The organism is Micromonospora sp. Llam0 (assembly GCF_003751085.1).
Taxonomy (GTDB): Bacteria; Actinomycetota; Actinomycetes; order Mycobacteriales; family Micromonosporaceae; genus Micromonospora_E.
Map to the genome: position 1 here is coordinate 1,724,422 of NZ_RJJY01000001.1, position 57,671 is coordinate 1,782,092.

At 67.6% G+C, this 57,671-nt stretch carries 52 protein-coding genes and 8 pseudogenes (2 of these 60 only partly in view); 37 read left to right on the forward strand and 23 right to left on the reverse strand.

What is annotated here, in order from left to right; genetic code table 11:
* The 11 genes and pseudogenes from EDC02_RS07755 to EDC02_RS41395 form a co-directional block, all read left to right on the forward strand.
* Positions 1-944, forward strand: the 3' portion of a protein-coding gene (locus EDC02_RS07755; protein WP_123601362.1) for a cytochrome P450. Its footprint begins 274 nt before the window's first position; the window shows 944 of its 1,218 coding nt (coding positions 275-1,218); the start codon falls outside the window, past its left edge; it ends in the stop codon at positions 942-944.
* A complete protein-coding gene (locus tag EDC02_RS07760) occupies positions 941-1,726 on the forward strand; it encodes a thioesterase II family protein (RefSeq protein ID WP_123601363.1) in 786 nt (261 codons plus the stop codon). Before EDC02_RS07755 ends, EDC02_RS07760 begins: the two co-directional genes overlap by 4 nt.
* A 54-nt stretch (positions 1,727-1,780) precedes the next feature.
* The gene (locus EDC02_RS07765) at positions 1,781-2,512 is read left to right on the forward strand and encodes a trans-aconitate 2-methyltransferase (RefSeq protein WP_123601364.1); all 732 of its coding nucleotides are present in this window, start codon (positions 1,781-1,783) and stop codon (positions 2,510-2,512) included.
* Positions 2,499-4,058: an MFS transporter gene (locus EDC02_RS07770; protein WP_123601365.1), complete on the forward strand. Its 1,560-nt coding sequence runs from the start codon at positions 2,499-2,501 to the stop codon at positions 4,056-4,058. The genes EDC02_RS07765 and EDC02_RS07770 overlap by 14 nt, the downstream gene beginning before the upstream one ends.
* A gap of 123 nt (positions 4,059-4,181) precedes the next feature.
* A complete protein-coding gene (locus EDC02_RS07775; RefSeq protein WP_123601366.1) occupies positions 4,182-4,595 on the forward strand; it encodes a Fur family transcriptional regulator in 414 nt (137 codons plus the stop codon).
* Positions 4,588-5,115 (forward strand): flavin reductase family protein, encoded by a 528-nt coding sequence (locus tag EDC02_RS07780; RefSeq protein WP_123601367.1) that lies wholly within the window; start codon positions 4,588-4,590, stop codon positions 5,113-5,115. Before EDC02_RS07775 ends, EDC02_RS07780 begins: the two co-directional genes overlap by 8 nt.
* Positions 5,116-5,535: 420 nt before the next feature.
* On the forward strand, positions 5,536-6,147 hold the full coding sequence (locus EDC02_RS07785; RefSeq protein ID WP_123601368.1) for a hypothetical protein: 612 nt from the start codon (positions 5,536-5,538) through the stop codon (positions 6,145-6,147).
* 78 nt (positions 6,148-6,225) lie between these two features.
* Entirely contained in the window at positions 6,226-9,852 is a 3,627-nt protein-coding gene (locus EDC02_RS07790) for a choice-of-anchor M domain-containing protein (RefSeq protein ID WP_148083363.1), read from the forward strand.
* A gap of 56 nt (positions 9,853-9,908) precedes the next feature.
* Positions 9,909-10,628, forward strand: a complete 720-nt coding sequence (locus tag EDC02_RS07795) for a trans-aconitate 2-methyltransferase (RefSeq protein WP_123601370.1) — start codon at positions 9,909-9,911, stop codon at positions 10,626-10,628.
* 226 nt (positions 10,629-10,854) lie between these two features.
* Positions 10,855-11,103 (forward strand): annotated as a pseudogene (locus EDC02_RS42710) (recombinase family protein); the annotation flags it as partial.
* A gap of 26 nt (positions 11,104-11,129) precedes the next feature.
* Positions 11,130-11,675, forward strand: a complete 546-nt coding sequence (locus EDC02_RS41395) for a hypothetical protein (protein ID WP_233605794.1) — start codon at positions 11,130-11,132, stop codon at positions 11,673-11,675.
* 860 nt (positions 11,676-12,535) lie between these two features.
* Here the strand turns inward: EDC02_RS41395 and EDC02_RS07810 are convergent.
* Together EDC02_RS07810 and EDC02_RS42715 are read right to left on the reverse strand one after the other, a co-directional pair.
* Entirely contained in the window at positions 12,536-13,420 is an 885-nt protein-coding gene (locus tag EDC02_RS07810; RefSeq protein WP_370461430.1) for an IS3 family transposase, read from the reverse strand.
* 5 nt (positions 13,421-13,425) lie between these two features.
* Complete coding sequence (locus tag EDC02_RS42715; protein ID WP_370461403.1) at positions 13,426-13,719, reverse strand: transposase; 294 nt, start codon at positions 13,717-13,719, stop codon at positions 13,426-13,428.
* Between the two features lie 178 nt (positions 13,720-13,897).
* Between EDC02_RS42715 and EDC02_RS07815 the strand changes: the two genes are divergently transcribed.
* Entirely contained in the window at positions 13,898-14,146 is a 249-nt protein-coding gene (locus EDC02_RS07815) for a hypothetical protein (RefSeq protein WP_158632088.1), read from the forward strand.
* Here EDC02_RS07815 and EDC02_RS42315 read toward each other — a convergent pair.
* Together EDC02_RS42315 and EDC02_RS07820 are read right to left on the reverse strand one after the other, a co-directional pair.
* Entirely contained in the window at positions 14,143-14,496 is a 354-nt protein-coding gene (locus tag EDC02_RS42315) for a transposase (RefSeq protein WP_255500012.1), read from the reverse strand. The genes EDC02_RS07815 and EDC02_RS42315 overlap by 4 nt on opposite strands.
* Before the next feature lie 100 nt (positions 14,497-14,596).
* A pseudogene (locus tag EDC02_RS07820) lies at positions 14,597-15,460 on the reverse strand (ISL3 family transposase); the annotation flags it as partial.
* Between the two features lie 128 nt (positions 15,461-15,588).
* Here EDC02_RS07820 and EDC02_RS41400 point away from each other — a divergent pair.
* On the forward strand, positions 15,589-16,197 hold the full coding sequence (locus tag EDC02_RS41400) for a reverse transcriptase domain-containing protein (protein ID WP_233606355.1): 609 nt from the start codon (positions 15,589-15,591) through the stop codon (positions 16,195-16,197).
* 237 nt (positions 16,198-16,434) lie between these two features.
* Here the strand turns inward: EDC02_RS41400 and EDC02_RS41405 are convergent.
* Positions 16,435-17,637 (reverse strand): annotated as a pseudogene (locus EDC02_RS41405) (recombinase family protein); the annotation flags it as partial.
* A gap of 249 nt (positions 17,638-17,886) precedes the next feature.
* Here EDC02_RS41405 and EDC02_RS07830 point away from each other — a divergent pair.
* The 5 genes from EDC02_RS07830 (at position 17,887) to EDC02_RS40090 (ending at position 22,719) form a co-directional block, all read left to right on the forward strand.
* Positions 17,887-18,618, forward strand: a complete 732-nt coding sequence (locus tag EDC02_RS07830; RefSeq protein ID WP_233606310.1) for a transposase — start codon at positions 17,887-17,889, stop codon at positions 18,616-18,618.
* A 387-nt stretch (positions 18,619-19,005) separates the two neighbouring features.
* Complete coding sequence (locus tag EDC02_RS07835; protein WP_233605788.1) at positions 19,006-20,796, forward strand: reverse transcriptase/maturase family protein; 1,791 nt, start codon at positions 19,006-19,008, stop codon at positions 20,794-20,796.
* Between the two features lie 78 nt (positions 20,797-20,874).
* Positions 20,875-21,687 carry a transposase gene (locus EDC02_RS07840; protein ID WP_233605787.1) on the forward strand — a complete coding sequence of 271 codons (813 nt, stop codon included), beginning with the start codon at positions 20,875-20,877 and terminating at the stop codon, positions 21,685-21,687.
* A gap of 151 nt (positions 21,688-21,838) precedes the next feature.
* Positions 21,839-22,015 carry a hypothetical protein gene (locus EDC02_RS40085; protein WP_158632089.1) on the forward strand — a complete coding sequence of 59 codons (177 nt, stop codon included), beginning with the start codon at positions 21,839-21,841 and terminating at the stop codon, positions 22,013-22,015.
* 170 nt (positions 22,016-22,185) lie between these two features.
* Entirely contained in the window at positions 22,186-22,719 is a 534-nt protein-coding gene (locus EDC02_RS40090; RefSeq protein ID WP_255500013.1) for a reverse transcriptase domain-containing protein, read from the forward strand.
* Here the strand turns inward: EDC02_RS40090 and EDC02_RS07855 are convergent.
* Positions 22,712-23,233: pseudogene (locus EDC02_RS07855) on the reverse strand (IS701 family transposase); the annotation flags it as partial. The gene EDC02_RS40090 and the pseudogene EDC02_RS07855 sit on opposite strands and share 8 nt — an antisense overlap.
* Before the next feature lie 352 nt (positions 23,234-23,585).
* Between EDC02_RS07855 and EDC02_RS07860 the strand changes: the two are divergent.
* On the forward strand, positions 23,586-24,869 hold the full coding sequence (locus tag EDC02_RS07860) for an IS256 family transposase (RefSeq protein WP_123604599.1): 1,284 nt from the start codon (positions 23,586-23,588) through the stop codon (positions 24,867-24,869).
* A gap of 115 nt (positions 24,870-24,984) precedes the next feature.
* Here EDC02_RS07860 and tcuA read toward each other — a convergent pair whose 3' ends face one another.
* The gene (tcuA, locus tag EDC02_RS07865) at positions 24,985-26,433 is read right to left on the reverse strand and encodes an FAD-dependent tricarballylate dehydrogenase TcuA (protein ID WP_123604600.1); all 1,449 of its coding nucleotides are present in this window, start codon (positions 26,431-26,433) and stop codon (positions 24,985-24,987) included.
* A gap of 308 nt (positions 26,434-26,741) precedes the next feature.
* Positions 26,742-27,176, reverse strand: a complete 435-nt coding sequence (locus tag EDC02_RS07870; protein WP_148083365.1) for a hypothetical protein — start codon at positions 27,174-27,176, stop codon at positions 26,742-26,744.
* On the opposite strand from EDC02_RS07870, the gene EDC02_RS40095 reads away from it, so the two are divergent.
* On the forward strand, positions 27,169-27,315 hold the full coding sequence (locus tag EDC02_RS40095) for a hypothetical protein (RefSeq protein ID WP_158632091.1): 147 nt from the start codon (positions 27,169-27,171) through the stop codon (positions 27,313-27,315). The genes EDC02_RS07870 and EDC02_RS40095 overlap by 8 nt on opposite strands.
* Positions 27,316-27,336: 21 nt before the next feature.
* On the opposite strand, the gene EDC02_RS07875 is transcribed toward EDC02_RS40095, so the two are convergent.
* Positions 27,337-27,816, reverse strand: a complete 480-nt coding sequence (locus tag EDC02_RS07875; protein ID WP_199757537.1) for a tyrosine-type recombinase/integrase — start codon at positions 27,814-27,816, stop codon at positions 27,337-27,339.
* 393 nt (positions 27,817-28,209) lie between these two features.
* On the opposite strand from EDC02_RS07875, the gene EDC02_RS07880 reads away from it, so the two are divergent.
* The gene (locus EDC02_RS07880) at positions 28,210-29,430 is read left to right on the forward strand and encodes an IS110 family transposase (protein ID WP_370461431.1); all 1,221 of its coding nucleotides are present in this window, start codon (positions 28,210-28,212) and stop codon (positions 29,428-29,430) included.
* On the opposite strand, the gene EDC02_RS07885 is transcribed toward EDC02_RS07880, so the two are convergent.
* Together EDC02_RS07885 and EDC02_RS41410 are read right to left on the reverse strand one after the other, a co-directional pair.
* The gene (locus tag EDC02_RS07885; protein ID WP_123601378.1) at positions 29,327-29,986 is read right to left on the reverse strand and encodes a site-specific integrase; all 660 of its coding nucleotides are present in this window, start codon (positions 29,984-29,986) and stop codon (positions 29,327-29,329) included. The genes EDC02_RS07880 and EDC02_RS07885 overlap by 104 nt on opposite strands.
* Positions 29,987-30,089: 103 nt before the next feature.
* A pseudogene (locus EDC02_RS41410) lies at positions 30,090-30,581 on the reverse strand (DDE-type integrase/transposase/recombinase); the annotation flags it as partial.
* 26 nt (positions 30,582-30,607) lie between these two features.
* On the opposite strand from EDC02_RS41410, the gene dapB reads away from it, so the two are divergent.
* The gene (dapB, locus tag EDC02_RS07895; RefSeq protein ID WP_123601380.1) at positions 30,608-31,354 is read left to right on the forward strand and encodes a 4-hydroxy-tetrahydrodipicolinate reductase; all 747 of its coding nucleotides are present in this window, start codon (positions 30,608-30,610) and stop codon (positions 31,352-31,354) included.
* Between the two features lie 117 nt (positions 31,355-31,471).
* Here the strand turns inward: dapB and EDC02_RS07900 are convergent, their stop codons facing one another.
* From EDC02_RS07900 to EDC02_RS07915, 5 genes and pseudogenes are all read right to left on the reverse strand, one after another.
* Positions 31,472-32,503: an IS630 family transposase gene (locus EDC02_RS07900; protein ID WP_148083366.1), complete on the reverse strand. Its 1,032-nt coding sequence runs from the start codon at positions 32,501-32,503 to the stop codon at positions 31,472-31,474.
* 346 nt (positions 32,504-32,849) lie between these two features.
* Positions 32,850-33,215, reverse strand: coding sequence for a transposase family protein (locus EDC02_RS40760; protein ID WP_199757538.1), 366 nt, complete (start codon positions 33,213-33,215; stop codon positions 32,850-32,852).
* 11 nt (positions 33,216-33,226) lie between these two features.
* Positions 33,227-33,628 carry a hypothetical protein gene (locus EDC02_RS40765; protein ID WP_199757539.1) on the reverse strand — a complete coding sequence of 134 codons (402 nt, stop codon included), beginning with the start codon at positions 33,626-33,628 and terminating at the stop codon, positions 33,227-33,229.
* Positions 33,597-33,818: pseudogene (locus EDC02_RS07910) on the reverse strand (SidA/IucD/PvdA family monooxygenase); the annotation flags it as partial. The gene EDC02_RS40765 and the pseudogene EDC02_RS07910, both read right to left, overlap by 32 nt.
* Before the next feature lie 187 nt (positions 33,819-34,005).
* Positions 34,006-34,353: a ferrous iron transport protein A gene (locus EDC02_RS07915; RefSeq protein WP_123601383.1), complete on the reverse strand. Its 348-nt coding sequence runs from the start codon at positions 34,351-34,353 to the stop codon at positions 34,006-34,008.
* A 13-nt stretch (positions 34,354-34,366) separates the two neighbouring features.
* Between EDC02_RS07915 and EDC02_RS07920 the strand changes: the two genes are divergently transcribed.
* On the forward strand, positions 34,367-35,536 hold the full coding sequence (locus tag EDC02_RS07920; protein WP_158632086.1) for an IS4 family transposase: 1,170 nt from the start codon (positions 34,367-34,369) through the stop codon (positions 35,534-35,536).
* Here EDC02_RS07920 and EDC02_RS07925 read toward each other — a convergent pair.
* Positions 35,421-36,335 carry an IS982 family transposase gene (locus tag EDC02_RS07925; RefSeq protein ID WP_123601185.1) on the reverse strand — a complete coding sequence of 305 codons (915 nt, stop codon included), beginning with the start codon at positions 36,333-36,335 and terminating at the stop codon, positions 35,421-35,423. The genes EDC02_RS07920 and EDC02_RS07925 overlap by 116 nt on opposite strands.
* A gap of 202 nt (positions 36,336-36,537) precedes the next feature.
* On the opposite strand from EDC02_RS07925, the pseudogene EDC02_RS07930 reads away from it, so the two are divergent.
* From EDC02_RS07930 to EDC02_RS07945, 4 genes and pseudogenes are all read left to right on the forward strand, one after another.
* Positions 36,538-38,245: pseudogene (locus EDC02_RS07930) on the forward strand (IS1182 family transposase).
* A 365-nt stretch (positions 38,246-38,610) separates the two neighbouring features.
* Positions 38,611-39,138 (forward strand): reverse transcriptase domain-containing protein, encoded by a 528-nt coding sequence (locus tag EDC02_RS07935; RefSeq protein ID WP_233606358.1) that lies wholly within the window; start codon positions 38,611-38,613, stop codon positions 39,136-39,138.
* Positions 39,139-39,317: 179 nt separating this feature from the next.
* On the forward strand, positions 39,318-39,560 hold the full coding sequence (locus tag EDC02_RS07940; protein ID WP_199757540.1) for a hypothetical protein: 243 nt from the start codon (positions 39,318-39,320) through the stop codon (positions 39,558-39,560).
* Positions 39,561-39,692: 132 nt separating this feature from the next.
* A complete protein-coding gene (locus tag EDC02_RS07945) occupies positions 39,693-41,027 on the forward strand; it encodes a recombinase family protein (protein ID WP_123601386.1) in 1,335 nt (444 codons plus the stop codon).
* On the opposite strand, the gene EDC02_RS42525 is transcribed toward EDC02_RS07945, so the two are convergent.
* Both EDC02_RS42525 and EDC02_RS07955 read right to left on the reverse strand, forming a co-directional pair.
* Positions 40,918-42,501 (reverse strand): IS1634 family transposase, encoded by a 1,584-nt coding sequence (locus tag EDC02_RS42525; RefSeq protein WP_123604387.1) that lies wholly within the window; start codon positions 42,499-42,501, stop codon positions 40,918-40,920. The genes EDC02_RS07945 and EDC02_RS42525 overlap by 110 nt on opposite strands.
* Before the next feature lie 310 nt (positions 42,502-42,811).
* On the reverse strand, positions 42,812-43,009 hold the full coding sequence (locus EDC02_RS07955; RefSeq protein ID WP_123601387.1) for a hypothetical protein: 198 nt from the start codon (positions 43,007-43,009) through the stop codon (positions 42,812-42,814).
* Between the two features lie 100 nt (positions 43,010-43,109).
* Between EDC02_RS07955 and EDC02_RS07960 the strand changes: the two genes are divergently transcribed.
* The 3 genes from EDC02_RS07960 (at position 43,110) to EDC02_RS07970 (ending at position 45,984) form a co-directional block, all read left to right on the forward strand.
* A complete protein-coding gene (locus EDC02_RS07960) occupies positions 43,110-43,835 on the forward strand; it encodes a group II intron maturase-specific domain-containing protein (protein WP_199757541.1) in 726 nt (241 codons plus the stop codon).
* A 277-nt stretch (positions 43,836-44,112) separates the two neighbouring features.
* Positions 44,113-45,165: a M28 family peptidase gene (locus EDC02_RS07965; protein ID WP_158632093.1), complete on the forward strand. Its 1,053-nt coding sequence runs from the start codon at positions 44,113-44,115 to the stop codon at positions 45,163-45,165.
* A 45-nt stretch (positions 45,166-45,210) separates the two neighbouring features.
* The gene (locus EDC02_RS07970; protein ID WP_123601390.1) at positions 45,211-45,984 is read left to right on the forward strand and encodes a thioesterase II family protein; all 774 of its coding nucleotides are present in this window, start codon (positions 45,211-45,213) and stop codon (positions 45,982-45,984) included.
* 341 nt (positions 45,985-46,325) lie between these two features.
* Here the strand turns inward: EDC02_RS07970 and EDC02_RS07975 are convergent, their stop codons facing one another.
* Positions 46,326-47,294, reverse strand: a complete 969-nt coding sequence (locus tag EDC02_RS07975) for a glycoside hydrolase family 6 protein (protein ID WP_123601391.1) — start codon at positions 47,292-47,294, stop codon at positions 46,326-46,328.
* A 274-nt stretch (positions 47,295-47,568) separates the two neighbouring features.
* Here EDC02_RS07975 and EDC02_RS07980 point away from each other — a divergent pair, with 274 nt between their 5' ends.
* Complete coding sequence (locus EDC02_RS07980; RefSeq protein ID WP_199757542.1) at positions 47,569-48,582, forward strand: LacI family DNA-binding transcriptional regulator; 1,014 nt, start codon at positions 47,569-47,571, stop codon at positions 48,580-48,582.
* 75 nt (positions 48,583-48,657) lie between these two features.
* Here EDC02_RS07980 and EDC02_RS07985 read toward each other — a convergent pair whose 3' ends face one another.
* A complete protein-coding gene (locus EDC02_RS07985; protein ID WP_199757543.1) occupies positions 48,658-49,647 on the reverse strand; it encodes an IS30 family transposase in 990 nt (329 codons plus the stop codon).
* A gap of 232 nt (positions 49,648-49,879) precedes the next feature.
* Here EDC02_RS07985 and EDC02_RS07990 point away from each other — a divergent pair, with 232 nt between their 5' ends.
* From EDC02_RS07990 to EDC02_RS08000, 3 genes are all read left to right on the forward strand, one after another.
* Complete coding sequence (locus tag EDC02_RS07990; RefSeq protein WP_123601393.1) at positions 49,880-50,374, forward strand: hypothetical protein; 495 nt, start codon at positions 49,880-49,882, stop codon at positions 50,372-50,374.
* Positions 50,375-50,425: 51 nt separating this feature from the next.
* Positions 50,426-51,103: a hypothetical protein gene (locus EDC02_RS07995; RefSeq protein WP_148083367.1), complete on the forward strand. Its 678-nt coding sequence runs from the start codon at positions 50,426-50,428 to the stop codon at positions 51,101-51,103.
* 246 nt (positions 51,104-51,349) lie between these two features.
* On the forward strand, positions 51,350-52,612 hold the full coding sequence (locus EDC02_RS08000; protein ID WP_123601395.1) for an MFS transporter: 1,263 nt from the start codon (positions 51,350-51,352) through the stop codon (positions 52,610-52,612).
* A 21-nt stretch (positions 52,613-52,633) separates the two neighbouring features.
* On the opposite strand, the gene EDC02_RS08005 is transcribed toward EDC02_RS08000, so the two are convergent.
* Positions 52,634-53,293: a nucleoside/nucleotide kinase family protein gene (locus EDC02_RS08005; protein WP_123601396.1), complete on the reverse strand. Its 660-nt coding sequence runs from the start codon at positions 53,291-53,293 to the stop codon at positions 52,634-52,636.
* Positions 53,294-53,574: 281 nt separating this feature from the next.
* Between EDC02_RS08005 and EDC02_RS08010 the strand changes: the two genes are divergently transcribed.
* The 3 genes and pseudogenes from EDC02_RS08010 to EDC02_RS42725 all read left to right on the forward strand — a co-directional run bounded on the left by EDC02_RS08010 (position 53,575) and on the right by EDC02_RS42725 (position 56,120).
* The gene (locus EDC02_RS08010; RefSeq protein WP_123601397.1) at positions 53,575-55,029 is read left to right on the forward strand and encodes a glycoside hydrolase family 43 protein; all 1,455 of its coding nucleotides are present in this window, start codon (positions 53,575-53,577) and stop codon (positions 55,027-55,029) included.
* 139 nt (positions 55,030-55,168) lie between these two features.
* A pseudogene (locus tag EDC02_RS42720) lies at positions 55,169-55,462 on the forward strand (diacylglycerol kinase family protein); the annotation flags it as partial.
* 298 nt (positions 55,463-55,760) lie between these two features.
* Positions 55,761-56,120, forward strand: coding sequence for a diacylglycerol kinase family protein (locus tag EDC02_RS42725; RefSeq protein ID WP_370461432.1), 360 nt, complete (start codon positions 55,761-55,763; stop codon positions 56,118-56,120).
* Between the two features lie 45 nt (positions 56,121-56,165).
* Here EDC02_RS42725 and EDC02_RS08020 read toward each other — a convergent pair whose 3' ends face one another.
* A protein-coding gene (locus EDC02_RS08020) for a glycogen debranching N-terminal domain-containing protein (RefSeq protein ID WP_123601398.1) crosses the window boundary here: on the reverse strand, positions 56,166-57,671 show its 3' portion. Its footprint extends 582 nt past the window's final position; the window shows 1,506 of its 2,088 coding nt (coding positions 583-2,088); its start codon lies beyond the right edge, outside the window — the gene reads right to left on this strand; its stop codon occupies positions 56,166-56,168.

The window sequence follows — 57,671 nt, forward strand, 5'->3', positions numbered from 1 at the left end:
CGTTCATCCGTACCGACCCGCCGGAACACACCCGCTTCCGACGGATGCTGCAGGCCGAGTTCACCGTCAAACGGATTCGGGACATGCGCCCGACGATCCAGCACACCGTCGATCACCTCGTCGACGACATGCTGGCCGCCGGTCCACCCGTCGATCTGGTCACGGCGTACGCCAACGCGGTCTCCACGACGACCGTGCTGGGTCTGTTCGGCGCGCCCACCGACGACCTCGAGTTCTTCCGCGACGTGACCCGCATCTCAGGCGGGCGAAACAGCAACGCCGAAGAGGTCGGCGCCGCCCTCGCCAGTCTGTTTCGGATGCTGGACGAGCTGATCACCGCCCGGGAACAGGACCCCAGCGACGATCTGCTGTCCAAGCTGGTCGTCGACCACCTGCGGGCCGGCGTGGTCACCCGGCACGAACTGCTGTCGATGATTGGCATCACCATCGTCGCCGGTCGGGAGACCACCACCAGCATGATCGCGCTCGGCACGCTGCTACTGCTGCGCCACCCGGAGCAGCTGGCCCGGTTGCGGGCCGAGCCCGAGCTGATGCCGGCGGCCGTGGAGGAACTGCTGCGCATCCTGTCGGTGGCCGACTCGATCCCACTGCGCGTCGCCGCCGCCGACATCGACCTCGGCGGGACGCGAATCCAGGCAGGCGACGGCATCATCGCCCTGCTCGCCGCCGCCGACCACGATCCGGAGGTGTTTTCGGACCCGCAGCGGCTGGACCTCGACCGGGTCAACCGTCACCACGTCGCCTTCGGGTACGGGGTGCATCAGTGCATCGGGCAGAACCTGGCCCGGCTGGAACTGGAGATCGCGATCGGCACCCTGATCCGGCGAATCCCGGACCTGCGGCTGGCCAGTGCGTTCGACGATCTCGACTTCAAGCACGACGCGGCGACGTTCGGCATCGAGGCGATGCAGGTGACCTGGTGAACGCCGCGACCCTCGGCCAGTGGCTGCGCTGCTACCGGCGGCGCCCAGCGGCAGCCGTCCGGCTGGTCTGCTTCCCGCACGCCGGCGGTGGTGCCGGCAGCTTCCGTGCCTGGGACGCGCTGCTGCCATCGTCGGTCGAGTTGGTGTGCGTGCAGTACCCGGGGCGGGAGGACCGGTTCGCCGATCCGCTCGTCGATGACATGAGCGCGCTGACGGCGCCGGTCGCCGACGCCGTGGCGCGCCTCACCGACCGACCATACCTGGTGTTCGGGCACAGCATGGGTACGGCGGTAGCGTACGAGACGGTCCAGCGGTTGCGCGGCCTCGGCGTTCGCCAGCCACAGTGGCTGTTCGTCTCCGGCCGCCCCGCGCCGGGCGACGTGGTCGGCGGCGAGGTGCACCGGCGCGACGACGACGGCCTCTGCGCCGAACTGAACCGGCTCGGCGGCACCCACGACGAGGTGCTGGCCGATCCGGAGCTGCGCCGGGCGGTGCTGGGCTACGTCCGCAACGATTACCGGCTCATCGAAACCTACCGGCCAGTGCCGGCGGCACCACTGGACTGCCCGATCATGGTGCTGCGGGGCGACGACGATCCGGAGCTCGACGATCGACAGGCGACCGGCTGGGGCCGGCTGACCCGCGGCCGGCTCGACGTGCGCACGTTCCCCGGCGACCACTTCTACCTGGTGCCGCAGCGGGACGCCGTCGTCTCAGCCATCCTCGCCAAGCTCGATCCGGTGCTGACCCGCACCTCTGCCGCCTGGCCCAGCATGCCGTGACCGGTACCCGCGTTCCGACTGTCCACGACAAGTCATCTGATCGGAGGTGATCCGGTGCGTGACTACTACTCCCCGGTGGCCGAGTTCTACGAAATGGTCGCCGCCAGACAGGCCGCCAGCAGCGGACCGGCCCTGGCCCCCGTACTCGCCGGCGTCGACTCGACGTCCGGCCCGGTCGTCGAGATCGGCGCCGGCACCGGCCGGGTCACCGAGATCATCGCCGCGGCCCTGCCGAGCGCGCGGATCGTGGCGGTCGAGCCGTCCACCGCGATGCGGGCGGTGCTGACCAGCCGGGTCGCGACCGACGATACCCTGCGTCAGCGGGTCACCGTGGTCGACGCCGCAGCCCCGGACCTGCCGCTACCGGCGACCATCTGCGCCGCGGTCGTGTTCGGCGTCGCCGGTCACCTCGACGAACCAGCCCGGATCCGGCTGTGGCGGCGGCTGCGGAGCCGACTCGCCCCCGGCGGCGTGGTGGTCGTCGAGCTGATGGGCGTACGGCGGCCCCGCGAGATCCCACCGGCCCTGTCGATCCGCGACTCGATCGGCCGGCACGACTACGAATGGTGGGTCGCCGGCAGCCCGGCCGGTGGCGACCTCATGCGGTTCACCACCACCTGGCGGGTGTACCGCGCCGGACAGTTGATCCGTGAGGTGAGCGACAGCTACGACTGGCACACCATCGACAGCGATCAACTCACCCGTGAGTCCGGAATGGTCAGCCGACCGGCCGCGGCCGTCACCGGCGCCGGAGCCCCGGAGGTGGTCGTCCTTGCTGCCGCATGAGTCGGATACGGCAGCCCGCCGTACCCTGTTGACCGTCAGCGTCGCCGCCGCCATCACCACGATGGACATCACCATCGTGAACGTGGCGCTCGCGGCGATAGCCGCCGACCTGTCGGCCACCTTGCCTCAACTGCAGTGGATGGTCAACGCGTACCCGCTGCTGTTCGCCGCGTTGCTGTTGGTCGGCGGATCGGTGTCGGACCGTCTCGGCCGGCGGCGGATCTTCGTCGCTGGCGTGGTGCTGTTCACCATCGGTTCGTTGCTGTGCGGCGTCGCGCCTGCGCCGGGGGTGTTGATCGCAGGGCGGGCTGTGCAGGGCATCGGCGGTGCGCTCATCTTCGCGCCCGCGTTGCCGTTGCTGGCAGCAGCCTATCCCGGGCAACGGCGCAATGCCGCGATGGGAGTCTTCAGCGCGACCGCCGCTGTCTCCGCGGCGATCGCGCCGCTCGTGGGCGGTGCGCTTGTGTCGAGCCTCGGTTGGCGGTCCATCTTCCTGGTGAACCTGCTGCCCGGCGCGTTCGTCCTGTTCGGCGCGCTGCGCTGGCTACCGGCCTCCGGCCGGCAGGCGGGGCGTCGGCTCGACCTGGCCGGGGCTGTGCTGGGGGTGCTGCTGCTCGGCACGGTCAACCTGGCGGTCATCTCCGGTGCGGACGAGGGATGGACGCGACCGGTCACGCTCGTCGCGGCCGGGGTTGCGGTCGTCGCCCTGGTGCTGTTCGTCGCCACCGAGCATCGGACCGCTGATCCGATGCTGCAGTTGGCATTGTTCCGGATCCGGGCCTTCACCGGTGTCAGCGTGCTGAGCTTCCTCACCCGGGCCGTGGGCTTCGGGACGATGCCGTACCTGGTGCTGTGGCTGCAGGGCATGCTCGGCTACTCGCCGCTGCAGGCCGGGCTGCAACTGTCGGCCCTGTCGGTGGCGATCGTCGGTGGCAGTCTCGTGGTGGCGCGGCTGCAGCACCGGTACGGAACCCGAGCGGTCGTCGTCGCCGGGTTCGTCGCCATCTGCGGGGGATACCTGCTCGTCGCCCGGGTCGGTGCCGAGTCGACCTGGCTGGTCGTGCTGCCCGGTCTGCTGCTGATCGGCGCCGGCATGGGGCTGCTGTTCGCGCCGCTGATGGGCATCTCGGTGTCGGTGGTGCCGCCTCAGCAGGCAGGCATGGCTAGCGGTACGGCGAACGCGTTCTTCCCACTCGGCACCGCGGTCGGTGCTGCGGTCTTCGGCGCGGTGCTCGCCGGCCGGGTCGGCTCCGGGCTGTCCGACGACGCCGTGCGGTCCGTCGGGGTGTCCGGGCAGACGGCAACGGAGGTACGGGAGCTGGCGTCGGCCGGTCGGTTCACTGATCTGCCGCCCGAGGTGGCGATGCTGGCCCGGGTCGCCTTCGTCGACGGACTGGCCACGGTCGCCTGGGTGGCCGCGGGGGCGGCGGCCGTCGGAGTCGCGGTGGCGTTGGCGACGGTTCCGTCCGGACGAGACAGGCCCGCCGTCGCTGCCGGACGAGCATCGACGAACGCCGACGTACGGGCACCGGACGGCGGCGACTGATCGGGAAGGTCAGGCGATGTGGGTGCCGGTTGCCTGCCACCGGCGGCCGGCACCCACATCGCCACCGACCTTCCTCACCGCCATTATGATAATGGGTATCGTTATTGACAAGGGGGTGGCGTCGTGAAGCAGCCGCCTGCGGAAGCTGGCCGCTCCACCCGCCAGCGCAACGAGATCCTTGCCCTGCTGGCCGCGACCACCGAGTTTCGCAGCGCTCAGCATCTGTACGCCGAGCTGCGCGCACAGGGTTCGACCGTCGGTCTGACGACCGTCTACCGGACCCTGCAGGTGTTCGCCAACGCCGGGCAGGTGGACGTGATGCACGGCGTCGGTGGCGAGCAGCTGTACCGTCGGTGCAGCCAGACCGAGCACCATCACCTGGTCTGCCGGCTGTGCGCCCGTACCGTGGAGGTGGTCGGACCACCCACCCAGGAGTGGATCGGCCAGGTCGCCGGCGAACACGGCTTCACCGACGTCAACTACATGCTCGAGCTTTTCGGAGTCTGCACCGACTGCGCCCGGCACGGCGATGGCTGAACGGTCCCGGCCCACGGTGTCGGCAAGCCGGTTCCGCGAACTGATGCGCGCCTACCCGACCGGCGTGGTCGCGGTGACGGCGGCCACCGACCGGGGGCCGCGCGCCCTGCTGGTCGGCTCCTTCTTCTCCGTCTCTCTCCGGCCGGTGCTGGTCGGGTTCTGCGTGGGGAAGCAGTCCACGACGTGGCCGGACATCCGCCGGACGGCCCGGTTCGGGATCGGCATCCTCGCTGCCGACCAGGAGGACCTTGGAACGGCGCTCGCCGCGCCCGGCCCGCAACGTCTGGCCGGAGTGCCGTGGCGGCCGTCCAGTACCGGTGTTCCGGTTCTACCTGGCGTGCTCGCGCACCTGGAATGCGTGCCGGGCGCCGAGCACCGGGCCGGCGACCACACGATCGTCGTCGCGGAGGTCCGCTCCATCGAAAGCCTGCGCGACCATCAGCCGCTGATCTTCTGCCATCGGACCTTCGGCACCGTCGCCGACGCCCGCGGCGGCGAACGGCCGGTGCTGTCCGGCTGATCGCCAACGTTCGGCGGGAGAGTTGATCGCGGACATGTGCGACGAGCCCTGGTGCGGCCCGTGTGCCGCTGTCTGCGTCGTCGGTAGCCCGGTTGACGGCGGCCAGTGGCGCTGAATGCTCGTCGCGCTCCCGGCGGTTCGGCTCCTCGGTGAATGGTTCGAGCCATGCGGGGTCGCGGTCGGGTGTTGGCCCGGGATCTGGCCAGATCGTCTTGACAGGGCGGCGGTCCGCCGCTTAGATCAAGATGAAAGTCATTTTCATTAGTGCCGCTAATGTGTGACGTGCTGGAAGGAGCCGTTGTTCCTCCACTGCGTACTCCTCAGTGGCTTCAACCCCAGTTAGTGAGAGGCGGCCGAGACATGGCTGTTGTCCAGACACTGAGGAACGCTGGCCTTCTGCGCTCCGCGAGGCGGCGCACGGTGGGCGCGTTCGCGGCCGGCGCCTGCGGATTCCTGTTGGCCGTAGCGGCAGGGTCGCCCGCCCAAGCGGGCGTCTACGCCACCAACGACATCACCGCCGGTCACATCGACATCGTCAACATCGAGTGCCCGTCCAGCCCGACGCTCGCGCTGACCACGAAGATCGGTTCGGGCACGCCGATCAACCCGGTCGACATGCACAACTACGCGTTCGTCTACGACGACCTGAGCACCGCCGTGACCTGGGTGCCGACGACCGGGACCGCCGGATACTGGAAGATCGACATCGGTCCGGCCACCCAGTCGTCCGCTCCCTGGGTCGGGTTCAACTTCGAAGGTTCCTGCCCGGGAAGTGGGGCGGTGTGGATGAGCGCCGCCGGCGCGAACCCAGGTGACGTCCGCCTGTTCAACTCGGCAGGCTCGCAGGTGCTGGGCACGTCGTCGGGCACGTTCACGCTCGGGTCGGGAGCTCACAACCACTTCGAGTGGCGCTTCTACGCGCCATCGAAGGCGACCACCGCGCAGACCTACAACCTGTACTTCGGATTCTCCACCTCCGCGCCGCTGTCCACGCAGAACTGGCTGGCAGCGAAGTTCGTGATCGTTCCCTGATCGGAGCGGGGGCGGCCGTGACACGGCCGCCCCCGCTACCCGGATGGCGACCGGTCCGTGCAGCAGAAAGGAACACCCGTGCAGTCTCTTGGGCAGTGTCGGTGGACACCGAGGTCGACGTATGCGGCGCTGGCGGCGGCCGCTGTCGTGGCCGCGCTGATTTCCGCCCCGACACCGGCCGCCGCCACCGTGCCGGCGGAGGTCTCCGCAGGTGAGTACGAGTTGACCTCGTATCCGGTCAAGCGTGGTGGGCTCACGATCGGCCTCGCCGACCGTGGTGAGATCACCGAGGTCACGGGGGAGACGCTCACGTTCCGGCTGCCGAGTCAGGCGTCCTACCCGGTGCCTGACTCCGACGCGTACGCCTGGCTCGGCGCGGCGGGATCGCCCGGCTACGCGACCGAAGGCTGGCTGACCGGTTCGTCGGCGGTCAAACTGTCGCTGTCCACCCGGGGCGTCGCGGGCTACGACTACTACGACGACCTGCTCGCCGACGGCGGCCGGATGTCCTTCGCCTTCTCGGAGGTGACCGGTCCGGGCGACTTCGCCTTCTACCAGATCTCCGACCTGCCGTTCCTGTCCCCGGAGCCGAACGCCCCGGCCGGCGCGCGGTTCGGCACCGGGGTCCAGCGCGACGGCGCCCCGCAGGGGTCGACCCCCGTCGAGCTGGCACCCCGGACGACGATCAACGACCGCTTCCGCTTCTCGGCGGCCGGGATGTTCTGCCTGACCGTGACGACGAGCGCACCGTTGTCGGACGGCACCACCGCGAGCGCCACGGTGCGGCTGCGAGTGGCGGTCGGCGACGAGATCGCCTCCGACGCCGGGTGCGGTGACACCCCCGACGACACCGATCCCGGTGATCCGACCGATCCGACCGATCCGACGGATCCCACCGATCCGACGGATCCCGGTGGTCCGTCGGTCGCCGACTGGGTGGTCCGCGACGGCCACATCGACGCCGTCGCGGCACGGATCGACCCGGTCGACGGTGTGGACACGTTGTCGCTGCAGGCCAGGTACGACGTACCCGGCGAGTTGCGGACCGAGTGGATCGAGTACGACGACCTGGTCGTGGTCGTTCCGGACTCCGTCACGCTGACGACGCCTGCCGTGTACGGCGGCGGTGACGACTGGTCGTTCATCGCCCCGCCGGCCACGTCGTACTGGAACCTGCCGCTGGGCCAGCAGGCCGGCGCGCCGTGGGCCGGGCTCAGCACCGAGTCACCGACCCTGGCCGGGCTGGCACAGGACCGGGTGCTGTGGCGGGTCGACGCCGTCACCGGGCCGGGCGACCAGCCAGCCCCCGGCGACGTCGTGCTGTGGGAGGGCCAACCCCAGCGGGCGGGCATCGGAATGGAGCGCATCGACCTGCCGGTGTTCAGCACGAAACTCGGCCTACCGGCGGCGCGCTGGGTGCCGTTGCACACCCACGCCCACTTCAACTGGTCGATCACCGGGCCCGGTGTCTACTGCGTCGCGATGACCCTCGAGGCGCAGACCGCGCCGGGCCGGCGGGTCGCCGCCGCGCAGCAGCTCACCCTCGCGGTCGGCGACGACGTCGACGCGTCCACCGTCACGCCGTGCGGGCGGACCCGGGACTACCCAGAGCGCGGCGCCGCCGCGCCGGCACCGGACCCGGTGTCGACGCCGTCGGTGCTCGGCGCGGCCGCGTCCTCCCTGGTCAGCACGATCGCTGAGGCAGGCCTGGAGACCCAGCTCGCGGTCCTCGACCCGACGCTGGCCGCACCGGGCGTGCCCCACGACCCGGAGAGCGTGATTTTCCACCGTCCGGCTGCGTTGTTCCGGGCCGGCACCGGCAACGTGCCCGGCTTCGACACCGGCGTGTACGGCAACTCCATGCAGGTGATCCGCTGGGACACCACCGGAGTCCGGCCGGAGCAGCTCGACGGTGACCTGCGATGGTCGCTGCACTCGGTGGCGGGTCCGGGCAACGTCGCGCTGTCGCACGGCCCCACCCAGACCGGGCCGTTCGTGTTCAACACCGCCACCGGTCAGCGCGAGCCGCACCAGTTGTGGCCGGGTGCCGGTAGCGGTGAGACGAACAGCGCCGTCCTGTGGTCCTTCAGCCGGCCGGGGAAGTACTGCCTGACCCTGGAGTGGGCGGCGGACCTGCCCGGCGGCCGTGAAGCGGTGGATCGTAAGACGCTCACGTTCGTCGTCGACGGCCCACTCGACCCCACCGTCCGCGCCAACCTCGACGGCACCTACCCCGGTGCCGCCTTCACCCACGATAACGAAACGTTGACGAAGACCTGTGTCGACGGTGGACGGCCTACGCGGCCTGAGGAGGTGCCCGTCCCCGGCGGTGAACCTGATCCGGTCGACGACCCCTGGAACGTGCCGAACTGGTCCCGGACCGCGTCCGGTGCGGTCATCCTCAACCGCGGGCACGTCGACATCGCCTCGACCCTCGACGAGGGCGGGCTCCGTACCCGGGTGAAGGACACCACCACCGAGGGGATGTCCCACTCACCCGACGGCAACGCCGCGTACTGGCATGAGACGTCGGACGTGGTGCTGCAGCTGCTTCCGGAGTCCGCGACAACCGTGCCGGATGAGGCGTACACCTTCATCGGACCGGTCGGCAGCCGGATCTGGAACCTGCCGCAGACCGAACAGCCAGGACTGCTGTGGCCGGGCTGGTCCGCGGAGACGATCCGCCCGGCCGACCTCCTCGGAGGCGGTCTGAACTGGTCACTCACCGCGGCCCGTGGACCCGGTGACGTCTTCGTCCACCAGACCGGCCCGCTCGGTGCTCCGGTGCACGTCTTCGACTCCGCCAACGGGCTGCCGGACACGACCCGCATCGGCGCCGACTCGCATGTGCACGCCAACTGGACGTTCACGGCGCAGGGCAGCTACTGCCTCGCGTTCGCACGCACCGGCAGCCGGTCCGACGGCACCGCGCTGTCGGACGCCTTCACCCTGGCGGTCGTCGTCGGTGAGGTCGACCCGACCGGCGTCGACCCGCAGGGCTGCGCCGACCTGCTGCCCGGGGACGACCCGGACCCGGGGGACGATCCGTGGATCGTGCCGAACTGGTCCCGGACCGCATCCGGTGCGGTCATCCTCAACCGTGGCTACGTCGACATCGCCTCGGCTCTCGACGACGGGCTGCGCACCACGGTGCGCGACCTGACGGTCGAAGGGCTCGCCCACTCCCCGCAGAGCAACGCCGCGTACCTGCACGAAACCTCGGACGTGGTGCTCCAGCTGCTTCCGGCGGCCCGGACAGCGGTGCCGAACCAGACGTACTCCTTCATCGGACCGGTGGGCACCCAGGTCTGGGGTCTGCCGCAGGCCGAACAGGCGGGCCTGCTCTGGCTGGGCTGGTCCGCGAAGACCATCGGTCCGGCCGACCTCGCCGGGCACGGGCTGTCCTGGTCGTTGACGGCCGTCGACGGACCCGGTGACGTCTTCGTCTATCAGACCGGCCCGTTCGGTGCTCCGGTGCACGTCTTCGACTCCGCCGACGGGTTGGCGGACACGACCCGGATCGGCGCGGGCACCTACGCGCACGCCAACTGGATGTTCACGGCGCAGGGCAGTTACTGCCTCGCGTTCGAACGCACTGGCAGCCGGTCCGACGGCACCGCGCTGTCGGACGCCTTCACCCTGGCGGTCGTCGTCGGTGAGGTCGACCCGACCGGCGTCGACCCCCACGACTGCTACGGTTCGTAACTGTTCAAGGGCCCATCGCCGATCTGGGCGGCGGGTCCGGGGAAGGAGAGTCTCCGTTGCTCGATCATTATCAGGACTCCGGCGAGTTTCTCGACCTGCTGAGCGTCGATGCCTGGCGGGCGCTGCGGGCACCGGTCCGGCAGGCGCTCACCGGTGCCCGTGCCGACGCGCCCGCTGTGGACCTGGGCGCGGGTAGCGGGCGTGGCGTTCAGATCCTGGCCGAGTCCGTACCGGGATGCGACATCATCGCGGTCGAACCGTCGCCGGTGCAGCGAGCGGCCCTGCACGCGCGGATCGTCGACGATCCTGATCTCGCTTCCCGCACGAGCGTGGTCGCCGCGACCGCCGAGCAGGTCGATCTGCCGGAGACGATCGGTGCGGCGCTGGCGATCAACATGATCGGCCATCTGTCGGTGGCGGACCGCCGGATGCTCTGGCAGCGGCTGGCCATCCGGCTGCGGGCCGGTACCCCACTGGTGGTGAACCTGCAGCCGCCGTCGGAAGCGGTCGCGGTCGGCGAAGCCGAGTTCACTACGGTACGAGTCGGTCGGTTGCGCTACCGCGGGAGCGGATCCGCGCAACCGGCCGGGCCCGGTCAGGTCACGTGGCGGATGCGCTACCAGGTGCTCGACGACGAGGACCAGCCGGTGCGTGAGGTCTCGGCCGAGTACCCCTGGCAGGTGATGTCGCAGGCTGAGCTGCTCGACGAACTGTCAGCTGCGGGGTTCACCACCGAGGTCGGCCAACTCGGCATCGTGCGCGCGGTCCGGGCCTGAGCAGCCCTTGGCCGTAGGCGCGGTTCCCCAGCTGGTTGTCCGGCGACAGAACGACCGCCAGCGGCGGCCAGGATCCCGTTGGCGGGCTTCCCGGACCTATCCCGGCACTTGAGCGCTTCCTCGGCGGCCGTCCCCCGTACGGCTACCAGCTCGCCGACGCCGGCCCGCATCCGAACCCGAGCAAGGCGGCCGACGACTGCACCGCCTCGAACCCGACCCGCTCACCGTGCCGGTCGTCGCCCGGATCTATCGCGAGTTTCTCGCTGGCTCGGGCATCTACGCCATCGCCGAAGGACTCACCCGCGACGGTATCCCTTCACCATCTGCGGCTGACCCCCGGCGCAACCCCCATCGACATGGCAACGCCTGGGCCAAGAGCGCCGTACGCGTGATCCTGTCCAACCCCCGCTACACCGGCCGTCAGGTCTGGAACCGGCAACGCAAAGCCGAGATCCTCATCGACATCGAGGACGTCGCCCTCGGCCACGAAACGAAGATGCGGTGGAACCCCGCCCGCGAGACGCCAACAGCATCGCTCACCCCCGCAGCCTCTACGTCCGCGAGGACAGGATCATCGAACAGGTCGATCCCTGGATCAGTAGGGCGTTCAGACCCGCCACCCTGCAAGCCATCGCCGACGCCAAACACAACGACGCCGACCAGCAGCACATCGCCGTCGCCCGCGAGAAGCTCGCCATCATCCAGACCAAGCTCGACCGCTACCGGGCCGCGCTCGAAGCGGGCACCGACCCGGCACTCGTCCAGCAATGGACCACCCAGGTCCAAGCGGAGACGGCCACCGCAGAGGCTGAGCTACGCCAGGTCACTGGCCGCCGCGCCATGACCCCCGCCGAGATCCAGACCGTGGTCGAGGAGCTCTCCGGCATCGCCAACGTCTTGCGCACCGCCGACCCCGTCGACAAGGCCCAGGTCTACCAGCAGCTCGGACTCAGGCTCACATACAAACCAGGCCTCCGCATCATCGAAGCGGAGGCCAACCCTGATGGATCATGTACTGAGCTGATCTCAGCGACGCGAATGTGTTGATTGGCGCGACACGGACGAAGCCGGTGAAGTCGGGCGGTGCTGGAGGAGGGCGTGGGGCCCTCGGTAGGTAGTTCTCACCACAAGATCACCTACCGGTGAGGACCCCACGTGATCGCATATCGTGCCACGCTGTGCGCCACGAGGCGCTGTATCCCGGACGGGGGTGAGAGACCGCCCGTTTCCTCGCCGCCGTAGCGGCGGGGTGAAGCTGGAGGTAGCCGTGTCCCGGGGGTCGCTGGGATGGGGTGGGAGCAGCCTCGACAAAGTCACGTCGGTTCGGTACTGCCGGACGGGCCGGGCGTGGTGAGCAAGACGAGAAGGTATACGCAAGGAACCGGTGCTGTTACGCCTCTTGACACGATGCCAGCTGCAATCCGGTGGATTGGCTGGTTTGCGGTGCGCACCTGCCCTTCATGACGGGCAGGGAACTCACGGTCGGGGTCTATCGTGTCCCGGCCGGGAGGCCACGGTGAAGGACTACGGCGTACCCGTGGCGATGCCGCAGGGGTAGAGCCGGGTGCCTAACTCGTCGACCGGGCATCAGCGAACGTGGGAAGCATCCGCGACGCGTTCCATCCGGGCTGGCCTGCCAGGTCAGCATTGGGGTGGATAGGCGCGACGCCAGCCGAAGGTCTGCGGATGTGACGGAGCCGTCGTAGTACTCCGAGCCGGGGAAAGCCCGAGCGCATGGGGAAGGGCGGCAGCGTGTTCAAGTCAGAGAGGGACCGTAATGTCCGAAGATGCGCTGGTGAACACCGGCGCTGCTGTCTGCTGGCCGAGCAGTGACTGGGCCGGGGCGGTGGTACGGAGGATGCAGTGAGGGGCCTCGCGTTTTCCGGACAGTGGTTCGGCCGGTTCTTTCACGCCGCGATTTGAAGGTTCTCGAACTCTGCGTGGACTTCCCGGGGAGGTCGGTAGCCCACCGCTGAATGCAGACGCTGACGATTGTGCCAGAATTCGATGTAGGCAGTAACGTCCCGACGTGCCGCCTCACGCGTGGGATACTTCACACGCGACACGCGTTCGTTCTTCAGTGCACCGAAGAACGATTCCGCCATCGCATTGTCGAAACAAATTCCGGTCCGGCCAGCGGATCGCCGCAACCTCAGATCCCGAAGCGTTCTGCCGTAGTCGTCCGACATGTAGTTGCTGCCCCGGTCCGAATGAAAGATGGCGTTCTTTCTGAGTTCGCGATTCCGGGCGGCGTTACGGATGGCGCGGGAGATCAACGGCGTCTGGTAGTGGTCGTCCATCGCGTACCCGATGACTTCCTTCGTGCAGCAGTCGATGACGGTCGCCAGATACAGCCACCCCTCGCCGGTCGGGATGTACGTGATGTCGCCGACGAGCTTCTCCCCAGGCGCGTCGGCGGTGAACTCCCGGCCGACGAGGTCAGGCACCGTGCCGGACGACGACTGGGTGAGTCCCCACCGCCTCGGGCGGGGCTGGCACGGCACGAGCCCGAGCTCGCGCATCAGCTGGCGGACGAGTTCCGGCCCGGCGGACACGCCCTGGCGCCGCAGTTGCGCGTGGACACGTCGATGCCCGTAGGTGCCGTCAGACGCGGCGAACACCTCCTCGATGGCCGATCGAAGGTGGGCGCGGCGGGTGGCGGTCGCGGAGTCGGGGCGGGTTCGCCATTCGTAGTATCCGGACCTGGACACGCCGAGTTGTTCGCACATGAAGTCGACGGGGTAGGCGTACTTCGCGGTGTCGAGTCGCATCGTCTCGATGAACTCGTACAAGCTCGTTACCGAGGGTCCTTCGCGAAGTACGCCGCGGCTTTTTTCAGGAAGCTGTTCTCCATTTCGAGTTCCCGGTTGCGGCGTTCGAGTTCCTTCAGTCGAGCGCGCTCGTCGATGCCGATCTGTGGGCTGTTCTGGGCGCCGCTGTTTTCCCGCCGGTACTGGCGGACCCAGGAACGCAGCGTCTCCGGGTGAACGTCGATCTCCCGGGCAACCTGCGACACTGGCTTGTTCGACTGTAGAACGAGTTGCACTGCTTCTTCACGGAACTCTGGGGTGTATGAGCTTATGCGTGCCATCGCGCTTCTTCCCTCGACTTTCCTAACAGGGTAACCTTATTGGCTCCCTGTCCGGAATCCTCGGGGCACCTCACAGACCAAACTGCACCGGTGGGCGCTCGATGATTCCGAGCGCCGGTTCGGTGATCTGGCAAACCTCGTTTACGACCGAGCGTTCCTGGTGCGCGCGTGGGAGCGGGTGTCCACCAATAAGGGATCGCGGACGGCGGGTATCGATCGGGCCACGGTGGCCTGGATCGAGACCACGATCGGGGTCGAGGCTTTTCTGGGCCACATTCGGCACTTGCTGAAGTCTGGTGAGTTCCGGCCGGTTGAGGTGCGGCAGGTGATGATCCCGAAGGCGGGCGGCAAGCTGCGCAAGCTGGGCATCCCCACCGTGGTCGACCGGGTGGTGCAGGCGAGCCTGAAAGCGGCTCTTCGAAGTTAAGCGGGGTTGAGGTGTCCGCGGCTTTTCCGGGTGGTCGCGCAGCGGGTTCGTAGGCGTTGGTTGATCGGGTTGCGGAAGCCGTAGGCGTCGCGGGCGACGGTTTTGATGACTCGGTTGGTGCCTTCGGAGCCGGCGTTGGTGATGCCGGTGTGCAGGAACGCGAGGATCTGGGGCCACCAGATCTCGATCGTGGTCGCGAGGCGGGCGAGTTCGGGTAGACCGCTGTCGGCGCAGCGTTGGTAGAAGCGGTGCAGCAGTCGAGCGACGTTTTCCCGGTCCGGGTGGGTGCGGGCCAGGGCCAGCAGGTCGAGGAGGTCTTCCTTGGCGTTCCACGCGGCGAGGACCGGCACGCTGATGCCGGCGGGTATGCCCGGCGATCTCGTCGCAGAGCTTGTCGACGCGTTCCGCGCGCATCCGCTTCGCGGAGCGGGTCAGCCGGTTACGCAGGTCCCATTCGCGGTCACCGGCGCGGCCCCGGCGGCCCCGGACCTGCACGGTGACCCGGCGGCGGACCTCGTTGAGGGCCTGGTGGGCGAGTTGCACGACGTGGAAGTGATCGACGACGAGGATCGCGTGCGGCAGCGCCTCACGGACCGCGGACTTGAAGATCGTGCACATGTCGATCGCGACGTACCGGACCTGATCGCGCCACGTCTGGCTGCGGTGGCCGAGCCAGTCGATGACCACCTGGGCGGTGCGGCCCTCGACCTGGCCCAGTAGTCCCTGACCGCCGGACAGGTCACACATCCCGACGTGCCACCGGTCCACACTGCTCTGCCACGCCTGGCTGACCTGGTCGAAGACCCACTTCGGCCGGCCCCGGCGGGTCTCGTCGATCCCGAGGACCTCCACCGGTTCCGGTTCGTCGGGCAGCACCACGCCCGCGTGGGCGGTGAACGCCGCCGCGACCACCGGCCAGGACAGGTCATGGTCACGGGCGGACTGTACGACCGTGCGGGCGCCGTCGGCGACCGCCGCCCCGGCGGCCTGCCGCAACCGGGCGGTCACCCGATGCCGGGCTGGGACCTGCGCCACCTGCTCGGTGAACGTCCGGCGCCGACATCCGCCGTGGTCGCAATGCCAGCGGCGTTTACGCCACCGTAGCCGCGTCGCCCGGCCCGCCACGGGAAGGTCCCTCGGCCGGGTCGTCACCCAGTCCTTGACCCGCCGGGCCCGCACACCGCAGTCCGGGCAGCATTGTGCCTGCTCATCGGCGGTAGACAGAGCAACCACCGGGACACCGTCGGGGTCCAACCTGACCCGATCCACCACCAGGCCGTCCAGGCCCAGCAGCCGGGTCGTATCGTTGACCATGCTCGCAGCTCTCCGCTTGTGACCATCCGATCTAGACACTCAGATGATCACCGAAGGGCTGCGAGCCCTCTACGCCAGGGGCGCCGTCAACCGCGAACCCCGCTCAACTTCGAAGAGCCCTGAAAGCGGTGCTCGAACCCATCTACGAGGCGGACTTCAAACCGTGCTCGTACGGGTTCCGTCCCAACCGGCGCGCACAGGACGCGATCGCCGAGATCCACCACCTCGGAACCAGTGGATACCACTGGGTCTTCGAGTCGGACATCCAGCGTTGTTTCGACGAGATCGACCATACGGCGCTGATGACCCGGCTCCGGGACCGGATCAAGGACAAGCGGGTGTGCGTGTGGGTGAAGGCGTTCCTGAAAGCCGGAGTCCTGACGGAGAACGGCGACCGAGAAGAGACGCTCACGGGAACGCCGCAGGGCGGGATCCTCACGCCCCCAACGCAATGGGTAACTTCGGGTTTGGTCACCCTGTGTTGCGGGTTGGTCGTGGTCTGCTTGGCTGGTGGAGCCTGGTGTGGGGGTGGGGATGCGGTGTCGGATGGTGATCTTCTCGGGTCCGACGAGGACGTCCTTGACGAGCAGTCTCAGGACGTGTTGGCGTTCTTCGACTTCGGCAGTGTTGGCCCGGTTGCGGAGCTGGGTGAGGAAGCCTTCGAGGTTGTCGGCGAGTTTGAGGTAGGCGTCGCGGTCGGCGGCCTGGGCGTTGAGGGCGTCGATCTGGACGCGTAGGCCGGTTTCGCGGGCTCGGAGGTCGGGCATTCGGGCGCGCAACTCGTCGATGGTGACGAGTTGTTCCTGGAATGCCTCGATCATGCGGGTGATCGCCGCCGTGGCTTTCGCGAGGGCGGCCTCGAGGCGTTTGCGCTGGTGGGTGACCGGGTCGGAGGTTCGGGCCTGCTCTAGGCGGCGGTCGATCTCGCCGCGGATCATGGTCGGGTCGGTGAGCAGGGCGCCGATGTGGTCCCAGACGACCTGGTCTAGGTAGTCGGCGCGGACCGGTTTGTTGGCGCAGACCCGGCCGCCTTCGTAGCGGTAGTCATCCGATCCGAGGCATCGATAGTAGAAGATCTTCTTCTTCGCGGTCGTGGTGGTGTTGGTCCGGTAGTAGGCGTATCCGCAGCCTGAACAGGCTGCCAGGCCCTGCAGCAGGGATGGGATCTTGGTGTTGCGGGCGGCGAAGCGCTTGTTGTCGACCAGCCGCCCGGCGACCCGTTCGAAGGTCTGCTCGTCGATTATCGCCGGGACGGCGATGGTGATCTGCTCGGCGAGGGGCCGGTCGACGACCTTGACCGCGCGTGGTGTGGCCCGGCCCTCAAGCCGGGCTCTGCGGTTCAGACCTGGGGATTCGTTGATCGTCATGGTTTTGCCGAAGACCGCCTGGCCTGCGTATGCGGGGTTGCGGAGCATGGCCCAGACGACCGAGCGGTCCCAGCGGGTCTTGCCCGTGCGTGTGGGCACGCCCTGTTCGGTGAGCCACCGGGTCAGGTCGGCGATGGAGGCGCCGTCGTCGGCGTAGCGGCGGAACAACTCGGCGACCAGCACCGCCTCGCCCTCGACGATGGCGTAGGCGGCGCCGGCATGGTCGCTCTTCTTGACGTAGCGGTAGCCGAACGGGGCGCCGCCCAGGACGTTGACAGATCCGGCCTTGGCCCGGTGCTGCTTCCCGCGGCGGCTGCGTTCGAGGATCTGCGCCTTCTCGTACTCGGCGAACATGCCCTGGAACTGCACCAGCAGGGCGTCCTCGGGGCTGTCCCCGCGAGGACCGTTGACGAACTCGACCCGGGTCCCGGCCCGGGAGAACTCCTCGATCAGCAGTGCCTGGTAGGCGAACTTGCGGGCCAGCCGGTCCGGCGAATAGCACAGGATCACATCCACCCCGACGCCGGCGACCAGGTCCCGCAGCCGCTCCAGGGCCGGACGGACCAGGGTCGCGCCGGAGTGTCCCTCGTCTTCGAACACCCACTCGGCGGGCACCTCAAGCCGATTCCGCTCGGCGTGCGCGCGCACCGCCGCGGTCTGCGACACGATCGTGTCGTCCTGCTTCTGCCGGGCCGAGGACACCCGGGCGTAGATCGCCGCGCTCGTCATCAAGGAAACTCCGTATCTCGGCGTCGCGACCAAGCCGGGCCCGCCGTTGGGGGACAAGAACCTGATAGGCGGCCGACACATCCGCCGCGCCGTGGCGGTCGAAGACGAACTCCGTCTCGACCACCCGGTCGCTCACCAGCGCGGACGCTGACTGCGACCCCGTTGAAGGAACTCGGCCTCCCCCAGTCAGTGGGAGAATTAGGTCATCGAGGCCGGTAAGGGAAAGATGCACCTGGCCTGCAAGGATGTGAGTGTCGAAGTCATATCCATAGCAGAAACGGGTGCACCTTTCCGGTGAGTAAGAGTACGGGATGGGCCACACGGTTGCGGGTGGCCGTGGGCGGCAAGGGTCTGGTCGGGCACGCGGGCGCGGTGTTGCTGCGGCAGTGCGCGGACCGGACCGGTCTGACCTCGGCGTTGAACAAGGTCCTGCCGCGCGGGAGCGGGCCGGGGTGGTGGGACCGGGGCACGGTGCTGGTCTGTCTGGCGACCGCGATCGTGCTCGGCGCGACGAGCATGTCCGATATCGGGCTGTTGGCGCATCAGGCCCTGGTGTTCGCGGATCCGCCGTCGGAATCGACCGTCCGCCGCGCTCTGGCCGGGCTGGACGAGACAGCGTTACGCCGGATCGCCACCGCGCGGGCGAAGGTCCGCGCCCGGGTATGGGACCTCCTCGCCCGCCGGCCGCAGGGATTTCCGTGGCTGACCGTGGCCGGGAAACCGTTGACCGGGTGGGTGGTCATCGACATGGACGCCACGTTGATCACCGCGCACAGTGACAAGCAGGGCGCGGCCGCCACCTTCAAGAAGGGCTACGGACACCACCCCCTCGGGGCGTGGTGCGCCAACACCGCGGAAAGTCTGGCCATGCTGCTGCGCCCCGGCAACGCCGGATCGAACACGGTCAGCGACCACACTGCGCCACGAGGCGCTCTGTCATATCCCCAGCACAGTTGGGAAGAATTCGAAGGGAAATTCTTGGGTCCAATGGCTCACCTGGATCTGAAAAGTGAAGGGAACCGTAGCATGCCAGGAAATCACCGCTCGTGTTCAGACGCATGAAACGAGGCGACGAGGGACCCGCGCGTCATGGTTAAAGCTGGATTGCCTGAACCCCAATTCCCGGTAGGTGAAGCGGCTGACTCCCGCCGGAAAGGCGTCTGCAACCGGCGTCACGCTCTGCGTCGACATGATGTGGTGGTCGGCGCAACCTTCGGAGCGTGGAACGGCTCCCAGCGAGGGAGATCAAGGGAATGAGTGGGGAACCTAAAACGCGCTATTACGTATGACAGGGACGAACGTGGGATCACCTGTCGGGTGCGAACCCTATGGTGACAGAGGCCCCGTATTAGTCGTCGGAGTCACGCCCGACCAGGGAGGACGGGAAGGCCGTCCACAGGGCGAAGGGGGCCAGGTGGCTGGATACTCAACGACCGTGAGGTATGCGTAATGCAGAACGCCGAAATGGTGCTGAATGTCCTACGTGAACGCGGAAGGCGTGGCCTGCCGTGCAACGAACTGTACCGACAACTGTTCAACCCGAGCCTGTACCTACTGGCCTACGGCCGAATCTACTCCAACGACGGAGCGATGACGCCTGGGGCCTGCGGAGAAACCGCCGACGCGATGTCTTTGGCCAAGATCGACCGCATCATTGATGCGATGCGCCACGAACGCTACCGATTCCAGCCAGCACGACGCGTCTACATTCCCAAAAAGAATGGAAAACGGAGACCCCTGGGTCTACCGTCATGGTCGGATAAACTCGTCGGCGAAGTCGTCCGCCTTCTGTTGGAGGCGTATTACGAGCCGCGATTCTCCGATCGCTCACACGGTTTCCGTCCCAACCGTGGCTGCCACACCGCACTAAACGAAGTGGCAACCACCTGGACTGGGACGACCTGGTTCATCGAGGGAGATATCGCCGACTGTTTCGGAAGTCTTGACCATGAGGTCATGCTGTCGATCCTGGCGGAAAACATCCACGATAACCGGCTCCTCCGGCTCATCAAACAGATGCTACAAGCCGGGTACTTGGAGGACTGGGAGTATCACGCAACACTCAGCGGCGCCCCGCAGGGTGGTGTGGCATCACCGATCCTTTCCAACATCTATTTGGATCGGTTGGACAGATTCGTCGAGACAGTGCTCATCCCGCAGTACACCCGAAGGGCTGGCAGAACACCCAACCCTGCCTACCACAGGATATCGGCCGCTATCAAACGCGCTTACCGGCGCGGCGATCGGATAGCGGCACGCCGGCTGCGTGTGGAACGACGTGGCATGTCCGGATGGGACACTCATGATCCCGAATACCGGCGGCTACGATATTCCCGTTACGCAGACGACCACCTCCTCGGGTTCATCGGACCCAAGGCCGAAGCCGAGCAGATCAAACAACGCCTGGCCCAGTTCCTGCATGACGACCTCAAACTGGACCTGAGCCAGGACAAGACCTTGATCACGCATGCCCGCACCCAGGCTGCGCAATACCTCGGCTACGAGGTCACCGTCCAACACAGTCAGTGCCGCCCCAGCGTCAACGGCAGCATCTGGCTGCGGGTTCCCCGGACGGTGATCACCGCCAAGATCGCCCCCTACCTCGAACGCGGTCAACCCGAGCGCCGCAAGGAGTTGATGAGCTGGGACGACCACGCCATCATCAGCACCTACGACGCCGAGTACCGGGGCGTGGTTCAGTACTACCTGCTCGCCGGCGACGTGTCGAAGCTGAAACGGCTTCGGTGGGTCGCCGAAACGTCGATGCTCAAGACCCTGGCTGCGAAGCATCGCTCGACGGTGATGAAGATGGCCCGCAAGTACAAGGCCAAAATCGTCACACCGCACGGGCCGCGCACCTGCTTCCAGGCCATCGTGGCACGGCCGGGCAGGAAACCACTGGTCGCCAGGTTCGGTGGTATCCCCCTGAAACGGCAGAAGAAGGCGGCCATCAACGACCGCCTACCAGCCCCGATCACCACCCGTCGTAAAGAGCTGGTCATCCGGCTCACGGCGGGACAGTGCGAGTGGTGCGAGCGACGCGGCCCGGTGGAAACCCACCAGGTCCGCAAGCTCGCCGACCTCGACAAGCCGGGGCGACCACAGCCCGCGTGGGCGCAACTCATGGCCCGGAAACGCCGCAAGACCCTCGTGGTCTGCGCGGACTGCCACAAGGCCATCCATGCGGGACAGCCAACCGCGACACTCACGGAACAGCCGCTGGAGAGCTACGTGCGCTGAAAGGTGCCCGCGTGGTTCGGACCGGGGGCCGTTGGAAAAGGCGCCGCACACAGCGGAAACCTCGCCAACGGCCTACCGGTGTTTCGGGTACTCGACGACGCGATCGCCCAACTACCGGCGTCCTACCGGCGGAAGATCCTGATCCGCGTCGACGGCGCCGGCGCCACCCACGACCTCATGACACACCTGGAGCGGCTGAACCGGACACGACGCAACGTGCGCTTCACCGTCGGCTGGACCATCACCGCCGCCGACGAGACCGCCATCGCCCGGCTACCCGAGACCGCGTGGACCGACAGCCTCGGCCAGGACGGCACCGCCACCACCGGACAGGCACACACCGCCGAGCTGACCGGCCTCAACCAACGCCTCGACAACTGGAACACCGGGCTACGGCTGATCGTGCGACGCACCAGAGCGTCGGCCCGGCACGCGAAGAACCTCACCGCCCTGGAACGATCCACCGGCTGGCGATACGCGATCGTCGCCACCAACATCGGTCGCCTCGGACGGGTAGCCGGCTCGCACCAGCCACAATGGCTCGACGCCCTCCACCGCGCCCACGCCGGCGTCGAGGACCGCGTCCGCACCAACAAGGCCATGGGCCTACGGAACCTGCCCTCCAAGGACTGGACCGTCAACCAGGGCTGGGTCCTCGCCGCGAACATCGCCGCCGACCTCGACACCTGGACCCGGCTCCTCGGCCTACACGACCAGGCCGACCTCGCCCACGCCGAACCCGACACCCTGCGCTACCGAATCCTGCACCTCCCCGCGAAACTCGCCACCCACGCCCGCCGCACGATCCTGTCCATCCCCGACACCTGGCCCTGGGCCGAAGCGTTCACCCTCTGCTGGCAACGCCTCAGCCTGATACCCCCACCCACCTGACCCCCAACACCGGCCCCTACCAGCAGAAAGACGCCACCGGCACCAGGAGGACCGGCGCACCCGCAGCGACACGCGGCGAACCGACCCCCACCCCGAGTGGACAAAACGGTCAGCCGAACCGGACTACCAGGGATCAACACCCTCTGACGGATTGAGGTCGGTCAACGCCGAGGCGACCACCGCGGAGATCGTGACCCCGGACCGCGCCGCGTGGGACCGAGTCCCAGCGGCCACCGACACCGGCAGCTTCACCGTGAACACCACACTCGTCTCCGGCACCGCCACCCGGCCCGCCACCGCGCCACGATCGGCATACCGGCGCCCCTGACGCACCGACACCCCGAACCGCACGGCCAGCAACCGAGCCACCTCCGTGACCGAAACCCCGGCCTCGACAAGCTCGACAGCAGCGTTCACCCGCCCGGCGAACTCACCACCACCCACACGACGACCACCGGAAGCGACATCCACGTACTACCCAACGAGTCATCCACCACTTTGGATACGCCGAGGAAACTCCAACCTTCGATAACCCAGCGTCACATCGAAACAGAAGTTACCCATTGCGTTGGGGGCGTGTTGTCCCCGCTGCTGGCCAACATTGCCCTGTCGAGTCTGGACGAGTACTTCGACCAGCAGTGGCAGCGGCAGATGGGCAGCTTCCGGCAGCGAGCCGACCGCAGGCGGCAAGGCAAGGGCAACTGGAAACTTGTCCGATACGCGGACGACCTGGTGCTCATGGTGTTCGGTGACCGCCACCATGCCGAAACGCTGCACGAGGAGGTGTCCGCCGTGATCGCGGGCATCGGGTTACGGCTGGCCCCGGACAAGACCCGGGTGGTGCATCTCGACGAGGGCTTCGTGTTCCTCGGCTTTAATGTCCGCAGGCTGCGGAAACGAGGAACGCAGAAGTACTACGTCTACACGACACCGTCCCGGAAAGCCGTTCAGGCGATCAAGGACAAGGTGTCGGTGAGGACGTACAGATCAACCCGCCGCAAGGACCTGGACGACGTCATCCGGGAGCGGTGACCGCCGTGGTGATCATCCGGGACGCCAGTGTTGGTGTGGTCGCGAACCGCACCTGCTGCGGGACGCCGGCCTCGGCTCGGCGGTCGGTGCCGTCGCACCAGGATCTGGGCAGGTAGAGCGCGGTGTCGAGCATCGCGTGGACGGCGTCGGTGGCGTAGACGAGGTGCACGGCGACCTGGCAGTTCTCGATCTTCCCGGCGGTGCCGGAGTACTGCCGCTGCACGCCGACGGTGTGTCGCCCCTTCTTCAGGTCACCTGTCTCGTCGATGACCAGTACCGCCTCGGTGTCGGCGAGGTGGTGGCCGACGAAGGCGCGGACATCGGCGCGGACTGCGGCGTCGTCCCAGCGCACCCGGGTCAGCAGGTCCTGCATCCCGTCCGGTGAGGCGTCGCCGGCATGCTCCGCGATCGTCCAGCAGTTCTTGCGCGGTAACGGTGCCAGCAGGCCCCGGACGAAGTCACGTACCCGGCGGCGCGGCTCCGGCCTGCGGAAACGGTGCCCGATCATCATCATCAGGTCGTCGAACAACACCTGCCACAGGCGGGCGTCTACCCTGTATCCCGCAGCCACCGCCGCGTCATGGTCAGTCCACACAACCGCCCATGATCGACGGTGGCTGCACCCGTTCCCACACCGCACCAGACCCGCAGCTCAGCCAAGGTCAACATCCCCGGCTGGAGTACTAGCCCCAACGCCGTTCAGTTAGGTGTTGAGGCAGGGCGTCAAGGCGTAGGAACTACGACATGGCCTTGGAAATGACGAATGGAGACGTCCTCCTCCCGCAGGATTCGGGCTTGGTGTCCCAGTGCGTGATGGGGGTGTGTACAACTAACGGCGGATCTGCTGATCAAGGGAGATGCGCCAGATGACGACCGAGACCACCATCGAGCAGGAGCCCGCAGGCGGGTCGGTGGGTACGGCCACGGATGAGCAGTTGATCGCGCTGCTGGTGGACCGGGCACGCGGTGACGGGCTGAAGCTCACCGGTGAGGGCGGTCTGCTGCAGCAGCTGACCAAGCGGGTCCTGGAGTCCGCCCTGGAGGGCGAGATCACCGACCACGTCGGCTACGACAAGCACGACCCGGCCGGCAAGGGCACCGGGAACTCCCGTAACGGCACCCGGACGAAGACCGTGCTGACCGACGTCGGCCCGGTCGAGGTACGGGTCCCCCGGGATGTCGCGGGGACGTTCGAGCCGCAGATCGTGCGTAAGCGCCAGCGCAGGCTGTCCGGGGTGGACGAGCTCGTGCTGTCGTTGTCGGCCCGGGGGCTGACGCACGGGGAGATCGCCGCGCACCTGGCCGAGGTGTACGGCGCCGAGGTGTCGAAGCAGACGATCTCGACGATCACGGACAAGGTCATCGACGGGATGACCGAGTGGCAGAACAGGCCACTCGACCCGGTCTACCCGGTCGTGTTCATCGATGCCATCAATGTGAAGATCCGGGACGGGAAGGTCGCGAACCGGCCCATCTACCTGGCGATGGCGGTCACCGTCGACGGCCACCGGGACATCCTCGGCCTGTGGGCCGGTGACGGCGGTGAGGGCGCGAAGCACTGGCTGCACGTGCTCACCGAGCTGAAGAACCGGGGCGTGGCCGATGTGCTGATGCTCGTCTGCGACGGGCTCAAGGGCCTACCGGAGGCGGTCGAGGCGGTGTGGCCGGCCACCATCGTGCAGACGTGCGTGATCCACCTGCTGCGCAACTCGTTCCGCTACGCGGCGCGGCAGGACTGGGAGAAGATCGCCCGAGCGCTCAAGCCGGTCTACACCGCGCCGACGGAGGACGCGGCGACGGAGCGGTTCCTGGAGTTCGCCGAGGCCTGGGGGCGGAAGTACCCGGCGATCGTGAAGCTGTGGGAGAACGCCTGGGCCGAGTTCGTGCCGTTCCTCGCGTTCGACGTGGAGATCCGCAAGGTCATCTGCTCGACGAACGCGATCGAGTCCGTCAACGCCCGGATCCGCAAAGCGGTCCGCGCCCGCGGGCACTTCCCCAACGAGCAGGCCGCGCTCAAGTGCGTGTACATGGCGTTGATGAGTCTGGACCCGACCGGCAACGGCCGCCGCCGGTGGACCATCCGGTGGAAGGCACCTCTCAACGCGTTCCAGATCGCCTTCGAGGGCCGGCTCACCCCGGCCAACCTCTGACCACTTCAACAACCAAGATCAGCCGTTAACTTGACACTCCCAACTCAGGTCGTCCCGAGGCATGCGGCCGCACGGCGGCTTCCGACCGCAAGTGTGCTCGCGCCTGGGCAGCGGCTCAGGCGAGCGAGCCGGCACGTCGCCCGATCACCATTCCCGCAGTCAGGCCAGAACCTGTCGGGTAGTTCGCGCTGAAGAGCCCTCCAAGCGCTTCACCGCATGCGAAGAGTCCGGGGATGGGCTCACCCGACCGATCAAGCACCCGGCCATCAACGTCACCGCGAAGACCACCGAAGGTGAAACTGATTCCACAAGTCACCGGATACGCGTAGTACGGTGGAACCTCGACCGCCGATGCCCAATTGCTCTTGACTGGCTCCACCGCTGCGCTGCGGCCATCCTTGATCGTCGGATCGAGCGGACGGCTGGTATCGATAGATGAGTTAAACTCCCGAATCGTCTGCACGAATCCGTCGACATCGACATCCATGACCGCTGCAAGCTCTTCAACACTGTTGGCGACAACCGGGATGATCCCGGGCATCTCGTACTCGTACGCCGCCAACATCGGGCGCGACTTCGCATCGAATACCTGAAAAGCTACCGAACCCGGCTGTTCGAGGATCACCTTGCCGTACTTCGCGTACGTATAGTTGCGAAAGTCCGCGCCTTCGTCGAAGAACCGTTGACCCTGGCGGTTGACAACGATGCCGAGCGGATAGCCATACCGGCTGAGTCGGTTCGTCAAGGCGCGATTGCTCTCGTTCTCGGGAAATGACGCGTCCCACGGAACGCTATGGCAAGTCGACCAGTCGCCTCCACGATCTGCACCTATCTCAAGAGCCGCGCGGATCAGGTCACCGGTGTTGTACGGCGTGCCACGCACCTTCGCGTGCTGCCAGCCGTCTCCCAGGTAGCGCTGACGCCATTGCGCATTCGCCTCGAAACCGCCGCTAGCGATCACCACCGACTCCGCTGGAAGCTCCTGATCGCCTATCCGAACGCCAACGACCGAACCGCCATCAGTCATCAGCCCTGTGACCGGGCAGCTGTAGTGCACCTCGACCCCGAGGCGTGATGCGACGCGCTCATGGACCGACATCAGCCCAGGCCCGCCGTCGAGGTTGCACACGTGCGAACCACCCCAGAACACGAAGGTCCCGTCGGGATGCTCGTGAGCTTGCCGCTCGTACATCAGCTGGAATCGCAGTCCCAATGCATGCAGCCAGCGGACAGCGTCACGCGAGCCTTCGACGACAGCCTCGGCAAGTTCCTTGTCGCCCCGCCCTCCGGTGACTCGCTCCAGATCGGCCAGGAACTCGGCCGCCGAGTACGGCGGGACCTCAGTACGCGCGTGACGCTCATCAGGATCGAGGACCTCGAGCAGGTCGCCGAGCCCGTCGTGCACCATCCGGGTCGAACCTAGGGTGTAATAGCTGTTCCCACCGGCCTGCGCCCACGGCGCCTTCTCCAGCAGCACTACGCGTCGCCCACGCTCGGCCGCCGCGTGAGCCGCGCAGTAACCGGCGTTTCCTCCGCCCACCACAACAACCTCCGGATCGCGCATGTCCACCTCCCCACCGACAGCCGCATTCCTTCGGCAACCAAGCTGCCTCGCCAACCCAGGTGAATTGCCACCGCAACCCGAACGGCCGGCATCGACTGTGGTCAGGCGGAGCGGCGGCACTATCCGCGCGCGCCGCAGCCGGTCCTTGGCCCGCCGCTCAGCCCGCAGCCATGAGCTTAGCCTAACCTAAGTTGTGTGTTCGTGTGTTCTGGGCCACTGCCAGTGATGGGTCTGTCAAGTTTTCGGCCCTGGCTCACGTCTGGCGGTAACAGTGAGTAGTGGTCTTGTGGGTCGAGCGGCTACGCCTGTCAATAAGTGCAATTGGGGCGTATGGGGTAGCGAGCTGAGTTGTGGTTTTCGCATGACAACGCCCAGCCCTGAGATTCCAGCGTTGACGGCTCGCGCAGGCTCCCCTCGGGGCAGCTACCGAAAGTCACCACCGGATGTAAGCCAGGGCCGTTGTTCTTACAGACCCAGGCGTAGGTGAAGGCGTCGATGTCCCGGTCGGTGAGGCGGTTCAGCGGCCGGCTGGTCTGGATCAGGAGCCGGGCGGGTACCTGCGAAGCGGTGGCGAGCCGGACCCGTTCGGCGAAGCCCAGCTGCGCCGCGGTGCTGAGGAACTGCGCCAGGTCGGCGCCGACCTGGCAGCCCTGCACTTCTCGCCAGATGCTGGAGAACTTGCGCTCCAGCAGGTAGTCGTAGCCGGGTCGCAGACCGCCGTGCAGGATCAGGAACGTGATCAAGGGTCGGGTCGAACCGTTGGCGGACAACCGCACCGGCAACGGCTCGGCCGCCCACGCGGCCGGGTCAGGCCACCGGGTGAAGAACGATCGCGCCGCCGTCCAGTACGCGGTGTTCCCGCGACCGGTCCGGGCCAGATAGTCCAAGTAGGACGAGTGAAGGTCATGACTGGGCACGGATACGCTCCCGGGCAGCGTCGAACTCGGCCTTGACATGCGCCGGCGCGAGATGAATGTAACGGGCGCTGCTGTCCACGTGGGTGTGCCCGAGCAGGGCTTCCATGACCGCCAGATCGACTCCGGCCTCGGCGAGCGCGGTGCCGAACGTGTGCCGCAACGCGTGCGGGTGCCCGCCGCCGATCCCCGACAACCCACGGTGATAGCGGAGGATCGTACGCAGCCCGGCCGCCGTCAACGGCTGCCCACGGTTGGGGCCCTTCGCCACGATGAACACGGTGGCGCTACTCGTTTGCGGGCGTTCGGCCAGCAGGTAGACCTGGATCACCGAGGCCACATCACCATCGAGTGGGACCCGGCGTTCCCGGTTGCCCTTGCCCACGACCTGCAACCACCTTCCGCCGATGTCGACATCGGCGACGGTCAGGGCGAGGACCTCGCACGAACGCAGGCCGCAGTACAGCATCAGGCCGGCGATCGCCCGGTCTCGCCAGGTTCGGGAGCTCTGGCCAACAGGTCAGCCGCCTGGGGCTGGGACAACGGCCGTGGCAGCCGACGAGGCTCGCGTAGCCGCAACGCCGACCTGCTATTCGGAGGCCGCGCCGTGTGCGCCAGCAGCCCGTTGCGTTCCCCCCGTTACCTTTTTGATCGTCCCCAGCCGGGGACGGCTCGGTCGCCCGGCTCGGTATGACTGAATGCCCCTGTCGTACGCATGATCCGGGGGGTGTTGTCGCCGAGCCGGGTGGCGTCGGCGGACCGCTGATAGGGACCCGGCCACCCCGTCCGTGGGGTAGGTCTCTCCGTAACGTGGATGCCGGCAGTCCGACGCTATGACCGGCGGCCGAGCCAGGCCATCGCCGTGAGGAGGCAAGCTGTGCACGACGGGTTCGGCGTCTTCATCGGACTCGACGTCGGCAAGGAAGGACACCACGCGGTCGCGTTGAACCGCGACGGCAAACGGCTGCACGACGCGACCCTGCCCAACACCGAAGCCGGGCTGCGGAAACTGTTCGACAAGCTGGGCCGGCACGGCCGGATCCTGGCCGTGGTCGACCAGCCCGCCTCAATCGGCGCGCTACCCGTCGCGGTCGCCCGCGCCTGCGGCCACCAGGTGGCCTACCTACCCGGTCTGGTCATGCGCCGGCTGGCCGACCTGCACCCCGGCACCGCGAAGACCGACGCCCGCGACGCGTACGTCATCGCCGACGCCGCCCGTACCCTGCCTCACACCCTGCGTCGGGTCGACACCGGCGATGAGGCCCTGGCAGAGCTGGAGGTGATGGTCGGCTATGACGACGACCTCGCCGGCGAGGTCACCCGCGTGGGCAACCGCATCCGGGGCCTGCTCACCCAGATCCACCCACCCCTGGAACGTGTTCTGGGACCGAAACTGCAGCACCCCGCCGTCCTGGAGGCCATCTCGCGGTGCGGCGGACCCACCGGGCTACGCAGGGCCGGCCGGGCGAAACTCACCGAGATCGTCAAGGCCCGCGCGCCACGCATGGGTGCCCGCCTGGTCGAACAGATCTTCACCGCGCTCGACGCGCAGACCGTCGTGGTCCCCGGCACCACCGCCGCCGAAACCGTCCTTCCCCGACTCGCCGACAGCCTGCGTGACCTGCTGCGCCAACGCGACCAGGTCGCCGAACAGGTCGAGGGGATGCTTGATGCGCACCCTCTCGCCCCGGTCCTGACCTCGATGCCCGGCATCGGCGTCAGGACCGCGGCCCGCATTCTGCTCGAAGTCGGCGACGGCAGCTCGTTCCCCACCGCCGGCCACCTGGCCGCCTACGCCGGTCTGGCCCCGGTCACCCGCCGCTCCGGCACCAGCATCCGTGGTGAACACCCGCCCAAGGGCGGCAACAAGCAGCTGAAACGCGCGTTCTTCCTGTCCGCGTTCGCCGCCCTGGCAGACCCGCTCAGCCGCGCCTACTACGACCGCAAACGCGCTGAGGGCAAGAAGCACAACGCCGCCCTTATCTGCCTCGCCCGCCGCCGCGTCGACGTCCTCCACGCCATGCTCCGCACCCAACGGCCATACCAGCCCACACCGGCGGACGAACCCCGCCTCGCTGCTTGACACAACCCATAGGGCACCCCCCCGTAGCCAGTCGGCGGGCCTCCCGCCCCTTCGGCACCGGGCTGACCGCCGTCGGGTCCCGCATCGACCGCATCGTGAACAGCCCCGAGATCGCCGCGAGCCTGCCGTTGATGGTCGTCGCCGCGTACCTGTCGGCACGGCCTGCACGCAGCCGGATCACGTTCGGGAACAGCCCCGAGATCGCCGCGAGCCTGCCGTTGATGGTCGTCGCCGCGTACCTGTCGGCACGGCCTGCACGCAGCCGGATCACGTTCGGGCCCGGCCGCCCGGGAATCCCCGCCTCACGGCACGCCCGTAGAAACCCCAGCAGCACGTCCGTGGTCACCGCGTCCAACGCGACGTTCTCGCTCACCAGCCACCGGCAGAAGGCAAGCAGGTCGAAGCCGTAGGCCCGGACCGTCCTCGGTGAGTAGTTGCGGTCGCTCAGGTACGCCAGATACTCATCGACCAGCGCACAGCCAGCCGACGCCGCTCCAGCGAGCATCCAACCATCGCCACGCTGCACGAGCCGCAACGACTCATCGATCCCACCCATAAGGAACAGATGTGTCGGCAAAGAACAACCCGGACAAGGACCCGAGCTGTCTCGGCGCGTCACCTGACCTGCGAAAACGCAGCGATTAGTCGGTTAAGAGGCACACCTTCGGCCGTGAGTGCGAGCGGGTCACGGTGAGGTCCTCGAGCAGGCCAGCGACCGATCTCGAGGTCATCGAGGTGCCCCGGTCGGCGTGCAAGCCGTGCACGCCGGAAACCTCAGGCATCATCGACGCTGCGAGGGGCCCGGACTCGCGGGCATGGACCCGCACACCGACGATGTACCGGAGTGGACGTCGATCATCACGTAGGCGTCGTAGTAGACGCCCTTGACCGGGCCGGCGAGTTTCGTGATGTCCCACGTGTACACCTGCCGCAGGGCGTCGGCGACCAGCTCAGGCCGGGTGCCGGGCCAGCCGGCGACGCTCTTTGATCTGCCGGTGTTCGCGCAGGATGCGGTACATCGTCGCGATCAATCCGACGGACACACCCTGATCTAGCGGGGCGGCGTAGATCTGCGCCGGAGCGGCGTCGACGAACTCCGGGCCGTCCAGCATGGCCAGGACCGGGTAGGAAACACGGGGCACTGGAGCCGGGAGTCAACATAGGTTAGGCTACCCATATGACTCGAGTTGCTGTGTTGGGGGCCCGCGGGCGGATGGGCGTGGCGTCGGTCCGCGCAATTGAGGCCAGCTCCGACTTGACCGTGGTTGCCGAGATCGACATTGATGACGACGTGCAAGACATCGTCGCCCACAACGCTGATGTCGTGCTCGTGTTCTCGCCACCGGACGTTGCCCACGAGCAAGTCCAATGGTGCATCAAGCAAGGGATTCATGTGGTGGTGGGGACATCCGGCTTCGACGAGCAGGCTGTGGAGCAGATCCGCGCAGCGCTGGTCGACCATGGTGACGTCAGCGTGTTCGTCGTTCCGAACTTCTCGGTCAGTGCGGTGCTGATGACCAAGTTCGCCACAAAGGCCGCCCCGTACTTCGAGTCTGTCGAGATCATCGAGATACATCATCCTGGCAAGGTAGACGCGCCATCGGGAACGGCGCAGCACACGGCCGAACTGATCGGTCGCGCTCGCGCCGCAGCGGGTTGCGCCCCATCACCAGATGCCACCTACCTCGACCCACATGGCGTGCGCGGCGGGCGGATCGAGGGAGTCTCCGTACACTCGGTCCGAGTCCGTGGGTTCATGTCATCGCAAGAGGTGCTGTTCGGCGTCGACGGCGAAATTCTGAGGCTGCGATACGACTCCGTAACACGCGAGTCCCTCATGCCCGGAGTGCTCACCGCGCTACGCGCCGTCCCAAATCTCACTGGAGTGACGGTCGGGCTCGACGCCGTACTGGACCTGGGCTGACACGAGGCAACAACAGGGCGAGGTATGGACCTTTGTTTGACCCGATTTGATAGACAGGGTCGGTAAGTTGATCTCAACGCTACCAAGAGAAATAAAAGTTAGCGGACTCAAGAAACCCTATTCGGTGATGTAGCGTAGGCTCGGGTCAGCGAAGAATGCGCGCACGATCTGCGGGGTTTCCTGGAGGCGCTGCAGAGCATTTTCCGCCGCGCCCATCAGTTCGCCGAGGCTGCGCACCACCTTCTTTCCGATTTGGTCATGCTTGACGTTCTTCCACACCCACTCATCGGGGTTGAGCTCCGGCGAGTACGGCGGAAGGATAAAGAGGCGCAGTCGATTGCCCACTTCCTCAGAGGCAAGGAACGTAGCCACCTTTTTCGCCGTATGGGCACTGGAGCCATCGACAACGAGGAAAATCTTCCCGGACACGTCGTGCAACAACTGCTTTAGGAACTCGATGAACTTGGCTGCGGTCATGCTGCCGCCGAACAGAGAGAAGTGGATCGCACCCTTGCTGCTGATCGCTGAGATCATGTTTACTGACAATCGCTTACCAGTGCCGATTACGACCGGGGTTTTTCCGACAGGAGCCCAAGTGGTTCCGGAATGGTAGTCAGTTCGTACACCGGACTCGTCTCCCCAGTAGATCACTGCGTCCTGAGCTGCGGCTTCTTCCTTGATCGCGGGGTACGTCTCCTCCTTCCAGCGGCGCACTAGATCTGGGTTCTGCTCGTAGGCGCGCACTAGCGGGCGCTGGGGAGACATTCCCATTCGGTGTAGCAGCCGCCCAACCGAGGGAAGGGATAGCGACACACCGAATTCTCGCTCTATAAGGTCGGCCACGATCTTGCGGGTCCACAGCCCAAAGTCAAACTCCAGCTGTTGCGGGTTCTTCTTCAGAAGAGCATACAGTCGCGCTTCTTGAATTCCCGAGAGTTTCGGTGGTCTACCTGTCCCCGATCTCACGGCCAAGGCTTCGGGCCCGCGATCACGGTAAGCTGCAATCCATCCGAACACCGTAGACCGGCCACAGTCCAGCGCCGCCGCTATCTGCGCAACGCTCGCTCCGTTCTCGGCCATACGCAAAGCGATCTGCCGAGTCTGTTCCAGCTCAGCCCTTGGAATCCGCTTTTCATCTTTCCTCGACACCAAATCAGGAGATCACAGATCAGGGCTTGCCGCAATACCTGACACTCTTTTGACTCCAGTAAGTTATGAACTGGTTAGTACCATGCTGGTTGGCCTGTGGGAATAGGTCTGTAGTGTGTCAAAACTCCGTTCTGGACTGTGACCTGGCATGTTGAAGATCGGCTCGGGTCATGGAGATGACCCGGACCGCACATGCAGTGAGGCATGTCCGCCAGCGTTGCAGTGATCATCATCCTATGGCGGTGCGGCTACTGTATCTGTTCATGATTCGGGTGTTCGGCGGGCTGGGACTACTGGCCCGCGGCGACGCCGCATCGCTGGCCGAGGTGCTCGCATTGAAGCGATCTCACCGACTTTCCGGTAGGTATTTGTATTCGAAGTGGGTCAGGTGTAGTGCTGCCGCGACGATGTCGCCGATTCTGCGTGGGCTGGCGGTGGTGTGACGAAGTGCCTTCCACCGTCCGACGAGGATGGCGAAGCCGCGTTCGCCCTGGCGGCGCAGGCCGCGCAGGAGCCGGTTGTAGAAGCGGTTGTCGGGGGCGAGCCGGCTGCCGTCGGTGGGCTGCTTGACCGGGGTCTTGATGCCCTGGCCTGCGTTTTCGTAGCCGGAGTCGGCCAGTGTCGGCAGGTCGAGGGTGGCGGCGGCCCAGTTCAGGGCGGCGGTGACGCCGAGGGTCTGGGCGCAGGTCAGGTCGTGCGGGTGTCCGGGCATCGCCGGCGAGGTCAGATCGGCAGTCCGTCAGGGCGGGTTACCGATTGGACGTTCGCGCCGAAGTCGCGGTGCTTTCCGGAGTACCAGGCGTCGTTCGTTTCGCCTTTGACGGACAGGGTGGTCTCGGTGAGCCGGTCGCAGTCGAACAGTTTGCCGTCGAGGATGACGTGGGACCAGCCGTCGTCGGCGACCCGACGCAGGGCGGTGTGGAGATCCTCGGCCTGGGCGTTGAGGACCGCGATGCCCTCGGCCAGGTAGCGGTAGGAGGTCGCCCGGGAGATGCCGAAGCCGGCGCCGATCAGCGCGATGTCCTCGCCCTTGCTGAACCAGACGTGTACGAGTAATGGCCTGGTAGGGGTAGGACTACTTACGCGTGTCCGGGTCCTTGAGGAAGGAGACCTGCATTGTGGCATCGTTGAGGAGCATGCCTCGATGCCAGCCGAACCGAGGGTGTTGCTCAAGGAACCGAGTGTCAAGAGGTCGCGCGACGGTGGCGTTGTGCTTGGCGACGGCAATCGCCAGTGCAAGATTCGAGGGCCCGAGCCCTACGCCGACGAGATCGGGACGGGCGGCTGGGTGCCCGAAACTGCTGGTGGCATGCACTTCCCATCGGGTGGGCTACCGCACGCTGCGAACAGCCGGGCCAGGTTGACCGTGCTGCGACCCGGCGGACGTCAGGAGCCCAGGCCGACCGAGGATTCGCCCGCGACGCCGCGACCTGGCTCGAGGCCTGTGTTAGGTGTCTAACCTGAACATCGACTGTTGTCGAGGGTGGCTTGGGTGGACCTGGTCAGGTCGGAGATACGTAGACCAGGCTGGCGAGCTTGCGTGTAAGCCGAATGGTGACGCGGCTGCGGGTGATCAGCACTCCATGGTCGTCCGAAGTGGCCGTCACCCGTGCGCCAGGGATGATCTTGGCGGCATGTAACCGCTGCAAGAGGACAGGATCCCTCTGTGCGCCCTCGGTGAGCCGGCGCACCGTCACGACTTCATCAGCCTGCAACAAGCCGAGCTTCCGGTCAATGCCACGTAGCCTAAGTTGATCTTGGGTTTGACCTGCGGGTTTGATGTGGACTCCTGGGCGGTGCGGCGTGGCGGGACGACCACGGCTCGGCTGACTGTTTTGATCACGGGTCATGTCGGTGGATGTGGTGGACCGTCCAGTGGTACGGCCGGATCAGGTGACGCTCGGGGTGCTGATCTCGCAGGTGTCGCGGGAGGAGGTCGACGCCGCGATCGAGGTGTGCGGGGTGCGGGAGCAGCGGTCGGACGGGAAACTGCCGGCGCACGTGAGCACCTACCTGACGTTGGGGTTGGCGTTGTTCCCCGACGATGACTACACCGAGGTCGCGACCAGGGTCACCGGGTCGTTGGACCGGTTCGGGTGCTGGGACGCGGCGTGGAGCGTGCCGACCTCGAGTGCCATCAGCCAGGCGCGGAAACGGTTGGGCCGCCGGGTGTTCGCCGAGCTGTTCGAGCGCACGTGCGGGCCGGTCGCGGGCGAGGCGGGCCCGACAGCGCCGGCGGGCGCGTTGGGGACCGCGCGGGGGTCGTTCCTACGCCGGTGGCGGCTGCTGGCGATCGACGGGTTCACCGTCGATGTGCCCGACAGCACGGCCAACGCGGCCGAGTTCGGCTACGCCGGGTCAGGGGGGAACCGTTCCGCGTTTCCGAAGGCCCGGGTCGTGGCCCTCGCGGAGTGCGGCACCCACGCCTTCGTCGCCGCCGAGATCGGCGCCTACCCGGAAGGGGAGAAGACCCTCGCGCAGCGGCTGTACCCACGGCTACGGTCCGACGAACTACTCACCGCCGACCGGGGGTTCTACTCCTGGCAGGCGTGGGACACCGCCGCCGCGACCGGCGCCGCGCTGCTGTGGCGGGCCCCGACCCAGCTCGACCTGCCCGTGGTCAAGATCCTGTCCGACGGCACCTATCTCACCGTCCTGATCAAACCGACCGTCCGTGGCGGTCGACGGGAACGACTGCTCGCGGCCGCCCGCGCCGGAGCTGACCTGACCGACATCAACAGCGTTCCCGACGCGTTCGACGACCGGGGCCTGCCGGTCGTCCACCTCGCCCGGGTGGTCGAGTACGACATTCCCGACCGCGTCGGCGACGGCACCGGCGAGTTGATCGCCCTGATCACCACCATCGTCGACCCCGCCGACGCCCACGCCGACGAACTAGATGATCGATTCCAAGGGGTCAGTGGTCGAATGCGGTCAGGGAGCGCAGGGTCGGTTGGCCGGTGTGCCAGTTGTGCCAGATCGCGGCGGTCAGGGCGAGGACGCGTTGCAGGACCCGGACGGCGACGCCGGTGATGGTCCGGCCGCCGTGCTGTTCGAGGTCGAGTTGGCTTTTGAAGGTCTGGTTGACTGATTCGATGGTCTGCCGGACGGCGCGGAGCAGGCCCCGGCCGGGTCGTGCGGGTTCGGTGCGGTACGCGGGGCGTACGACGGTGACATCGTTGTCGTTGAGCCAGATTTCGGTGTCGCGGTCGCGGTAGCCCTTGTCCACGACCAGGATCACCCCGTCGGGGTGGTGGAACATGCCGGGTTGCAGGGTGACCAGGTCGATGAGGACTTCACGTTCGTCGGTCTTGGCGTTGGTGAGGGCGAACGCGACCGGCAGTCCGTGGACCGTGGTGACCAGGTGCAGGCGTAGTCCCCAGAACAGCCGGGAGTGGGAGGCGCAGTAGCCGTAGCCGGCCCAGCCGGCCAGGTCGGAACGCTGCACCGTCTCGCGGGATGTGCCGCAGGGCACGGGTGTGGAGTCGGCGATCCGGATCGGGTGCCGCCACGGGTCGGTGTCGGTGGCGAGCACCGTGATGAAGTGGGCCAGTTGGGTGGTCAGCGCTCGCAGCCGTTTGTTGTAGCCGGGCTGTTTGGGCAGGTGGGGGAACAGGTGGATGATGGATTTGCGGGCGTAGCGGATCCAGCGGGTCTCGTTGTGGTAGCCGAGTAGTGCCTGCATCACTGACACCGTGATGAGTTCGGCGTCGGTGATCCGGGCGGTGATGCCGACCGCTGGACGCCACCGGTTGAGGTGCGGGGACGCCTTCAGTTCGTCGTCGATCCTGACGTACAGTGCGGTCGCGAGGGTGTCCAGATCGACGTGCACGTGGCCTCCATGGTTTCGCTGCCTAGGCAACGTTGATCATGGATGCCCTCGCGTCCGCTTGCTACCCCGTATCCCTTGGAATCGATCATCTAGCTGGCGGCTACCACGAGCGGTGGGAGGAGGAAACCGCCAACGACGACCCTGATGGCTTATTCGGCCGTGTACCCGTCTCCTTCGGTGGGTCAGTAGGGTTGTTGTGGTCATGTCGATGCAACCGAGGCCGTGGCCAGACGTTCCGGAGCAGACCGCGCGGATGGCGCGGGCGGCGTTCCGGAAAGGGAACCTGGCGACGCGGATCCGTGACGAACTCGGCCAGGTGTACGAGGACGCCCGGTTCTCGGCGGCGTTCGGGCTCCGGGGACGGCCGGGGATCTCCCCGGCACAGTTGATGACCGCCAGCGTGTTGCAGTTCTCGGAGAACCTGACCGACCGTCAGGCCGCCGACGCGGTCCGGGACCGAATCACCTGGAAATACGCCCTCGGTCTGGAACTCGACGATCCGGGTTTCGACCCCACCGTCCTGTCGGAGTTCCGGGACCGGCTGGTCGCCGGTGACCTGACCAGCCTGGCCCTGGACGCCCTGCTGCGACGCCTGGCCGGGCTCGGACTGGTCAAGGCCCGGGGCCGCCAACGCACCGATTCCACCCACGTACTCGGCGCGATCCGCGACCTCAACCGCCTCGAACTGGCCGGAGAGACACTACGGGCGGCGTTGGAAGCCCTCGCCGCGGCGGCACCGCACTGGCTCACCTCGGTCATCGACGATTCCTGGACCGGCGTCTACGGCACCCGCGTCGACAACCTACGCCTGCCCGAGAGCCAGACCAGACGTGACGAGTTGACGGTCCGCTACGGCATCGACGGCTACCACCTGCTCGACGCGGCGCACCACCCGGACGCACCGGAATGGCTGGCACAGATCCCAGCGACACAGACGTTACGCCTGATCTGGATCCAGCAGTTCTACCGCGACACCGACGGCGCCGGGCAGGAGGCGCGACGGCGGGAACACGCCCCGGACGGGGACGGTGTCCCGCCCGGCAGAGACCGCCTCATCTCCCCATACGACCCGGACGCCCGATACAGCGTCAAACGCGACACCGGCTGGGGCGGCTACAAGGTCCACTTCACCGAGACCTGCGACCCACCGACCGGCACCACCGGCCGGGAAACCGGACGCGGAGAACACCCGAACCTGATCACGAACGTGGCCACCACCACCGCGACCGTCCCGGACTCGGCCATGACCGCCATCATCCACCAGCGACTGGCCGACAAGGCACTGACTCCCGCCGAGCACCTCGTCGACTCCGGATACCCGTCCGCCGAGATCACCGCCGCCCGCCGCCCGCCGGCACGGGATCACCCTGACCTCCCCGATGCTGATCGACCCGTCCGCGCAGGCCCGCGCCGGGCGAGGCTACGACAAAGCGGCGTTCACCTTCGACTTCGACACCCGCCACGGCGTCTGTCCCCAGGGCAACACCAGCACAAGCTGGTCACCCTGCCGACAACGCGACACCGACACCATCGTGGTGTCCTGGCCGAAGAGCGTCTGCCAGCCCTGCCCCACCCGCCAGGAATGCACCCGAGGCACCCGCCGCCAGATCACCATCCACCCCCGTGACCTACACGAAGCCCTCACCGCTGCCCGCATCCAGCAGAACACCTCCGAGTGGAAGGCCCGCTACGCCGTCCGCGCCGGAGTCGAGGGCACCATGCGCCAAAGCACCCATGTCACCGGGATCCGTACCGCCCGTTACCGAGGCCTGCCCAAGACCAGACTCGAACACACCCTCACGGCCACCGCGATCAACATCATCCGCCTCGACAGCTACTGGACCGGACACCCCCTCGACCGCACCCGGACAACACACCTCCAACGCCTCGACTTCACCCTCGCCGCCTGACCTACACCGAATAAGCCATCAGGGTCCAGGCAGGGAGCAAAACCGTCTGACGGATCGAGGTCAACCCGGCACGGACGCGGACGACCCGATACCGCTACCGGGGTGCGGCAATCCCGACACCATGGGCGAGCACGACCTGATCGACACGTTGCTCAACGAGCTTGTGGAGAGCCGGATGCCCGGCCAACGGGCACGTCCGGTTCGGGAGGCGGGCCGCAGAAACGGACCAGCGGAAACGCTGGCACCGCGCTGCGGTCCGACCTCACAACCTCGTCACCGATTCCGCGTTCTTGCTGGTTGCGTGGAATCGGGTGCGGAGTAACAAGGGAGCCCGTACGGCTGGGATCGATGGCCGAACCGTCGTGATGGTCGAAGCGGGCTTGGGGGTTGAGGGTTTCCTTGCCCAGCTGCGGTCGCAACTCAAGGACCGCAGTTTCCGACCGGTTCCGGTGCGGGAACGGATGATCCCGAAGGCGAATGGCAAGCGGCGTCGTCTGGGTATCCCGACCGTCGCGGACCGGGTGGTGCAGGCGTCCCTGAAGCTGGTGCTGGAGCCGATTTTCGAGGCGGATTTCCTCCCGTGTTCCTACGGGTTCCGTCCCGGGCGTCGGGCTCATGACGCGATCGCTGAGAGCCGTCATTTCGCCTCCCATCACTACGAGTGGGTGGTCGAGGGTGACATCGAGGCATGCTTCGACATGATCGATCACGCGGCTCTGATGGACCGAGTCCGTGGCCGGATCGGAGACAAGCGGGTCCTGAGCCTGGTGAAGACGTTTCTCAAGGCGGGCATCCTGGAGCAGGACGGCGCGCTGCGAGGCAGCGACACCGGCACTCCGCAGGGCGGGATCCTCACGCCCCCAACGCAATGGGTAACTTCTGTTTCGATGTGACGCTGGGTTATCGAAGGTTGGAGTTTCCTCGGCGTATCCAAAGTGGTGGATGACTCGTTGGGTAGTACGTGGATGTCGCTTCCGGTGGTCGTCGTGTGGGTGGTGGTGAGTTCGCCGGGCGGGTGAACGCTGCTGTCGAGCTTGTCGAGGCCGGGGTTTCGGTCACGGAGGTGGCTCGGTTGCTGGCCGTGCGGTTCGGGGTGTCGGTGCGTCAGGGGCGCCGGTATGCCGATCGTGGCGCGGTGGCGGGCCGGGTGGCGGTGCCGGAGACGAGTGTGGTGTTCACGGTGAAGCTGCCGGTGTCGGTGGCCGCTGGGACTCGGTCCCACGCGGCGCGGTCCGGGGTCACGATCTCCGCGGTGGTCGCCTCGGCGTTGACCGAGTTCCTTCAACGGGGTCGCAGTCAGCGTCCGCGCTGGTGAGCGACCGGGTGGTCGAGACGGAGTTCGTCTTCGACCGCCACGGCGCGGCGGATGTGTCGGCCGCCTATCAGGTTCTTGTCCCCCAACGGCGGGCCCGGCTTGGTCGCGACGCCGAGATACGGAGTTTCCTTGATGACGAGCGCGGCGATCTACGCCCGGGTGTCCTCGGCCCGGCAGAAGCAGGACGACACGATCGTGTCGCAGACCGCGGCGGTGCGCGCGCACGCCGAGCGGAATCGGCTTGAGGTGCCCGCCGAGTGGGTGTTCGAAGACGAGGGACACTCCGGCGCGACCCTGGTCCGTCCGGCCCTGGAGCGGCTGCGGGACCTGGTCGCCGGCGTCGGGGTGGATGTGATCCTGTGCTATTCGCCGGACCGGCTGGCCCGCAAGTTCGCCTACCAGGCACTGCTGATCGAGGAGTTCTCCCGGGCCGGGACCCGGGTCGAGTTCGTCAACGGTCCTCGCGGGGACAGCCCCGAGGACGCCCTGCTGGTGCAGTTCCAGGGCATGTTCGCCGAGTACGAGAAGGCGCAGATCCTCGAACGCAGCCGCCGCGGGAAGCAGCACCGGGCCAAGGCCGGATCTGTCAACGTCCTGGGCGGCGCCCCGTTCGGCTACCGCTACGTCAAGAAGAGCGACCATGCCGGCGCCGCCTACGCCATCGTCGAGGGCGAGGCGGTGCTGGTCGCCGAGTTGTTCCGCCGCTACGCCGACGACGGCGCCTCCATCGCCGACCTGACCCGGTGGCTCACCGAACAGGGCGTGCCCACACGCACGGGCAAGACCCGCTGGGACCGCTCGGTCGTCTGGGCCATGCTCCGCAACCCCGCATACGCAGGCCAGGCGGTCTTCGGCAAAACCATGACGATCAACGAATCCCCAGGTCTGAACCGCAGAGCCCGGCTTGAGGGCCGGGCCACACCACGCGCGGTCAAGGTCGTCGACCGGCCCCTCGCCGAGCAGATCACCATCGCCGTCCCGGCGATAATCGACGAGCAGACCTTCGAACGGGTCGCCGGGCGGCTGGTCGACAACAAGCGCTTCGCCGCCCGCAACACCAAGATCCCATCCCTGCTGCAGGGCCTGGCAGCCTGTTCAGGCTGCGGATACGCCTACTACCGGACCAACACCACCACGACCGCGAAGAAGAAGATCTTCTACTATCGATGCCTCGGATCGGATGACTACCGCTACGAAGGCGGCCGGGTCTGCGCCAACAAACCGGTCCGCGCCGACTACCTAGACCAGGTCGTCTGGGACCACATCGGCGCCCTGCTCACCGACCCGACCATGATCCGCGGCGAGATCGACCGCCGCCTAGACCCGTCTTTCGCACATGCGGTTGGGTGGTCGTTGGTCATGGCCAGCGGGGTTGGGTGGGGTCGACGTGGAGTAGTCGCAGGAGTCGGGTTTGTAGAGGCCCGGGTGTGGGGATGGTGGCTGCTTCGTTCGGGGGCGCGGGGATGAGTCGGAGTTCGCCGAGTGCTTGCAGGATGAGCCGTCCGGTGGGCTTTCGTGGGCGGCGGTCGTTGATGTAGAAGCCACGTATCTCGGTGTCGGGGGCGAGGTTGCGGCGGACTTCGCGTTCGATGAGGCAGAAGATGAGCAGGGCCAGGCAGATCACGGTGATCAGGGCGGTGATCCGGCGGTTGTTGCGTAGGAAGATCGGTGCGACGGCGAGGGGGCCTTTGAACTCGCTGTAGCGGCGTTCGACGGTGGGTTGGTCCTTGTAGCGCAGGAACACGTCGGTGGCGTCGATGTCGGCGGGCAGGTTGGTCAGCAGGGCGTACCAGCCGTCGGCGGCGGCTTCGGCGTCGAGGGCTGCCTGGTCGAAGGTCCAGGCGAACGTCGGTTTGCCGGTGTCGTCGGTGGTGATCGTGGTGTGCAGGTGTGCGCTGATGCGGCGGCGGCGGGCGATCGCGGTGGCTTTGGTGGTGACGGCCTCGATGGTGCGGTGGTGGCGGGTGCCGGCGGTACGGGTGAGGGTGTCCAGTTCGGTGCGGGCCTGGGCGAGTCTGAGCGCGCGGGCCTTGGCCTGGGCGGTGGCGTTGGCGGTGGAGTGCACCAGGATCCGCCGTAGGGTGTGTACCGGGTCCTTCTTGCGGGGGCCGGTCAGGTCCATGGTGTCTTCGTCGACCCGGTAGGTGCACCGTTCGGTGTGTGGTCTGCCCTCGTCGCGTTCGGCGACGTAGTCCACGATCGTGGCCCGGGACGGGTCGAGGCCGGCGAACAGCCCGTCGGGGACCCGGGACGCGGCCAGGGGCGCGATGAAGGTGACCTGCTCGGTGGTCATCGCGGTGACGTTGGGGTAGGAGATGAGTTTCGAGTCGCCGACCAGCAGGAAGTTGCGGGGTGTGGCCAGGGCTTGCAGAGCGCGCATGGTGTCGGTGACCTGGGCGATCTCGGCGGCGTTGCCGTCATAGGTCCGGCTGAGGACGGGGACGGCGCCGTCCGCGGTGACGGCGAGGCCGGCCTGGATCTGTTTGAGGTCGGTGCGCCGGTCTTTCGGGTGGCCGTAGGCAGGGGTGGGGTACTCGTCGTCGACGTGGTCGTATGCGCCGTACAGCGAGATCGAGGTCATGTCCCAGTGGCAGCGGGTGACGTCGATGCCGAATGCCGTGATCGCGGTCGCGCCGATTGATCCGACGACCTGGTCGGCCTGATCGGCGAGGGCGTCCAGGGCCCGGCCCAGCCGGTCGTCGTTGAGCAGGTCGGGATCGATGTCGTAGACCTCTTCCACCGCCCACGCGTGGGCCCAGTCGGCCACGGCGACCATCGCCTTCGGACTGGTCAGCCGGTTCGCGATCAGCGCCTCGATGACCTGCCCGTGGCTGATGGAGGCGACCTCCCGTATCGGGCAGGCCCGGTCCACCACACCCGCGATGTCCAACCGGCGGGAGAAGTCCGCGATGACCGGCAGCGACCCCAGCTGCTTCTCCACCCGACCCGTCGCGGCGACCCGCGTCCGAGGCCGCCGCGCCACCCGTCGAGGCCCACCAGATCTACTCATGGATCAGCAACGAACCAGCCGCACGCCCGCAACGCAAGTCACTCAACCGCATGTGCGAAAGACGGGCCTAGAGCAGGCCCGAACCTCCGACCCGGTCACCCACCAGCGCAAACGCCTCGAGGCCGCCCTCGCGAAAGCCACGGCGGCGATCACCCGCATGATCGAGGCATTCCAGGAACAACTCGTCACCATCGACGAGTTGCGCGCCCGAATGCCCGACCTCCGAGCCCGCGAAACCGGCCTACGCGTCCAGATCGACGCCCTCAACGCCCAGGCCGCCGACCGCGACGCCTACCTCAAACTCGCCGACAACCTCGAAGGCTTCCTCACCCAGCTCCGCAACCGGGCCAACACTGCCGAAGTCGAAGAACGCCAACACGTCCTGAGACTGCTCGTCAAGGACGTCCTCGTCGGACCCGAGAAGATCACCATCCGACACCGCATCCCCACCCCCACACCAGGCTCCACCAGCCAAGCAGACCACGACCAACCCGCAACACAGGGTGACCAAACCCGAAGTTACCCATTGCGTTGGGGGCGTGTTGTCGCCGCTGCTGGCGAACGTCGCCCTGGGGATCCTAGACGAGCATATCGCCCAGGCCCCAGGAGGGCCGAACTCCGCCCAGGGCGAGCGGGCCAAACGCAAACGTCAGGGGAAGGCGAACTTCCGGCTGGTCCGGTACGCCGACGATTTCCTGGTATTGGTCGCGGGTGACCGCGACCATGCGAAAGACCTGCGCGACCAGGTGGCAGCAGCCCTCACCCCGATGGGTTTGCGCCTGTCGGTGGAGAAGACGAAGATCACGCACATCGACGAAGGGCTGGACTTCCTCGGCTGGCGCATCCAGCGTCACCAGAAGAAGGGCACTGCCCAGCGGTACGTCTACACCTATCCGGCCAAGAAGTCGGTGCAGGCCGTGGTGACCAAGGTGCGGACGATCTGCCGCAGGAACGTCAATATGCCACTGGAAGCCCTGCTCCGGGAGCTGAATCCCGTGTTGCGAGGCTGGTGTGCATACTTCCGGCCCGGAGTGTCCAGCGCCACGTTCCAATACCTGTCCCACCATGCGTGGAAGACGGTGATCCGCTGGGCGCGGCGCAAACATTTCAAGGCCAACTGGAAGACCATCCGCCGCATCTACTGCCGCGGTGGTTGGTGGCCGGTCACGGAACGTGGATCGCTGTTCAACCCCGCGAAGGTGTCCACCACGCGCTACCGATATCGCGGGGCGCAGATCCCCAGCCCATGGCCATCCGCCTGGTGAGAACAACGAGGTGACCTGACGGGGCTTGTGGAGAGCCCGTTGCGTTGTGAGGCGCACGGCGGGTTCGGGAGGCGGTTCGGGGAAACCCACCGGTGGCGACACCGACAGGGCGCCCCGGACCGACCTCACTGTGGTGCGGCACGGGTGGCACCGGGCAGCGCGGCGTGGTGGATCGTCCGAGGGAGAGACAGCGAACGCACCATCGATAGGTTTTCATCGATGTTATGCGCAGTACATACCCCGTCAACTGGATACGCTTGCGCCTGTCGATGTAAGGTTGATCATCTTTGGAACAGCCGAACCCCGCCTACCCGTTCTCGGTCCCGCGCAGACCGAACGCGTACGTAAGCTGCGCGCCGCTATCGACGACGACGCGCTCGGCCGCGAGCTCGAAGCCCTTCCGGCACCCCGGGTACGGGCGCTCACCCCAGACATCTGTGCCGCACTGGACATCGATCTGCGGAACCGTTTCACGGCGGCGGGATGGACGGCACGGCTCGACCACTTCCACGCGCGGGACGTCGCCCAGTGGGGGCCGAGTGGGCGGTACGAGGATGTCCTGACCGGCACGGACATCAACGGCGTCAACATCGTCGCGGTCAAGGAGGGCGAGCTCTCCGACGCGATCCTGGTCCTCGCCCACCACGACACGGTCCCGGGCACCGGCGGCGCCGATGACAACGGGACCGGCGTCGTCGGACTGCTGGAGCTGGCCCGTCTGCTGGGTGGGGCGCGATTCCGCCGAACGGTGCTGCTCGTCGCAGTCGACCACGAAGAGCTCGGCTTTCACGGTGCCCGTCACCTGGTGCGGCAGATGTCAGTTGCCGGGCGGAAGGTGGTCAGCGCCTATGTGTTCGAGATGCTCGGATTCGCCAGCACCGCGCCGGGCAGCCAGCAGCTGCCGCGCGGACTCGACCTGCTCTACCCCGGGCAGATCAAGCGAATCCGGCGCAACGGGCAGCGAGCGGACTTCGCTGCCGTGCTCTACCAGCGGTCCAGCCGGACGATGGCGGCACTGTTCGCGGCCGCGCTGACCCAGCTGAACGGCCCGACCGGCACCGTACTGCTCCGCGCGCCCACCGACCTGCCGGTACTGGGTCCGCTGCTCGGCCGTTTCGTGCCGTTCACCCAGCACTTCGCGCGCAGCGACCACCTGCCGTTCTGGGACGCCGGTCTGCCAGCGGTCCAGATCACAGACACGGCCAACTTTCGCAACCCGCACTACCACCGGGCCGGCGATGTCCCCGACACGGTGAGCATGCAGCAGGTGGCGGACGTGGTCGCAGCCACCGCCCTGGCCGTGGAGGTCCTGGCGGAGCGCCTCGACTAGCTGGCGCACTGGCGCCCGCGAAGCCCCGACGGCATCCTGACACCTATGACATCGATCACCGCAGGTGCCTGGATTCGCCGGTACCACTCGGCGGCGGCGGACGCGCCGCGCCTGGTCTGCCTCCCGCACGCCGGTGGCAGCGCCAGCTTCTACTTTCGGCACTCGGCCGCCCTGGCCCCCACCGTCGCGGTCCTCGCCGTGCAGTACCCCGGCCGCATGGAGCGCCACGACGAGCCCTGCGCCGGTTCCGTCGCCGACCTCGCGGACGGAGTCTTCCAGGCACTCGCCGCCCTGCCCGACCTTGGCGACGACGTCTCCCTCTTCGGGCACAGCATGGGCGCGACGGTCGCCTTCGAGGTGGTACGACGGCTGGAGGACCGGCTGGGGCTCACTCCTCGCAGGCTCTTCGTCTCCGGCCGCCGCGCTCCGTCCCGGCAGCGCGACGAACACGTACACACCCTCAACGACGACGGCCTCATCGCCGAACTGACGGCGCTCGACGGTTCCGACAGCCGGGTCTTCGCCGATCCGGAGATGCGGTCGCTGCTGCTGCCGGCGATCCGCAACGACTACCGTGCGATCGAGACCTACCGGTGCGCCCCCAGCCTCACGATCTCCGCCCCGGTGACGGTCCTGACCGGCACCGCCGACCCGACGACCACCCCGGACGAGGCCGACGCGTGGCGAGGGCACACCACTGCAGGCGTCACCGTCCACACGATGACCGGCGGGCACTTCTTCCTCAACGAGCACCGCCCAGCCGTCCTCGACATCGTTGCCCGGTCGCTGTCGGCGCGCAACGGTACGCTCGACCGGTGACCGGGGAGCGGCCACCCGCTGTACCGCTCATGAGCCGGCTACGACCCGCCGTCCGCATCCGGCGGGAGCCGAATGGGATCTCCCGGCGTGCACAGGGCCTGCAAGGATCTACCCGGGGCGATCCGTGGCCTCGTTGTTGACGGAGGCTGCGTACCCTGTTCCTACTGCTCCGTCCCCTGCAGCCATGCCCGTCGTGGCAAGTCCGCCCCCCATGCCGTTCTCGCTCACCAGTCAGCGGCGGCCTCTCTGGTCACGATGCCGTGACACAGAGAGACGCCGTTGGTTTGGGCAGGGCTGGCTGGCATCGTCCGCGTGCGACGCCGAGGCTCGCCTTGTCTACGCTAGTAACCGAAGATCATCTTGTAGGCCACCTCGGGCAGGAACTGCCCGGCGCTGGACCCGCCGCCGACCCCGCAGTTGCCGTCGGACTCGCCCGGTGTCTTGAGCCACAGCAGCATCTCAGCGCCGCCGCCCATCCGGGTGGGCGTCCCGATCCGGCGGCCGCCGGGGTTGCACCATTGACCGTTGGAGCCGTTGCCATTGCGGCTGGTGTCGATAACGTACGGCTTGCGGTATCCGAACCTCTGCAGAGCGGAGGCGACCTGATTGCCGTAGTTGGTGTTCTCACCGGTGGTGAAGTAGTTCGAGACGTTCAGCGCGAAGCCGCGTGCGTTGGCCACACCGGCCATGTTGAGCCGCTGCGCCATCGTCTGGGCGTCGACCCAGCCAGGATTGCCGGCGTCGATGTAGGCCCAGGTGTTGGGCGCCTTGGACCGGAACTGGCCGACGGCGCGCGAGAGCATACCCACCCGGTCGTTGATCTGGGCCTGACTCATGCAGCTGAAGTCGCCCAGGGAGTCTGGTTCGAGGACCACTACCGCCGGACGGCTGCCGATGGCGGAGGCAAAGGAGGCGATCCATGAGTCGTAGGCAGCGACGCTGCCGGCGCCACCACCGGAGTGGCCGCCACATGCGTCCCGGCCGGGAAGGTTGTAGGCCACCAGCAGCGGAAGCTTGTCGACAGCGTCTGCGGCTCCCACGTAGCCACTGACCGTGCTCCAGATGTCGCCGCTCCAGTTGCCGAACCATCTGGCCATCGGTTTCTGCGCGATCTCGGTACGGATGGCGGCGGCGCGTCCGTCGCCTGGGTTCGCGGCCGCCCACCTCGCCGGGCTGGAGTTGGGGTCGACGTAGAAGCCGCTGGTCTGGCTGATCGGATCCGCATGCGCAGTTGGTGCCCCGAGCAGGATCGCGGAAACCGCCAACGCCAGGGCGGCGGCAAGTCCCCAAGGACGGGTCCGTCGTGTCATGAACTGGTCTCCTCCGGTAGAACTGGAAGCGCTTCCAGCGATGTTCATCCATGTCTAGTATCCAGATTTTCGGAGAACATCCGACAGATGTCAAGAGTGGTCGCCATCGCGGCAAGATCACCTTTCCAGGGAGTTTCTGGAACCGCTTCCAGACTGACGAAGACGGCAAGCTATCTCGACGCCGTCGATGCTGGCCGATACGATCGGTCAGCAACAACGGCACCGGCCGGGTAGCTGCTGCCCCGACGTCGGACGGGAAGGACTCGGCATCGTGATGGCAGCACAGAGGCCCAGGCGGCAACCGACCCTCGACGAGGTGGCTGAGCGCGCCGGCGTGTCACGGTCCGCCGCGTCCCGGGTCATCAACAAGGCGCCATACGTCAGCCGCGCCACCCGCGACGCCGTGGAGCGCGCCATCAAGGAGATGGGCTATCTCCCCAACCGCACCGCCCGTGCCCTGGCCACCCAACGGACGGGGATCGTCGCGCTCGCGGTCTCCCATGACGATCCCGAACTGTTCGCCGACCCGTTCTTTGCCCAGGTCATCGTCGGCGTGTCCGCAGCGCTCGAGGAGACCGACCTTCACCTGCTGCTGTGCCTTGCCAGCTCCGGGCGGGGCCGGTCCCGGTTGACCAACCTGCTGCGCACACGCGGCGTCGACGGCATCATGCTGATGGCGCTGCACGGCGATGATCCACTGACGCACATCGTGCGGCGGGCCGGCCTGCCCGCGGTGTACGGCGGCCGGCCATTGAATTTCGAACCACAGTGGTACGTCGACTCGGACAACCTCGGCGGCGCCCGACTGGCCACCGAACATCTCATCGGCCTCGGCCGCACCCGGATCGTCACCATAACCGGCCCCAGGTCCACCGATGTCGGCCTCGCTCGCCACCGCGGCTACGAGGAGGCAATGATCATGGCTGGGCTGACCCCGTACGCGGCGGCGGAAGGTGACTTCACAGAGACCGGCGGTGCCGCAGCGATGAGATCACTGCTCGACAGCCACCCCGACCTCGACGCCGTCTTCGCCGCCAGCGACAACGCCGCAGCAGGCGCTCTACGTGTCCTCATCGACGCTGGCCGGTCGGTTCCAGGCGACGTGGCGGTGGTGGGCTTCGACAACCTCGGCATAGCCGAACGAACCGATCCGCCGTTGACCACCGTTCACCAGTCGGTCCAAGCTCTGGGTAAAGAAATGACCCGAATGCTCGTCGAGCTCATCGCGGGGCACGAACCGCCGTCCATCATCCTGCCCACGAAGTTGGTGCTACGCGACTCGGCATGATCAGCGAATCAGGCCAGCCGGTTGGGGCGGCAGGGACTCCGCAGGCAACGGGCTAACACAGGCGGAGTCAAGTAATCATGGCGACACTGCATTCTTAACCAGATCGTTGAAAACCTCGATCGGCTTCAGCCAGTTCAACGTCTGACGCGGTCTGCCATTCAACTCTGCGGCGACTCTATCAAGATCCTCCTGAGTGTGCAAGGAAAGATCCGTACCCTTCGGGAAATACTGCCGGAGCAGACCATTCGTGTTCTCGTTGCTCCCACGCTGCCACGGCGAGTGCGGGTCACAGAAATACACCGGCATCCCCGTGTGAACCGTGAAATCAGCGTGCCGAGCCATCTCCTTCCCCTGATCCCAGGTCACACTCCCACGCATGAACTCCGGCAACGTCTCCATCTTCGCCGCGAGCAGAAAAGCGACCCGGTCAGCGGTACGGTCGAACGGAATCCGCACCAGCATGACGAAACGGGTGGTCCGCTCGACCAGCGTGGCGATCTGGGACTTGTTGCCCTTCCCGATAATCAGATCGCCCTCCCAGAAGCCGGGAACGGCCCGGTCCTCAGCCTCCACCGGCCGCTCGCTGATGTTCACCATGTCCTTGATAGAACCCCTGGCCACCGCAGGACGCGACCGGTTCACCCGCTGCGTACGACCACGCCGCAGAGCCAGCTTCAGCTGCGTCCGCAGCTCCCCACGCGCCTGGAGGTACAGGCACTCGTAGATGGTCTCGTGCGACACCCACATCTCCGGGTCATCAGGATGATCCACACGCAACCTCTCGCCGATCTGCCGCGGTGACCACTTCTCCGCGAAACCGTCGTTGACCGCGTCATGCAACCGCTGCGAAGATTCCAGCTTACGTGGCTTCGGCCGTAGCCGATTCTCGTCGCAACGCGCCTGCGCCTCGACCGCACGGTAATCCAACGATCCGCCGTTCCGCGCGATCTCCCGAGCGATCGTCGAATGGTGCCGCTCGAGCAGCCTTCCGATGGCCCGAGCTGACGTCGAATCACCGCCCCGGATCAACTCCCGCGAGATCGTTTCTCGCTCCTCAACCGTCAACGGAGAAGACCCGCTCATCTACCACCCAATCACTCGACACCCAAGATCATTTTACCGGGTGTCGCCATGACCGTTTGACTCCGCCAACGGTAGCAACACCGCCCCGACCAGCTTCGCGCTCAACGGCACCACCTCTACGGGATCGCCCACCGATCCCACGACCGCGCCGCCGACCAGCCCACCGCCGACCACCGCGCCGCCGCCACCCGGCGACCCGACCTGGGGTACGGCGTTGCCGCCGGCGAGCGCGCCCAAGAGCCGGGCGTACGACCTGATCGCCACCGCCAACGAGAAGGGCTACCTGCCGGGAGTCGGGGAGTGCTCGGTCGAGATTCACGCCCGGTGCTGGACCTACGGCCCCGACGGCAAGGTCTACCCGACCTGGCACCCGACCCGGGACCCGAGCGGTTGCTACTTCGGCCACGAGCACGGTGACGATCCTCGGACCTCGGACCTGTACGGCACCGCCGGCTGGCCCGCCTTCGGCTACACCAGCGAGGTGATGCTGGACAACATGCCCGACCACAGTCACCGTCACGAGGACCACGTCGGGCACAAGGTGCTGGTGGTGAACAACAGCAACGTCATCCAGGGCGACAACGGCACCAGCTTCTTCCCGCCGCAGGGGCCAACCATCGCCGTCTGTGACATTCTGCTGAAATTCCACCAGGGCACCCACTCGCCGGACGCGTTCACCAACAACGTTCACGAGTTGCTGTTCAACTAGCGCTGCGTCGGGAGCAGCGGTGGCCCGGTCACCGAGGCCCGGTACAACGCGATGATCCCGCTCGGTCGACCCGGCGGCTTCAGCCCCAGCGAATGCCCCGGCTTCGGTCGTCCGTTCATCAACGTCGCACCCCCGGTGCCGGCGGACTCGCCGTCGGACACCCGATTGCTGGGCCGGTTGATCGCCGAGACCGGCTGTATCGACGCGATCCGGGAAGGGCGCACGCACTTCGACCCGCTCTACCCCAACCCAGTGCCGTTCACAGTTTCCGACATGGACGACTTCTGGTTCTCCGACGTGCAGGTGACGGGCTCCGGGCTGGACTTTCACCTCGCGCCGCTGTTCTACGTCGTCAACCCGTCCCGGTACTACGACCCGAGCCGGCCGAACAGAATGGGCCGGATCGTCGACCTGTGCTACACGGATCTGGCCGGTGGCGACTACTGCGCCGAGGCTCTACAGGTGACCCAGCAGACCGGCCAACAGGTGGCCTGGGACGATCGCCGATCGCCGTTCAAGGGCACCCTGCGTGAGTACCGGCCCGGCACCTTCTCGGTGCGCAACAGCGGGCCATCCACGGTCTACACCGACGTGTACGGACGCGACGCCTCTTCCACGCCGTTCCCCGGCTCCATCGAGCAGCACTTTTCCGGTAACACTGCAAGCGAGATGTACGTGCGGGGATCCATCAAGGACTACGCGACGACCGGAGTCCACGCCCCGAACTGACACCTCTGACCCGGGCACCTCCGGCCGCGGTACGCCGTGAGCCGGCCGGCACCGCACAGGGCGGACCATCGGCGACCCCGATGGCCCGCCCGTCGTCTGCACCCGACACGACGGCCGGGCAACGCCGGAGAAGCCCCGCCGCCGCCAGCCGTAAAGAATCTTGACAACGTCCCGCCACAGCCGAAGAGGTCAACGCATGTCTGTGCCAGCGCCCAGGGGCATCGTCGTCGAGAGGCCCGGCTGACCATGGTGCCCGCAGCGGTCGACGCCCGCCGGACCCGACACCGTCCGATGGCCGCGCTGTTCACCGGCGCGGCGGTGACCAACGTGTCGATGGTCGGTGCGAGCACGGTGAGCACCCTCGTCGGGGCGCAGTTGCTCAGCCCGCTGTGGAGCGGCATACCGAACGCGGCCGGGATCGTCGGCTCCGCCGTCGGCACCCTGACGCTCGCCGCCGTGCTGGCCAGACGCGGCAGCCGCTCCGCGCTCGTACTGGGCTACCTGGCCGCGGTCGTCGGTGCGGTCGTCGCGGGCGGTGCCGTGCTGGCCGACGCGGCGGGCCCGCTGATGGTCGGCATGCTGCTGCTCGGTGTCGGCAACGGTGCAGCGCAGCTGTCCCGGTACTGCGCGGCGGACCTCTACCCGCCCGAGCGCAAGGGTTTCGCGGTCGGCGTCGTCGTCTGGGCGGGTACGGTCGGTGCGTTGGCCGGGCCCAACCTGATCGCGCCACTCGCGCGGTTCTCCGCCGGGCTGGGTCTGCCGCCGCTCGCCGGGCCGTACCTCCTGGCGCTGGTCGGTGCGGGTGCCGCGGCGGCGGCGTCGGCGACCCTGCCGACGACCCGGGCCGGCACGCGGCGTGGCGACCCGGGGCCCGGTGCCGTGTCGGCCGGGGTTTGGCGACGCCCGGTGGTCCGTACCGCGGTGGTGTCGATGACCGCCGGCCAGGTGTCGATGGTCGCCGTGATGACGATGACGCCGCTGCACATGGACATGCACGGTCACGGCCTCGGCGCGGTAGGCGCGGTGGTCAGCGCACACCTGCTCGGCATGTTCCTGCTGGCGCCGCTGTCCGGGCACATCGTCGACCGGCTCGGGGCACGGACGGCGATCCTCGCCGGTATCGGGTTGATCGCTCTGTCCACGATGGTCGCGTTGGTGCCGGCGGCCGCAAGCGCGCAGCTGTACGTCGCGCTGTTCCTACTCGGTTGCGGCTGGAACCTCACCTTCGTCGGCGGCAGCGGCCTGCTCACTCAGTCGTTGACACTCGCCGACCGCCAGCACGTCCAGGGTGGCGTGGACGCGATCGCCTGGGGTGCCTCGGCGGTGGCCAGCGTCGGTGCCGGAATGGTGCTCGGCACCGTCGGGTACCCGGTGTTGGCGGTCAGTGCCGGTGCGGCGGTGCTGCTCCCGTTGTTCCTGCTGGCCTGGGCGGACGGCCCGGCGGCTGTCCCGTCCCCCGCCGAAGCCGAGGACCCACCGGACCGGCGCGGCGGGCAGCCGTGTTGCTAGCGCCCGCCGCGCCGGGGCCGGTCAACCGGGCGCGGAGGCGTTGCCGTCGGCCGGTCCCAGTGCGGTCATGTCGACGACGAGGTCGGCCCGGTCCCGGCCGGCCCCGATCAACCGGGCGTTCGGGTCGTCGACCGTGGCTACCCAGGCGCGGGCGGCGGCGGGTGACTTGCCGAACTCGACGTGCCGGCGGATGAGACGGTCCCGCCGTACGTCGTCGTCGAGTTGGCAGAACCACACCTCGGCCAGCAGCGCGCGCACCGCCGGCCAGGGCTCTGCCTCCGCGAGCAGGTAGTTTCCTTCGGTGACGACCAGCCGTACCGGTGGGTCCACCGCGATGGTGCCGGCCACCGGTTGTTCGAGGTCGCGTTCGAAACCCGGCGCCCAGACGGTCCGGTGCCGTTCGGTCCGCAGCCGGTGCAGCAGGGCGAGGTAGCCGTCGCCGTCGAAGGTGTCGATGGCACCCTTGCGGTCGCGTCGGCCGAGCCGGTCCAGCGCCGCGTCGGACAGGTGGAAACCGTCCATCGGCACCAGCGCCGCCGGGACCCCGACCTGCCGCAGCCCGGTGACCAGCAGCGCCGCCAGCGTCGACTTGCCCGCCGCCGGGCAGCCGGTGATGCCGAGGACGAGTCGGCCGTCGTGGGGGACAAGCCGGTGGGCGCGTGCGACGAGTTCATCGAGCATGCACCAGCTTAAGCAGCGCAGGGGACCGCTGGCCGACTCCCCGGCGGACACGGGTACCCACGCCCCGGCCCGCGACCCATTGACATCGAGACTGCGCGTAGTTAACACTGTCGATTCAATCCGGCAATCGCGTGGCAATCGTTTCAGGTGTTGTGTTAACGCTAACATCGGAGGCTCTGGATTCATGTCGGCTGCGGCGTCGCTGCCGTCCGGTGCCCGGTCGTAGGCGGCGGACCACCGGCATTGGCCGGACCCGACCAACTCCAACAGAAGGAGACCCGATGCCGAGGATCCTTGCCCGGCTCAGCGCCGTCCTTGCCGCCGCCTGCCTGCTGTTCACCTCATGGTCGGTGACCGCAGCGAGACCGGCTGCCGCCCTCGACCCGTTCGCCGGATACCTGATGGCCCACTTCACCGGGGAGTCGGCCAACGGCGAGCAGATCTATCTGGCGCACAGCACCGACGGGCTGCACTGGACCGACCTCAACAACGGCAGCCCGGTCCTGTTATCCACAGTAGGCACCCGTGGTGTGCGGGATCCGGTCCTGGTCCGCTCACCGGCCGGCGACCGTTACTGGATCATCGCCACCGATCTACGGATCGCCAGCGGCACGTCGTGGAACGACGCCGCCAACCGGGGCAGCACCTCGATCGTCGTATGGGAGTCCACCGACCTGGTCAACTGGTCGGCGCCGTGGCTACTCAACGTCGCCGGCGGTGTCGCGGGCGCCGGCAACGCCTGGGCGCCGGAGGCGATCTACAACCCGGCGACCGGGGACTACGTCGTCTACTGGGCGACCAACTCGGCCCGCAACGGGGTCACCAAGCACCGCATCTGGTACGCGCGGACCAGCGACTTCCGTACCGTCGGCACTCCGCAGCTCTACATCGACCGGGGCAGCGGCCAGGGCATCATCGACACCCAGATCATCGAGGTCCCGAACAGCGTCGGCGGCTACCGCTACTACCGGGCGTCCGCCGACGGTCACATCACCATCGAGGCGAGCAACTCGATCCTCGGCACCTGGACGACCCTCGGCAACCTGTCGCACCTGGGCATCTCCAACGGCACCGGCGGCGGCAACGTGGTCGAGGGCCCGATGTGGGCCCAGTTCAACGGCCGCGACGAGTGGGTGCTCTGGGTGGACCAGTACGCGACCGGCCGCGGCTACCTGCCAGTCACCTCACCCAACCTGGGCAGCACGGGCAACTTCCGGACCCGGTCGGACTACAGCATGGGCGGCAGCCGCAAGCGGCACGGATCGATCCTCAACCTGACCGCCGCCGAACAGAGCCGGGTGCTCGCCCGGTGGGGCGCCACCACCCCGGTCAACCGGATCCAGTCGTACAACTACCCGGACCGCTACGTCCGGCACGCCGACTTCGACGTACGGATCGACGCCAACGTCAGCCCGGCCCAGGACGCGCAGTTCCGGCTGGTGCCCGGCCTGACCGGCGGCTCGGGGCACGTCTCGATCGAATCGGTCAACTATCCGGGCCACTACCTGCGGCACTACGCGTACGACTTCGAGTTGGCACCCGACGACGGCTCGGCGGTCTTCGCCGCCGACGCCACCTTCCGCCGGGTCGCCGGCCTGGCCGACGCCGGATGGTCGTCGTTCCAGTCCTACAACTTCCCGGACCGCTACGTCCGGCACTACGGCTACCAACTGCGCCTCGACCCGATCACCGACGCACAGGCCCGCGCCGACGCCACCTTCCGCGTCACCGGCTGACTGGCCCGGTGGGCGGTGTCGCCGCAGCCGGAGACACCGCCCACCGGCGGCGCGGACCGGCGTCGACTGGTCCGGGCCGGCTCCGGTGGCCCACACTGACCTGGTGCAGAAGCCGACAGCGCCGGTACGGTCCGCCGTGGTGGTCAACCCGACGAAGGTCATCGACCTGGTCGGCCTCCGGGCGGCGGTCGACGCGACCCTGGCCGAGGCCGGCTGGGCGGCACCGATCTGGCTGGAGACGACGGTCGACGAACCGGGGCGGACGCAGACCCGGGAGGCGGTCGCGGCCGGGGTTGACGTCGTGTTCGCCTGCGGCGGCGACGGCACCGTGATGTCGTGCGTCGCCGGCCTGGTCGGCACCGACGTGGCGCTCGCCATCCTGCCGGCCGGCACCGGTAACCTGCTCGCCGCGAACCTGGGGCTGTCGACCGACCTCGCGGCCGGGCTGGAGGTCGCGGTGGAACGGCAGACCCGCCGGCTCGACGTCGGTCGGCTCGACGACGACCGCTGCTTCGTGGTGATGGCCGGCATGGGGTTCGACGCGAGCATGCTGGCCGCCACCTCCGAGCAGGCCAAGGCGCGGATCGGCTGGCCGGCGTACGTCGCCGGCGCGGTGCGGCACCTGCGGGACCGGCCGGTGCCGGTGCGGGTCCAGATCGACGACCAGCCAGCCGGTACGGACCCGGGCCCGCACCGTGCTGGTGGCCAACGTCGGCCGGCTGCAGGGCGGGATGACCCTGCTGGCCGACGCCGAACCCGACGACGGTCTGCTCGACGTCGCCGTGCTGACGCCGCGGACGCTGCGGCACTGGCTCGCGCTGGCCTGGGCGCTGGTGCGGGGTCGGCGACGGGTGCTGCGGATGCAGGTGTACCGGGGGCACGAGGTGTCGGTGATCAGTGACCGCGACCAACCCCGCGAACTCGACGGCGACCTGATCGAACCCGGCGCCACGCTGCGGGTGACGGTCCAGCCGGCGGCGCTCCTGCTCTGCGTGCCGCGTCCGGCGGATGACCCGGACCTGTCGGTGGACGCCGCTGCGGCCGCGCGGCGTGGCGCGGCACTTGTCGAACGTACCCGCCACGCGCGATGACCCTGCCTCGGGGCGGGACCGGCCCTGAATCTGTCGTTGCGACGGTCAGCCGTTGTCGCTGCGTCCCAGCCGGGCGAGCAGCCCGGTGTGCTGCCGCTGGTGACGCTCGGCCCGTCGGCCGAGCGCGTCCGCCCGGCCCCACCGCCCGGGTACGTCGAGCAACTCGATCCGGGGTATCGACGGCGGGAGATGCGGGTCGACGCCCAGGTGGTCCTGGTACGGGGTGAGATCCAGCATGGTGCGCAGCAGAAGCAGGACCGCTCCCGCCGACCAGCCCTGTGGGCTGCACGCCGTCGGGTACTCGACCGGATATCCGGTCAACTCGCGCCGGTAGCCGGCGAAGGCCTCCGGCAGCCGTCCGTCGAAGAACCCGGACGCCTCGACCATCCCTTCGGCGATCCGGGCGGCCTCCTCGCGGAACCCGTACCGGCGCAGCCCCCAGGCGATGATCGAGTTGTCGAACGGCCAGACCGACCCCACGTGGTAGCCGACCGGGTTGTACCGTGCCTCGGTCTCGGCCAGTGTCCGTACCCCCCAGCCGGAGAACATCGCCGGCCCGAGCAGGTGTTCGGCCACCTTGCCAGCCCGGTCCGGCTCGACGATCCCGCTCCACAGCAGGTGCCCCATGTTCGACGCCAGCGCGTCGACCGGGGTGCCGTCCGGGTCGAGAGCGAGCGCGTAGTACTCGCCGTCGGCCACCCAGAAGTCGCGGTTGAACCGCTGCTTCAGGTCGGCCGCCTCCCGCTCCAGCCGGTCGGCGTACGCCGGGTCGTTCCAGAACTGGCGGGCCAGCCTGGCGCCACGGATCTTGGCGTCGTAGGCGTAGCCCTGCAGCTCGCAGGTTGCCCTCGGCAGCGCGGACAGCCGTCCGTCGCGGTAGGAGATCGCGTCCCAGGAGTCCTTCCAGCACTGGTTCTCCAGGCCGTTGCGGGTGTTGCGGCGCCAGTAGGAGACGTAGCCGTTGCCGACCAGGTCCCCGTACTCGTCGATCCAGTGCAGCGCGGCCCGGGCCTGGCGTTCGAGCCCGCGGACCAGTTCGGCGTCGCCGCTCCACCGTTCGTACTCGTCGAGCAGGATCACGAACAGCGGAGTCGCGTCGGCTGAGCCGTAGTACGGGGTGTGCGGCTGCTCCTCGAAGGCCGCCGACTCGCCGTACCGGAACTCGTGCAGGATCTTGCCGGGCTCCTCCTCCCGCAGATCGTCGAGGCTGCCGCCCTGCAACGAGCCGAGCAGCCGCAGCACCGGGGGAGTGAGCCGGGGCAGGAACGGCATGGTCTGCAGGCTGATGAAGATGCTGTCCCTGCCGAACAGCGTCATGAACCAGGGCAGTCCGGCGGTCGGAATCGGCCCGGTGGCGGTCAGCGAGGCGTACCGCATGGCGGCGAGGTCGATCAGGCTCCGCTCGTACGCCGTGGTGAGGTTGGGGTTGTCGGCGAGCAGTTGCGGTGCCCGGTCGATCCAGTGCTCCAGTTCCTGGCGCACCTGCGGTCGGGCCCGGCGTCGGTAGGCTCCCCAGATGGTCGGCGACGCGGTGTCACCGCCGTTGATCAC

Coding starts and splice junctions, on each gene's coding strand:
- EDC02_RS07780 (WP_123601367.1), top strand. CDS start 4,588: ATGGCTGAACGGTCCCGGCCCACGGTGTCGGCAAGCCGGTTCCGCGAA.
- EDC02_RS42715 (WP_370461403.1), bottom strand. CDS start 13,719: ATGGCACGCATAAGCTCATACACCCCAGAGTTCCGTGAAGAAGCAGTG.
- EDC02_RS07835 (WP_233605788.1), top strand. CDS start 19,006: ATGCAGAACGCCGAAATGGTGCTGAATGTCCTACGTGAACGCGGAAGG.
- EDC02_RS07860 (WP_123604599.1), top strand. CDS start 23,586: ATGACGACCGAGACCACCATCGAGCAGGAGCCCGCAGGCGGGTCGGTG.
- tcuA (WP_123604600.1), bottom strand. CDS start 26,433: ATGCGCGATCCGGAGGTTGTTGTGGTGGGCGGAGGAAACGCCGGTTAC.
- EDC02_RS07875 (WP_199757537.1), bottom strand. CDS start 27,816: ATGCTGTACTGCGGCCTGCGTTCGTGCGAGGTCCTCGCCCTGACCGTC.
- EDC02_RS07885 (WP_123601378.1), bottom strand. CDS start 29,986: ATGGGTGGGATCGATGAGTCGTTGCGGCTCGTGCAGCGTGGCGATGGT.
- dapB (WP_123601380.1), top strand. CDS start 30,608: ATGACTCGAGTTGCTGTGTTGGGGGCCCGCGGGCGGATGGGCGTGGCG.
- EDC02_RS40760 (WP_199757538.1), bottom strand. CDS start 33,215: ATGCCCGGACACCCGCACGACCTGACCTGCGCCCAGACCCTCGGCGTC.
- EDC02_RS40765 (WP_199757539.1), bottom strand. CDS start 33,628: ATGCCACAATGCAGGTCTCCTTCCTCAAGGACCCGGACACGCGTAAGT.
- EDC02_RS07915 (WP_123601383.1), bottom strand. CDS start 34,353: ATGACCCGTGATCAAAACAGTCAGCCGAGCCGTGGTCGTCCCGCCACG.
- EDC02_RS07935 (WP_233606358.1), top strand. CDS start 38,611: ATGGTCGAAGCGGGCTTGGGGGTTGAGGGTTTCCTTGCCCAGCTGCGG.
- EDC02_RS07945 (WP_123601386.1), top strand. CDS start 39,693: ATGACGAGCGCGGCGATCTACGCCCGGGTGTCCTCGGCCCGGCAGAAG.
- EDC02_RS07970 (WP_123601390.1), top strand. CDS start 45,211: ATGACATCGATCACCGCAGGTGCCTGGATTCGCCGGTACCACTCGGCG.
- EDC02_RS07975 (WP_123601391.1), bottom strand. CDS start 47,294: ATGACACGACGGACCCGTCCTTGGGGACTTGCCGCCGCCCTGGCGTTG.
- EDC02_RS07980 (WP_199757542.1), top strand. CDS start 47,569: ATGGCAGCACAGAGGCCCAGGCGGCAACCGACCCTCGACGAGGTGGCT.
- EDC02_RS07995 (WP_148083367.1), top strand. CDS start 50,426: ATGATCCCGCTCGGTCGACCCGGCGGCTTCAGCCCCAGCGAATGCCCC.
- EDC02_RS08000 (WP_123601395.1), top strand. CDS start 51,350: ATGGTGCCCGCAGCGGTCGACGCCCGCCGGACCCGACACCGTCCGATG.
- EDC02_RS08005 (WP_123601396.1), bottom strand. CDS start 53,293: ATGCTCGATGAACTCGTCGCACGCGCCCACCGGCTTGTCCCCCACGAC.
- EDC02_RS08010 (WP_123601397.1), top strand. CDS start 53,575: ATGCCGAGGATCCTTGCCCGGCTCAGCGCCGTCCTTGCCGCCGCCTGC.
- EDC02_RS42725 (WP_370461432.1), top strand. CDS start 55,761: ATGACCCTGCTGGCCGACGCCGAACCCGACGACGGTCTGCTCGACGTC.